This window comes from Burkholderia sp. LMU1-1-1.1 (assembly GCF_040675865.1).
Classification (GTDB): domain Bacteria; phylum Pseudomonadota; class Gammaproteobacteria; order Burkholderiales; family Burkholderiaceae_D; genus Rugamonas.
The window spans coordinates 1-55,513 of sequence record NZ_JBEGHG010000005.1 but is presented as its reverse complement, the minus strand read 5'-3'; the positions used below and the strand labels follow the sequence as shown (position 1 = coordinate 55,513).

Annotated in this window: 51 protein-coding genes (1 of these 51 cut by a window edge); 28 read left to right on the top strand and 23 right to left on the bottom strand. The window is 64.3% G+C overall.

Annotated elements, in window-relative coordinates:
- The 5 genes from MRBLMU1_RS06120 to MRBLMU1_RS06100 form a co-directional block, all read left to right on the top strand.
- Positions 1–533, top strand: partial view of a gluconokinase gene (locus tag MRBLMU1_RS06120; RefSeq protein ID WP_363498544.1) — the 3' portion only. Its footprint begins 22 nt before the window's first position; the window shows 533 of its 555 coding nt (coding positions 23–555); the start codon falls outside the window, past its left edge; it ends in the stop codon at positions 531–533.
- A gap of 91 nt (positions 534–624) precedes the next feature.
- Entirely contained in the window at positions 625–3,654 is a 3,030-nt protein-coding gene (locus MRBLMU1_RS06115; RefSeq protein ID WP_363498541.1) for a TonB-dependent receptor plug domain-containing protein, read from the top strand.
- A 22-nt stretch (positions 3,655–3,676) separates the two neighbouring features.
- Complete coding sequence (locus MRBLMU1_RS06110) at positions 3,677–5,041, top strand: gluconate:H+ symporter (RefSeq protein WP_363498538.1); 1,365 nt, start codon at positions 3,677–3,679, stop codon at positions 5,039–5,041.
- 11 nt (positions 5,042–5,052) lie between these two features.
- Positions 5,053–8,091, top strand: a complete 3,039-nt coding sequence (locus tag MRBLMU1_RS06105; protein ID WP_363498535.1) for a glycosyl hydrolase family 28-related protein — start codon at positions 5,053–5,055, stop codon at positions 8,089–8,091.
- The gene (locus tag MRBLMU1_RS06100; protein WP_363498532.1) at positions 8,081–8,983 is read left to right on the top strand and encodes an alpha/beta hydrolase; all 903 of its coding nucleotides are present in this window, start codon (positions 8,081–8,083) and stop codon (positions 8,981–8,983) included. The genes MRBLMU1_RS06105 and MRBLMU1_RS06100 overlap by 11 nt, the downstream gene beginning before the upstream one ends.
- A 14-nt stretch (positions 8,984–8,997) precedes the next feature.
- Here the strand turns inward: MRBLMU1_RS06100 and MRBLMU1_RS06095 are convergent, their stop codons facing one another.
- Positions 8,998–9,180 carry a DUF3606 domain-containing protein gene (locus MRBLMU1_RS06095; protein WP_363498530.1) on the bottom strand — a complete coding sequence of 61 codons (183 nt, stop codon included), beginning with the start codon at positions 9,178–9,180 and terminating at the stop codon, positions 8,998–9,000.
- 271 nt (positions 9,181–9,451) lie between these two features.
- Here MRBLMU1_RS06095 and MRBLMU1_RS06090 point away from each other — a divergent pair, with 271 nt between their 5' ends.
- From MRBLMU1_RS06090 to MRBLMU1_RS06075, 4 genes are read left to right on the top strand one after another with little or no spacing between them, the layout of a single operon-like run.
- On the top strand, positions 9,452–11,593 hold the full coding sequence (locus MRBLMU1_RS06090; RefSeq protein WP_363498527.1) for a TonB-dependent receptor: 2,142 nt from the start codon (positions 9,452–9,454) through the stop codon (positions 11,591–11,593).
- A gap of 1 nt (position 11,594) precedes the next feature.
- A complete protein-coding gene (locus MRBLMU1_RS06085; RefSeq protein WP_363498524.1) occupies positions 11,595–11,900 on the top strand; it encodes a hypothetical protein in 306 nt (101 codons plus the stop codon).
- 9 nt (positions 11,901–11,909) lie between these two features.
- Entirely contained in the window at positions 11,910–13,430 is a 1,521-nt protein-coding gene (locus MRBLMU1_RS06080) for a PepSY-associated TM helix domain-containing protein (protein WP_363498522.1), read from the top strand.
- Positions 13,423–13,740, top strand: coding sequence for a DUF3325 domain-containing protein (locus MRBLMU1_RS06075; protein WP_363498519.1), 318 nt, complete (start codon positions 13,423–13,425; stop codon positions 13,738–13,740). The genes MRBLMU1_RS06080 and MRBLMU1_RS06075 overlap by 8 nt, the downstream gene beginning before the upstream one ends.
- Positions 13,741–13,756: 16 nt before the next feature.
- Here the strand turns inward: MRBLMU1_RS06075 and MRBLMU1_RS06070 are convergent, their stop codons facing one another.
- From MRBLMU1_RS06070 to MRBLMU1_RS06035, 8 genes are all read right to left on the bottom strand, one after another.
- The gene (locus MRBLMU1_RS06070) at positions 13,757–13,939 is read right to left on the bottom strand and encodes a DUF3606 domain-containing protein (protein ID WP_090314197.1); all 183 of its coding nucleotides are present in this window, start codon (positions 13,937–13,939) and stop codon (positions 13,757–13,759) included.
- Positions 13,940–14,077: 138 nt separating this feature from the next.
- Positions 14,078–15,247, bottom strand: a complete 1,170-nt coding sequence (locus tag MRBLMU1_RS06065) for an NAD(P)/FAD-dependent oxidoreductase (RefSeq protein WP_363498515.1) — start codon at positions 15,245–15,247, stop codon at positions 14,078–14,080.
- Complete coding sequence (locus MRBLMU1_RS06060; RefSeq protein ID WP_363498512.1) at positions 15,248–16,624, bottom strand: NAD(P)/FAD-dependent oxidoreductase; 1,377 nt, start codon at positions 16,622–16,624, stop codon at positions 15,248–15,250.
- Positions 16,606–16,914 (bottom strand): (2Fe-2S)-binding protein, encoded by a 309-nt coding sequence (locus MRBLMU1_RS06055; protein ID WP_363498509.1) that lies wholly within the window; start codon positions 16,912–16,914, stop codon positions 16,606–16,608. The genes MRBLMU1_RS06060 and MRBLMU1_RS06055 overlap by 19 nt, the downstream gene beginning before the upstream one ends.
- Entirely contained in the window at positions 16,911–18,767 is a 1,857-nt protein-coding gene (locus MRBLMU1_RS06050) for an ABC transporter ATP-binding protein (RefSeq protein ID WP_363498506.1), read from the bottom strand. The genes MRBLMU1_RS06055 and MRBLMU1_RS06050 overlap by 4 nt, the downstream gene beginning before the upstream one ends.
- Positions 18,764–19,624 (bottom strand): ABC transporter permease, encoded by an 861-nt coding sequence (locus MRBLMU1_RS06045; protein ID WP_414646031.1) that lies wholly within the window; start codon positions 19,622–19,624, stop codon positions 18,764–18,766. Before MRBLMU1_RS06045 ends, MRBLMU1_RS06050 begins: the two co-directional genes overlap by 4 nt.
- The gene (locus tag MRBLMU1_RS06040; protein WP_363498503.1) at positions 19,621–20,577 is read right to left on the bottom strand and encodes an ABC transporter permease; all 957 of its coding nucleotides are present in this window, start codon (positions 20,575–20,577) and stop codon (positions 19,621–19,623) included. Before MRBLMU1_RS06040 ends, MRBLMU1_RS06045 begins: the two co-directional genes overlap by 4 nt.
- Before the next feature lie 9 nt (positions 20,578–20,586).
- The gene (locus MRBLMU1_RS06035) at positions 20,587–21,861 is read right to left on the bottom strand and encodes an NAD(P)/FAD-dependent oxidoreductase (RefSeq protein ID WP_363498500.1); all 1,275 of its coding nucleotides are present in this window, start codon (positions 21,859–21,861) and stop codon (positions 20,587–20,589) included.
- Positions 21,862–22,185: 324 nt separating this feature from the next.
- Here MRBLMU1_RS06035 and MRBLMU1_RS06030 point away from each other — a divergent pair, with 324 nt between their 5' ends.
- The 4 genes from MRBLMU1_RS06030 to MRBLMU1_RS06015 all read left to right on the top strand — a co-directional run bounded on the left by MRBLMU1_RS06030 (position 22,186) and on the right by MRBLMU1_RS06015 (position 27,220).
- Positions 22,186–23,673 (top strand): aldehyde dehydrogenase family protein, encoded by a 1,488-nt coding sequence (locus tag MRBLMU1_RS06030; protein ID WP_363498497.1) that lies wholly within the window; start codon positions 22,186–22,188, stop codon positions 23,671–23,673.
- 220 nt (positions 23,674–23,893) lie between these two features.
- Positions 23,894–26,056 (top strand): TonB-dependent siderophore receptor, encoded by a 2,163-nt coding sequence (locus MRBLMU1_RS06025; RefSeq protein ID WP_363498494.1) that lies wholly within the window; start codon positions 23,894–23,896, stop codon positions 26,054–26,056.
- Positions 26,057–26,073: 17 nt separating this feature from the next.
- Positions 26,074–26,826, top strand: a complete 753-nt coding sequence (locus tag MRBLMU1_RS06020) for a DUF4198 domain-containing protein (RefSeq protein WP_363498491.1) — start codon at positions 26,074–26,076, stop codon at positions 26,824–26,826.
- Between the two features lie 13 nt (positions 26,827–26,839).
- The gene (locus tag MRBLMU1_RS06015; protein ID WP_363498488.1) at positions 26,840–27,220 is read left to right on the top strand and encodes a hypothetical protein; all 381 of its coding nucleotides are present in this window, start codon (positions 26,840–26,842) and stop codon (positions 27,218–27,220) included.
- 137 nt (positions 27,221–27,357) lie between these two features.
- On the opposite strand, the gene MRBLMU1_RS06010 is transcribed toward MRBLMU1_RS06015, so the two are convergent.
- Positions 27,358–28,287: a 2-hydroxyacid dehydrogenase gene (locus MRBLMU1_RS06010; protein ID WP_363498485.1), complete on the bottom strand. Its 930-nt coding sequence runs from the start codon at positions 28,285–28,287 to the stop codon at positions 27,358–27,360.
- A 230-nt stretch (positions 28,288–28,517) separates the two neighbouring features.
- Between MRBLMU1_RS06010 and MRBLMU1_RS06005 the strand changes: the two genes are divergently transcribed.
- The gene (locus tag MRBLMU1_RS06005; RefSeq protein ID WP_363498935.1) at positions 28,518–29,183 is read left to right on the top strand and encodes a haloacid dehalogenase type II; all 666 of its coding nucleotides are present in this window, start codon (positions 28,518–28,520) and stop codon (positions 29,181–29,183) included.
- 53 nt (positions 29,184–29,236) lie between these two features.
- On the opposite strand, the gene MRBLMU1_RS06000 is transcribed toward MRBLMU1_RS06005, so the two are convergent.
- A complete protein-coding gene (locus MRBLMU1_RS06000) occupies positions 29,237–30,802 on the bottom strand; it encodes an ABC transporter substrate-binding protein (RefSeq protein WP_363498482.1) in 1,566 nt (521 codons plus the stop codon).
- A gap of 285 nt (positions 30,803–31,087) precedes the next feature.
- Here MRBLMU1_RS06000 and MRBLMU1_RS05995 point away from each other — a divergent pair, with 285 nt between their 5' ends.
- Entirely contained in the window at positions 31,088–32,308 is a 1,221-nt protein-coding gene (locus MRBLMU1_RS05995) for a DUF1624 domain-containing protein (RefSeq protein WP_363498479.1), read from the top strand.
- Positions 32,309–32,357: 49 nt separating this feature from the next.
- Here MRBLMU1_RS05995 and MRBLMU1_RS05990 read toward each other — a convergent pair whose 3' ends face one another.
- From MRBLMU1_RS05990 to MRBLMU1_RS05970, 5 genes are all read right to left on the bottom strand, one after another.
- Complete coding sequence (locus MRBLMU1_RS05990) at positions 32,358–33,317, bottom strand: M14 family metallopeptidase (protein ID WP_363498476.1); 960 nt, start codon at positions 33,315–33,317, stop codon at positions 32,358–32,360.
- Positions 33,314–34,813, bottom strand: coding sequence for an NAD-dependent succinate-semialdehyde dehydrogenase (locus tag MRBLMU1_RS05985; RefSeq protein ID WP_363498474.1), 1,500 nt, complete (start codon positions 34,811–34,813; stop codon positions 33,314–33,316). The genes MRBLMU1_RS05990 and MRBLMU1_RS05985 overlap by 4 nt, the downstream gene beginning before the upstream one ends.
- 144 nt (positions 34,814–34,957) lie before the next feature.
- On the bottom strand, positions 34,958–35,455 hold the full coding sequence (locus tag MRBLMU1_RS05980; protein WP_363498471.1) for an Lrp/AsnC family transcriptional regulator: 498 nt from the start codon (positions 35,453–35,455) through the stop codon (positions 34,958–34,960).
- An 84-nt stretch (positions 35,456–35,539) separates the two neighbouring features.
- The gene (locus tag MRBLMU1_RS05975) at positions 35,540–36,919 is read right to left on the bottom strand and encodes an aspartate aminotransferase family protein (RefSeq protein ID WP_363498468.1); all 1,380 of its coding nucleotides are present in this window, start codon (positions 36,917–36,919) and stop codon (positions 35,540–35,542) included.
- A gap of 140 nt (positions 36,920–37,059) precedes the next feature.
- Entirely contained in the window at positions 37,060–37,920 is an 861-nt protein-coding gene (locus MRBLMU1_RS05970; RefSeq protein WP_363498466.1) for a GNAT family N-acetyltransferase, read from the bottom strand.
- A gap of 264 nt (positions 37,921–38,184) precedes the next feature.
- On the opposite strand from MRBLMU1_RS05970, the gene MRBLMU1_RS05965 reads away from it, so the two are divergent.
- Positions 38,185–38,556 (top strand): copper resistance CopC family protein, encoded by a 372-nt coding sequence (locus MRBLMU1_RS05965; RefSeq protein WP_363498463.1) that lies wholly within the window; start codon positions 38,185–38,187, stop codon positions 38,554–38,556.
- Between the two features lies 1 nt (position 38,557).
- Positions 38,558–39,466, top strand: coding sequence for a CopD family protein (locus MRBLMU1_RS05960; protein WP_363498460.1), 909 nt, complete (start codon positions 38,558–38,560; stop codon positions 39,464–39,466).
- 6 nt (positions 39,467–39,472) lie between these two features.
- Here the strand turns inward: MRBLMU1_RS05960 and MRBLMU1_RS05955 are convergent, their stop codons facing one another.
- Positions 39,473–40,648 carry an ABC transporter substrate-binding protein gene (locus MRBLMU1_RS05955; RefSeq protein ID WP_414646030.1) on the bottom strand — a complete coding sequence of 392 codons (1,176 nt, stop codon included), beginning with the start codon at positions 40,646–40,648 and terminating at the stop codon, positions 39,473–39,475.
- Between the two features lie 205 nt (positions 40,649–40,853).
- Between MRBLMU1_RS05955 and MRBLMU1_RS05950 the strand changes: the two genes are divergently transcribed.
- A complete protein-coding gene (locus tag MRBLMU1_RS05950; RefSeq protein ID WP_363498457.1) occupies positions 40,854–41,945 on the top strand; it encodes a porin in 1,092 nt (363 codons plus the stop codon).
- Positions 41,946–42,163: 218 nt separating this feature from the next.
- Here the strand turns inward: MRBLMU1_RS05950 and MRBLMU1_RS05945 are convergent, their stop codons facing one another.
- Complete coding sequence (locus tag MRBLMU1_RS05945; RefSeq protein WP_363498454.1) at positions 42,164–43,003, bottom strand: IclR family transcriptional regulator domain-containing protein; 840 nt, start codon at positions 43,001–43,003, stop codon at positions 42,164–42,166.
- Positions 43,004–43,165: 162 nt separating this feature from the next.
- Here MRBLMU1_RS05945 and MRBLMU1_RS05940 point away from each other — a divergent pair, with 162 nt between their 5' ends.
- From MRBLMU1_RS05940 to MRBLMU1_RS05910, 7 genes are all read left to right on the top strand, one after another.
- On the top strand, positions 43,166–43,831 hold the full coding sequence (locus tag MRBLMU1_RS05940) for a 3-oxoacid CoA-transferase subunit A (RefSeq protein WP_363498451.1): 666 nt from the start codon (positions 43,166–43,168) through the stop codon (positions 43,829–43,831).
- On the top strand, positions 43,828–44,490 hold the full coding sequence (locus tag MRBLMU1_RS05935; RefSeq protein ID WP_363498448.1) for a CoA transferase subunit B: 663 nt from the start codon (positions 43,828–43,830) through the stop codon (positions 44,488–44,490). The genes MRBLMU1_RS05940 and MRBLMU1_RS05935 overlap by 4 nt, the downstream gene beginning before the upstream one ends.
- Before the next feature lie 15 nt (positions 44,491–44,505).
- Complete coding sequence (gene pcaF, locus MRBLMU1_RS05930; RefSeq protein ID WP_363498445.1) at positions 44,506–45,708, top strand: 3-oxoadipyl-CoA thiolase; 1,203 nt, start codon at positions 44,506–44,508, stop codon at positions 45,706–45,708.
- A gap of 97 nt (positions 45,709–45,805) precedes the next feature.
- Positions 45,806–46,672 carry a branched-chain amino acid ABC transporter permease gene (locus MRBLMU1_RS05925; RefSeq protein WP_363498442.1) on the top strand — a complete coding sequence of 289 codons (867 nt, stop codon included), beginning with the start codon at positions 45,806–45,808 and terminating at the stop codon, positions 46,670–46,672.
- A gap of 50 nt (positions 46,673–46,722) precedes the next feature.
- Positions 46,723–47,715, top strand: a complete 993-nt coding sequence (locus MRBLMU1_RS05920) for a branched-chain amino acid ABC transporter permease (protein ID WP_363498440.1) — start codon at positions 46,723–46,725, stop codon at positions 47,713–47,715.
- Positions 47,712–48,470, top strand: a complete 759-nt coding sequence (locus tag MRBLMU1_RS05915) for an ABC transporter ATP-binding protein (RefSeq protein WP_363498438.1) — start codon at positions 47,712–47,714, stop codon at positions 48,468–48,470. Before MRBLMU1_RS05920 ends, MRBLMU1_RS05915 begins: the two co-directional genes overlap by 4 nt.
- Positions 48,463–49,164: an ABC transporter ATP-binding protein gene (locus MRBLMU1_RS05910; RefSeq protein WP_363498434.1), complete on the top strand. Its 702-nt coding sequence runs from the start codon at positions 48,463–48,465 to the stop codon at positions 49,162–49,164. The genes MRBLMU1_RS05915 and MRBLMU1_RS05910 overlap by 8 nt, the downstream gene beginning before the upstream one ends.
- Positions 49,165–49,209: 45 nt before the next feature.
- Here the strand turns inward: MRBLMU1_RS05910 and MRBLMU1_RS05905 are convergent, their stop codons facing one another.
- From MRBLMU1_RS05905 to MRBLMU1_RS05890, 4 genes are all read right to left on the bottom strand, one after another.
- Positions 49,210–49,671: a cache domain-containing protein gene (locus MRBLMU1_RS05905; protein ID WP_363498431.1), complete on the bottom strand. Its 462-nt coding sequence runs from the start codon at positions 49,669–49,671 to the stop codon at positions 49,210–49,212.
- A gap of 93 nt (positions 49,672–49,764) precedes the next feature.
- A complete protein-coding gene (locus MRBLMU1_RS05900) occupies positions 49,765–50,709 on the bottom strand; it encodes a PDR/VanB family oxidoreductase (protein ID WP_363498428.1) in 945 nt (314 codons plus the stop codon).
- Between the two features lie 5 nt (positions 50,710–50,714).
- A complete protein-coding gene (locus MRBLMU1_RS05895; RefSeq protein WP_363498426.1) occupies positions 50,715–51,734 on the bottom strand; it encodes an aromatic ring-hydroxylating dioxygenase subunit alpha in 1,020 nt (339 codons plus the stop codon).
- A 22-nt stretch (positions 51,735–51,756) separates the two neighbouring features.
- Positions 51,757–52,935: an ABC transporter substrate-binding protein gene (locus MRBLMU1_RS05890; RefSeq protein WP_363498423.1), complete on the bottom strand. Its 1,179-nt coding sequence runs from the start codon at positions 52,933–52,935 to the stop codon at positions 51,757–51,759.
- 127 nt (positions 52,936–53,062) lie between these two features.
- Between MRBLMU1_RS05890 and MRBLMU1_RS05885 the strand changes: the two genes are divergently transcribed.
- From MRBLMU1_RS05885 to MRBLMU1_RS05875, 3 genes are all read left to right on the top strand, one after another.
- Positions 53,063–53,962 (top strand): LysR family transcriptional regulator, encoded by a 900-nt coding sequence (locus MRBLMU1_RS05885; RefSeq protein WP_363498420.1) that lies wholly within the window; start codon positions 53,063–53,065, stop codon positions 53,960–53,962.
- A gap of 195 nt (positions 53,963–54,157) precedes the next feature.
- Positions 54,158–54,523: a DUF4844 domain-containing protein gene (locus MRBLMU1_RS05880; protein ID WP_363498418.1), complete on the top strand. Its 366-nt coding sequence runs from the start codon at positions 54,158–54,160 to the stop codon at positions 54,521–54,523.
- Positions 54,524–54,753: 230 nt separating this feature from the next.
- Positions 54,754–55,101, top strand: coding sequence for a GNAT family N-acetyltransferase (locus tag MRBLMU1_RS05875; protein WP_363498415.1), 348 nt, complete (start codon positions 54,754–54,756; stop codon positions 55,099–55,101).
- Between the two features lie 170 nt (positions 55,102–55,271).
- Here the strand turns inward: MRBLMU1_RS05875 and MRBLMU1_RS05870 are convergent.
- On the bottom strand, positions 55,272–55,513 hold a 242-nt coding region (locus tag MRBLMU1_RS05870), incomplete at its 5' end, for a hypothetical protein (RefSeq protein WP_363498412.1).

Sequence of the window (55,513 nt, the reverse complement as noted above, 5' to 3'; positions counted from 1 at the left end):
ACGACAGCGCGATACGCTGGGTCGTCATGGGCGTGAGCGGCTGCGGCAAGAGCACGATCGGCCAAGCGCTGGCAACGGCTCAAGGCGTCGAGTTCGTCGAGGGGGACCAGTTCCATCCGGCGGCCAACGTGGCCAAGATGTCGGCCGGCCAACCTTTGACCGACGACGACCGCGCCGATTGGCTGCTGGCGCTGCAGGCGAAGGTGGGCGAAGCTCGCCGGGCCGGCGTCGGCCTGGTGCTGTCCTGCTCGTCGCTGAAGCGCCGTTACCGCGACCTGCTGCGGGCGGCGGATCCGGCGCTGCGGTTCGCCCATCTGAGCGGCGCGCGCGAACTGATCGCCGACCGCATGCAGGCGCGCGTCGGGCATTACATGCCGCCGTCGCTGCTGGACAGCCAATTCAAGGACCTGCAGCCGCTCCAGGCCGACGAGGCCGGAATCACCCTGGCCATCACGGCGCCGCCGGAGCAATTGGTTGCGGAGATATTGGCCAGCGAGGGAAGGGCCGCATCCAGGGGGGACGGACCGGAATAACAGAAACACGGGGGAAGCAAAAGCAGCAAAACGCAGCGGACCGTCAGCAGTACCGCGCGCAAACAACTACAGACCAAAAACGGAGACCAAAATGACTACACCAACACGTAACACCATCATGCGCCTGGCCGTCGCCAGCGCTTGCAGTTGGATCGCCCTGTCGGCCCAGGCCCAGGTTCAGGCGCAAGCCCAGGCTGAAGCTCAAGCCCAGACCCCGCCGGCTGGCGTCGAAGCGCAGGGCGCCACGGCACAGGACAACGCGCCGGTGGCGGCCCCGGCTGCGGCCGCGCCGGAAGCGGCGGCCCCGGTGGCGAACGTGGTCACCGTGTCCGGCTCGCGCATCGCCGCGCGCGGCTTCACGCAGCCGACGCCGACCACCACGCTGAGCGCCGACGACCTGGCCAAGGGCGCGCAGCCGAACATTTTCAATAGCATCGCCGAACTGCCGGCCCTGCAAGGCAGCACCGGCCGCACCACCAGCACCGGCAGCACCAGTAGCGGCATACAGGGTTTGAGTTCGCTGAGCCTGCGCGGCCTGGGTCCGATACGCACGCTGACCTTGCTGGACGGCCAGCGCGTGGTCGGCGCCAACGTCACCGGCGTGACGGACGTGAGCCAGTTTCCGCAGCTGCTGATCAAGCGCGTCGACGTGGTCACCGGCGGCGCCTCGGCCTCGTATGGTTCGGACGCGGTCGGCGGCGTGGTCAACTTCATCACCGACAAACGCTTCAAGGGCTTCAAGGCCAATGTGCAGGGCGGCCAGACCACCTACCGCGACGACAAGAACGGCACCTTGCAGGCCGCGTGGGGCGACTCCTTCATGGACGACCGCCTGCACGTGCAGGTCAGCGGCGAATACGGCCGCCAGAAGGGCGTCGAGTCGCCGGGCTTCGGCGAGGTCGGACCGAACGGCCGCACGTGGTACCAGAATCCGGCCTTCCAGGTGCGCACGCTGGCGCAGACCACCGACGGCAAGCCGCAGTACTATTCGGTGCTGCACGCGCAGCAGTACCAGTACGCCAAGTATGGCCTGATCACCAACGGCCCGCTGCAGGGCACCGCCTTCGGCGACAACAGCCAGCCGTACAAATTCAACTATGGCTCGAACGGCGTGCCGACCGGCACCGGCGCGGTGACCGGCTGTATCAATCCGCTGTGCATCGGCGGCGACTTGAGCGGCAGCGTCGGCGCCGGCACCAGCCTGGCGATGGATCTGACGCGCCAGGTGGCCTATACGCGCGTCGGCTTCGACATCAATCCCGATCATGAGATCTACATGACGGCCAACTTCGGCAAGGTGAAGGCGGCCTTCTCGCCGAATCCCGGCGCCGCCAAAAACGCCAACCTGACCATCCAGTGCAGCAATCCGTACCTGCCGGCGTCGATCGCCGCCGCCTGCGCGGCCAATAACATCACCAGCTTCCAGTACGGCACGGCCAATGCCATCTTCCCGGAAAATATCAACGTCCACCCGACCCGCCAGATGGAGCGCGTGGTGGTCGGCGGCACCGGCAAGTTCCAGGTGCTGGGCAAGGAATGGTCGTATGACGCTTATGCCGAACATGGCGCCAACAAGACCGACATCATCGTCAACGACATGACGCTGAACGCGCGCTACAACGCCGCCATCGACGCCGTGCGCGCACCCGACGGCACCATCGTCTGCCGCAACCCGGTCGCCGCCGCGTCGGGCTGCAAGCCGCTCAACATCATCGGTAACAACCCGATCGACGCGGCTGCCTGGGCCTATATCGCGCCGGAAAACGGTCCGCGCCAGCACACCCGCCAGACCCAGGATGTCGCCAGCGTCAACTTCAGCGGCGAGGCGTTCGAATCGTGGGCCGGCCCGATCGCCATGGCGACCGGCGCCGAGTATCGCCGCGAACACTACAAGGTCACCGGCGACCCGTACGGCAACGGCATCTTCCCGGACAGCCAGAACAACGCCAGCTATCCGGCCGACCCGCTGCTCAACACCGCCGTCGGTAACAACTGGTACGCCGGTAATTATCACAACGCCAGCGGCACCTACAACGTCAAGGAAGCCTACGTGGAGTTGAACGTGCCGGTGCTCAAATCGGCCACCTGGGGCGAGGCCAATATCAACATGGCCGACCGCCACACCAAGTACAGCACCTCCGGCCACGTGGAAAGCTGGAAGCTGGGCGCCAGCTGGAAGACCGGCATCGACGGCCTGCGCCTGCGCGCGGTGACCTCCAAGGACGTGCGCGCGCCCAACCTGAGCGAGCTGTTCGCCGCGCAGGTGGTGACCAACAACGTCGTCGCCTACCAGGGCAACACCATCACCGTGCAGCAGCGCGCCATCGGCAATACCAAGCTGCGTCCGGAGATCGCCCGCAACAACACCGCCGGCATCGTGCTGACGCAGCCGTCGTGGGCGCCGGGCTTCAGCGCCTCGATCGACTACTTCGATATCAAGGTTAAAGGCGTGATATCGTCGCTGAACGCGCAGCAGGAAGTCGATCTGTGCGTGGCCGGAAACCAGGAAATCTGCGGCGCGATGGTGCTCAACAGCCCGGTCTCGATCAATAACTACGTAACCGTGCAAGCGTTCAACCTGGCGTCGCTGCGCGCCAAGGGCTACGACCTGGAAGGCGCCTACCGCATGAACCTCAAGGGCCTGCCGGGGCGCCTGACGTTGCGCGCGCTAGTCACCCGCAACATCAGCTTCCTGACCGATCCTGGCGTTGTAGGCACCATTCCGTCCGAAGGCGCCGGCGCCAACTTGGGCGCCACCCCGAAGTGGAAAGGCCTCGCTTCGCAGTCGTGGGACACCGACAAGTACAGCCTGACCCTGACCGAGCGCTGGATCAGCAAAGGCGTCTACAGCAATGAGTTCATCGAGTGCCAGACCAACTGCCCGGTCTCGACGACGATCCACCCGACCATCTTCGACAACAAGATGAAGGGCGCGTTCTATGTCGATCTGGGTGGCAGCTACAAGTTCGATGACAAAACCACCGCCTACTTCAAGGTCGATAACATCGGCAATGTCGATCCGGCACCGGCCCCGCAGAACAACCTCAGTTACGGCATCAACCCGCAGCTGTACGATGTGCTGGGCCGCGTCTACCGTGTCGGCGTCCGCTACAACTTCTAACTTTTAACCCCGGGGCGCCGTCATGAACATTACCAGTCCATTGGCGGCGCTGTTCGGCGTTGCGCCAGCCGTCTGGGGCATGCTCGCCGTCGGCTTGTCCGTCGGCCTGCTGACCCTTTTGATCGCGTGGGGAAAAGTGCAGCCGTTGCTGGCGTTCGTGGTGGCCGCGCTGGCGGCGGCGCTGTTGCTCGGCATGCCGCTGGACTCCATCCCCAAATCGATCGACAAAGGCATCGGCGACCTGCTTGGGTCGCTGATCGTCATCGTCTGCCTGGGCGCCGTGTTCGGCAAACTGATCGCCGACAGCGGGGCCGCCCAGCGCATCGCCAGCTATCTGATCGGCGTATTCGGTTCTGCGCGCATGCCGGTGGCGCTGACCCTGACCGGTTTCGTTGCCGGGATTCCCCTGTATTACAACGTCGGCTTCGTGCTGCTGGTGCCGCTGGTGTTCTCTCTGGTGTATCAGAGCGGGCGGCCGGCGGTGGCGCTGGCGATACCGCTGCTGGCCGGGCTGTCGATCGCGCACGGTTTCCTGCCGCCGCATCCGTCGCCGACCGCGCTGGTGGCGCAGTTCCATGCCGATATGGGTCGCACGCTGTTCTACGGGATGATCGTCGCGATACCGACCCTGATCATCGCCGGTCCGGTATTCGCGATGACCTTGAAGCGCATCCACAGCGAGCCGGCGCCGATGTTCCGCGCCGGGCTGCTGGAGGAGGCGCAGCTGCCGGGTGTCTTCAACAGCTTCGCCACCGCGCTGCTGCCGGTCTGGCTGCTGGCCGCCGCCACCGCGCTGACCATGGTGCCGACGCAGGATGCGGCGCTGAGGTCGGTCATCAATTTCATGGCCAATCCGATGATCGTGATGTTGATCGCGTTGGCCGTGGCCCTGGTGACGCTGGGACTTGCGCGCGGCAAGAGCCTGCCGGCGCTGATGTCCGGCGCGCAGGACGCGTTGCGCGACATCGCGCCCATCCTGCTGGTGATCGCAGGGGCGGGCGCGCTGAAACAGGTGCTGGTCGATTCGGGCGTCAGCGGGGAATTGGGCCGGCAACTGGGCGGCCTGCCGGTGCCGCCGCTGGTGTTGGGCTGGCTGGTGGCCACCTTGATACGTATCTGCCTTGGTTCGGCCACCGTGGCCGGACTCACGGCGGCCGGCATCGTCGCGCCGCTGGTGGAAAGCTCGGGCATCGACCCGAGCCTGATGGTGCTGGCGATCGGCGCCGGCAGTTTGATGTGCAGCCACGTGAACGATTCAGGCTTCTGGATGTTCAAGGAGTACTTCGGCCTGTCGCTGAAGGACACGTTCCGCTCGTGGACTTTGATGGAGACGCTGGTCGGCGTCTTCGGATTGATTTTCGTGTTGCTCCTATCGATTTTTATCTAAGGACTAAGCAAATGAAATTATCTTTAACACGGTTGCTGATGGCGGCCGTGGCGATACTGGCCGTCCCGATGGATGGCGCGCAGGCTGCGCCGGCCTCGGTTTCCGTCTATCAGACCATGCCGGACGATGCGCTGGCCGTCAAAGTCCAGGCCACCGGCGACGGCCGCACCGACGACACGGCGGCGATCCAGAAAGCCGTCGATAGCGCCGCCAACAAGGGCGAGGGCGGGGTGGTGTTCCTGCCTTCGGGGCGCTACCGCATCACGCGCACCATCCTGATCCCGCTCGCGGTGCGCCTGTACGGCGTCGGCGCGACACGGCCGGTGCTGGTGTTGGGCGAGCGCACGCCCGGCTTCCAGAAAGGCGTCGCCAACATGGTGGTGTTCACCGGCGGCGATCAATACACGGTCGGCAAGGTGCCGGTTCCCGTTGTGAGCGCGGTGCCGTTCAGCGAGAACGTGCGCGACGCGAATTCGTCGACCTTCTATTCGGCGATGAGCAATGTCGATTTTGAAATCGGCGACGGCAATCCGGCGGCGGCGGCCGTGCGGCTGCGCACCGCGCAGCATTCGAACCTGAGCCACATCGACTTCCATATCGGCTCCGGACTGGCCGGCATCTACCAGGTCGGCAACGAGGGCTTCAACCTGAAGTTTTACGGTGGACGCTACGGCATCCTGTCGGAGAAGACCTCGCCGGCCTGGCAGTTCACGCTGATGGATTCGACTTTCGAGGGCCAGCGCGACGCGGCCATCCGCGAGCATGAAGCCGGCCTGACGATGATCAATGTCTCCATCCGCAACACCAAGGTGGGCATCGAGATCGATCGCGGATACGGCGATTGGCTGTGGGGCAAGGATGTGCGCTTCGAGAACGTGTCGAAGGCGGCGATCATCATCTCGAACGAGGACAACGTCTACACCCAGGTCGGCTTCGACAACGCGGTCGCGCGCAATACCCCGGTATTCGCGCAGTTCCGCGACAGCGGCAAGAAGATCTCCGCGCCAGGCCCGATCTACCGCGTCGGTGAGTTCAACTACGGCTTGATGCTGCCGGGTGTGGGCAGCACCGGCCAGTTCGGCACCAACTCCAAAATCGCGCCGTTGAGCGCCATGCCGGCAGCGCCCAAGCGCGTGCTGCGGGCGCTGCCGCCGACCACGCAATGGGCCAACGCGCGTGCCCTGGGCGCCAAGGGAGACGGCCATACCGACGATACGGCGGCGATCCAGAAAGCCATCGACAACAACCGCGTCGTGTATCTGCCGCTGGGCTTTTACATCGTCAACGATACGATCCGCATGAAGCCCGACACGGTGATCGTCGCGCTGCATCCTGGCCTGACGCAGCTGGTGCTGCCGAACGGTTCGCCGCTGTACGCCGGCGTGGATGGACCCAAGGCGCTGCTGGAAAGCGCCAAGGGCGGCGACGCGATCGTCTCCGGCTTCGGCCTGGCGACCGGCGAAGTCAATCCGCGCGCGGTCGGGCTGTTGTGGAAAGCCGGCGAGCAATCGCTGGTCGACGACATCCGCATCCAGGGCGGCCACGGCACGCGTCTTTACGATGGCGTGCGCCGCGATCCATATCAAAAGCGGGCCGACTTCGACCCGATCGCGCATTGGGACCGCCAGTATCCGAGCATCTGGGTCACCGACGGCGGTGGCGGCACCTTTGTCGCGGTCTGGTCGCCGAGCACCTTCTCGCAGGCCGGGTTCTACGTCTCCGACACCAAGACGCCGGGCCGCGTCTACGAGCTCTCCGCCGAGCACCATGTGCGCGCCGAGATCGTGCTCGATAACGTGGAAAACTGGGAGTTCCTGGCGCCGCAAACGGAGCAGGAGGTGCGCGACGGCATGGATGCGGTGTCGCTGGAGATCCGCAATTCGCGCAACATCCTGTTCGCGAACTATCACGCCTACCGCGTCACCCGATCGATCAAGCCGGCGCCGGCCGCCGTGAAGATGACCAATTCCAGCGATATCCGCTTCCGCAACGTGCACGTCAACGGCGAGAGCGGCTACGCGACCTGCGACGCCAACGGTTGCGATACCTATCTGCGCGCCAGCAAATTCCCGTTCGAGAACGCGTTGCTGGATGTCACGCACAAGCTGGAGGTGCGCGAGCGCGAGTTCGCGATGCTCGACATCGCCGCCAACCCGGTGGCGCCGCCTGCCAATCCCGTCAAGGTGGAGAAGCTGGAGGAGGGCTTCTATTCGATCGCCGGCGGCGTGGTCGACGCCAAGGGCAAGCTGTATTTCGTGGACCGCCGCTTCCAGCGCATCTATAGCTGGTCGAAGGACAAAGGGCTGGTGGTGGTGCGCGACGCGCCGCTCGACCCGATCAACCTGGCCATCGACAACAGTGGCGCGCTGATGGTGCTGTCGTCGCACGGCTTCGAAGGCACGGTGTATTCCTTCCATCCGGATCGTCCGGCCGGCGAGGTAACGCTGATCAAGCCGACCCCGGTGAAGGCCCATGCCGGCGCGAAGACTGTGGTGCCGGTCAACTTCTGGCAGAACGGCGAATTCCGCGACCAGCTCAATCCCGAGACCTACGAGTTCACCACGCTGGCGGAGATGTTCGCGCGCGATGTCGCGCTGCCGAAAAAGCGGGAATATGTTTCGTCGGACGGTACGCTGGTGCTGCCGGCCTACCGCATGTTCCAACAGGGTCAGACCAACCATCTGGGCTGGCGCTTCTCGGACTCCCTCGATACGCATGGCCTGGTGTCGGCGGGGCGCAATGGGCGCGTGGTGTTCACCAACGGCTCCGAGAACCGCACCTTCAGCGGCGTGATCGGCACCGGCGGCGGCATCACCGATCTCAAACTGGCGGCCAATCGCGGCGGCGAGAGCGCGGCCGCGGATGCGGCGGGCAATGTGTATGTGGCCAACGGCCAGATCTTCGTCTATAACCCCGATGGCAAGGAGATCGGCCGCATCGACGTGCCGGAACGTCCGCTGCAGCTGATCTTCGGCGGCGAGGGCGGACGCACGCTGTTCATCCTCACCCATCGCGCGCTGTATGCGACGGGAGGCTTGAATGGCGCTTAAACACCTTGGACGCGCGGTTTTGGCGATGCTGGTCGCGGTCTGCGCGCAGGCCGGCGCGCAGCAAACGCACATGCTATGGCCGGACGGGGCCCCCGGATCTGAAAAACGCCACGGCGAAGCGGAGACGGTGCAGAACACCTACGTCAGCAATATCCACGACCCGTCGCTAACGGTGGTCAAGGCCGATGCGCGCCACGCCAACGGCGCGGCGGTCATCATCGCGCCCGGGGGCGGACATCGCATGCTGGTGTGGATGAATGAGGGCATGGTGGCGGCGAAGTCGCTCAACCGCGTCGGCGTGACCGCCTTCGTGCTGAAGTACCGTCTCGCGCGCGACCAGGGCTCCAGCTACAGCATCGAGAACGACGCCGCCGCCGATCTGCGGCGCGCGGTGCGCTGGGTGAGGGCGCATGCGGCGGAATTCGGCGTCGATCCGAACCGTCTCGGCGTCATGGGGTTCTCGGCAGGCGGGGAGCTGGTGTCGCTGGTGGCCGATAATCCGGCGCCGCCGGCCGTGACGGGCGCGAAGCGGGACGCGGTCGACCAGCAAAGCGGGCGGCCCGACTTCCAGGTGCTGGTGTATCCGGGGCCGCTGGGCGTGCCCGCCAAGGCCCCGCAGGCCGCGCCGCCGGCCTTCATCGTCGCGGGATCGGCGGACAAGTGCTGCGGTCCGCCGGCGGTGGCACTGTATCAGCAGTTGGTGGCGGCCGGCGTGTCGGCGGAACTGCATATGTATGCGGACACCGACCACGCGTTCAACATGGGGCAGCGCTCGGAGCGTCTGTCCGACGTGCATTGGCCGGATCGCCTGGCCGATTGGCTGAGCGACAGCGGCTGGCTGGTTCCGCACGGTGGCAAGGCGCCGCAGGGCGTGCCGTCGCCGGCTCAGTGACTATCCGGTCGCGGTCAGGCGGAAAGCCGTCGACGGACTTCGAGGACGTTGCGGCCCACTTCGCGCACCACTTCGAGCAGCTTGGCCGGCGGGACATCGAATTCGTCGGCCCAGTAGCGCACCGCCTGCGTGAGCTTGGGATTGATGGTGGTCTGGAAGCGGAAGTCCGCGGGGCTGGTGGTTTGCTGTGGGCGCATGATGTTAAATAAATGGTATCGGGTTTCACAATGGTGGCAGCGATTCGCTCCTTCTACAGTGCACTGCCGCACTTATGGGAGCAAATCGGGCGCTTGACCAAACAGAAAGATTTCCTGATAATGGTAATCATTCTTATTTGCAAGCCACGCGCGGTTCCCGGCGCCAGCCAGCACACCCTCTGCCCACCGATTGCCGGCGATTTCCTCGGATTTCTTCTTAGACACATTTTGGTCGGTACGGGTGGTTCCATGTACCGGAGAGCCAAGTCCTGTGAAAGCCCTGAATCCCATGTTGTACCCGCGCGCGCGCCTGCCTGGCGCCATCATCGCCGTTGTCGCGGCCCTGTCGGCGCCGTCCCAAGTCGCGGCGCAGGCGGCCGACGATGCCGCCGTGCCGGCCGTGCTGGTGTCGGCCTCCCGCTCCAATATCGCCGCCAACCAGGCGCCGCAAACGGTGGTCATCATCAAGCAGGAGGAGATCGAGCGCCAGATGGCGATATCGGGCAATTCGTCCGATGTCTTGAGCAGCGTGCTGCCTTCCTACACCCCCAGCCGCGGCAAGATGAACGGCTCCGGCGAGACGCTGCGCGGCCGCACGCCCCTGCTGCTGGTCGACGGCGTGCCGCAATCGAACCCGATGCGGCCGACCGGCCGCGAGGCGCACACGATCGATTTTTCGATGGTGGAGCGGATCGAGGTGGTGCAGGGCGCGAACGCGATCAATGGCCTGGGCGCGACCGGCGGCACCATCAACATCATCACCAAGCGCCCGGAGAAGGGAGCCTTCAACCAGTCGGTCGACGTGCAGGCGACGCTGCCGACCAGCGATGTCGGCTCCGACACGGCCAGCTACAAGACCGCTTACCGCCTGGATGGCCGCAACGACAAATTCGAGTACCTGTTTGCCCTGTCGTACGAGGACCAGGGCCTGTACCTGGACGGCAAGGGCCGTTCGATCGGCACCGACAATACGCAGGGCGATCTGATGGACTCGCGCACCTACGATGTGCTGGCGAAGCTCGGCTACTGGATCGACGACGATCAGCGCCTGCAGGTATCGGTCAACCGCTACAAGATCAAGTCCAAGGCCGGTTACCTGGCCGTAGCGGGGGATCGCGCGCGCGGCATCCCAACCACCTCCATCGAAGGCACGCCGCCCGGCACGGCGCCATGGAACGACGTGTGGACCTCGAGCCTGAGCTACCGCCACGCCAATCTGGCGGGGATGGAGCTGTCGGCGATGGTGTTCAACCAGGAGTTCGAGGGCCTGTTCGGCGCGGACATCTCGGCGACTTTCCAGGACCCGCTGATCGCGCCAACCGGCACGCTGTACGATCAATCGCGCTCGGTCGCCTCCAAGTACGGCAGCAAGGTCGGTCTGAGCCGCGACGATCTGCTTAATGGCCGCCTGAAGCTGACCGTCGGCTTCGACACGTTGTTCGACAAGGGCAAGCAGGACCTGTATCTGACCAACCGCACCTACGTGCCGCAATCCGAATACCGCAACCTGTCCTTGTTCCTGCAGGGCGAATACAAGCTGCTCGATACGCTGACGATGCACGCCGGCGTGCGCAAGGAGAAGGCCGATCTGGAGATCGACACCTACCGCACCCTGGCACAGTACCGGCGCGTGCTGGTCCAGGGCGGCACCATCGATTTCAACGAGACGCTGATGAACGCGGGTCTGGTGTGGAATCCGGTCAAGGACGTGTCGCTGTTCACCAGCTACTCCGAGGGCTTCGGCATGCCGGATATCGGCCGGGTGCTCCGCTCCATCAACACCGTCGGCCAAAGCGTGGCCAATATGCGCGACCTGCAGCCGATCCTGACCAAGAGCGTGGAAGTGGGCGGGCGCTATCACAGCGGCGCCTGGGATCTGGATGCGAGCCTGTTCCGCTCCGATTCGGATTTCGGCACACGCGTGGTGCCGATCAATGGCGCCTTCATGATGGCCCGCGAGAAGACGCGTATCGAGGGCGCGGACCTGAGCCTGGGCCATCGTTTCACCAAGGCGCAACGCGCCAAGCTGTCCTACGCTTATACCAAGGGCCGTTACGACAGCGACGAAAACGGTTCGCTGGACGCCAAGCTGGATGGCTTGAACGTGGCGCCGAATCGCCTGATCGCCACCTGGAGCGCGGACTGGAACGGAAAATTCTCGACCTTCGTGCAGGCGCAGCACGCGTTCAGTCAATCGTTCGACGATCCGGCCAAGGAGTTCGGCGGCTACACGCTGGTCGATGCAAGCGCCAACTACAAGCTCGGGAAAAATGGTGAACTGCGCCTGTCGATGGCCAACCTGTTCGACCGTAGTTACATCACGTACTACTCGCAAAGCGCGCTGGTGGAGCCGAAGCGCTACTTCGCGGGGCGCGGCCGCACCGTGAGCCTCGGCTACGCGCTGCGGTTCTGATATGTCCGACCAACGGTCAAGCCGCATGCCGCGCGCCGCCGGCGCGACTGTCACAGCACTGCGTGTGCTGGGCGCGGTCGGCGGCGGCTACGCGCTGACGGCGTTGACCGTGGCTGTCGGGGCGGTGGCGCTGTCCCGAGCCGGTATGGCGCGCTCGGAGGCGGTGGCGCTGGCGGCGATGCTCGGGTTTGTGCTGTATCTGGTGCTGCTGCTGTGGGGCTTCAGCGTGCGCCGCGTAGGCCGCTTGTGGTTGGGCTTTGGCGCCGGCGCCGCCGTCATGTGGGCGCTGTGGCGCTTGCTGGACTGAGAGGAGGGGATGGGCGATACCTTCACCAAGTCCATGGCGGCGCTGCACACGTGGGCGGGCGTGACGATCGGTGCGCTGTTGTTCGCCATCTTCTGGATGGGGACATTGAGTGTCTTCAGTAACGAGATCGATCGCTGGATGCTGCCCGATACGCGCCTGGAGGCGCGCGACGCCGCAACGGCGCCTTCCCTGGACCGCATTGCGCAAGCGGTGGTGCCCGGCGTGCCGGCCGGCGCGCGGCAGTGGCGCGTCGATCTGCCCACCGCGCGCACGCCGGTGGTGGAGTTCTCATATCGCGGCGCCGACGGAGCGGAACATGGCCGCCTGCTCGATCCGTCCAGCTACGCCTTCCTGCCGCTGCAAGGCTCGGCCGCCGCGACGGGGTTCATCGTGCCGTTCCACTATCACCTGCATCTGAACTGGATGGAGATCGGCAAGTGGCTGGTCGGCGTGGCGGCGATGACGATGCTGGTGATGCTGGTGTCGGGCGTAATCGTCCACAAAAAAATCATCGCCCAGTTTTTCACCTTCCGTCCGCGCAAGCGCCTGCAGCGCAGTGCCCTGGACCTGCACAATCTGACCGGTGTGCTGGCGTTGCCGTTCCACTTCGCGATCGCTTTGTCAGGCCTCGTCATCTTCATGACGATCTATTTTCCGCAATCGTACTACGGCGCCTACGGGAGCACCGCGAAGGACAAGGCCGCGTTCACGGCCGAGGCCTACGGGCGCTACACCCGCAAGCCGGCCAACGCGCCCGGCCCCCTGGCGTCGCTGGACGCTATGCGCGATCGCGCGGAGCGGGAGTGGAGGGGCGGCCAGCCATACTTTGTGCGGGTGTGGAATCCGGGTGATGCCGACAGCTACGTCGAATTGCGCCGCTCCTATGCGCACGACATGACTATGAACCTGGACCAGATTTATTTCGACGCCGCCACCGGGGAAGTGCTGGCGCGTTTCGAGGCCGGCCCGGTGATGACGGTGCAGCGCTTTTTCTCGGGTTTGCACTTCGTCCGCTTCGAGCGCTGGACATTGCGGTGGCTGTACTTTTTGGGCGGCATCTCCGGTTGCGTGATGATAGCCACCGGCTTTTTATTCTGGCTGGAGGGGCGCCGCGCGCGTCACGCGAAGCACGGGCTGGCCGGAGTGGCGATCGTGGAAGGCCTGACCATCGGCAGCGTGACCGGTATTTTGCTGGCGACATTGGCCTTCTTCGTCGCCAATCGCTTGCTGCCGGCGGACGCGGGCTATGCGGGCGTGGACCGCGCGGGGATGGAAATCCGCGTGTTCTATCTGGTGTGGGTACTGGCGTTTTGTCACGGCTGGTGGCGGCGCGCTGGCGCGTGGCGCGAGCAGTTGTGGGTCATCGCCGGCCTCTGTGTGCTGGCGGTGGGCTTGAACTGGGTGACGACGGGCGAACATGTGCTCAAGGCTTTGGCGCAAGGGCAGTTCGCCGTCGCCGGCATGGATCTGGGATTATTCGCCACCGCCTTGCTGGCGATGATGGCGCTAAGGAGGATCAAACGTGCTTGAATTGTTGACGATGCTGGTCGCGGCGGCGATGTCCTATGTGGCATTCGCCTGGCTGGCGTTGGCGCAGGAGGGGAACTGGCGCGCGCTGCCGGGCAATGCCGACCGTCCCATGCCGGCACCGGCTGTGCAGCGGCGCTGGCGCTGGCGGGCGGCGTCTGTGCTGGCCTGCGCTTACGCGCTTTGCCTGTGGGGCCACGGCCCGAGCTTCGGGACCGTGTTGTGGGTGCTGCTGTCGGCGGCCAGCGCGATGGCGGTCGCCTTCACGCTGAGCTGGCGCGCCCGCTGGCTGCGCGCGCTGGCTTTCCAGTGACTAGTCACTGACGGACTTACGTCGACAGGCGCTTGCGCACTTCCAGCAGGTTGCGGCCCACTTCGCGGACCACTTCGAGCAGCTTTGATGGCGGCACGTCGAATTCACTCGCCCAATAGCGCACGGCCTGCGTCAGGTTGGGATTAATCGTATGCTGGCAGCGGAAATCCGCTTCATTGGCGTTTTGATATGCTTGCATGATGTCTCATTTATTGATAGTGCGACGTTGATCAAATGGCACCGATTGCGTTGTCTTGCACTACTACAACGCATGGGGTGCCGGTTCGGATGACAAACGGCGCAAAAAATATTTGAGAGATTTATGCTTGTCTTCCCGCTAAGGTTCCGCCTTCGCGTGCATGGCCGGCACCGGGGCTGGTGTGGCATAGCGCGCGATGCTGAACGGGGCGATCGGCGTGTCGGTGGCGCCGGTGGCGATCAATTCGGCCATCGTTTCGCCGACACCGGGTCCGATCTGGAAGCCTGCGCCGCAAAAACCGAAGGCGTAGTGCAGCCCGGGCGTGGTCGCGCTGGGACCCATCACCGGCAGGTCGTCCGGCATATAGCCTTCCACGCCACTCCATACGCGGATGATATTCAGTTTCGTCACCACCGGCGCCAGGCGCGCCATCTGCTTGAACTGCGTCAGCGTATGTTCGGGCAGCACAGGCGCGGTGCGCGGCTCGGTGGTGGAGTTGGAGCGCCCGCAGCCGCCCATGACTATATTGCCGCGCTTGACCTGGCGGAAGTACAGCGTTTCCTCCAGCGTGGTGGCGGCGACGCCGATCGAGGGTCCGACGATGTAGGGCATGGGCTCGGTCACCGCCATCTGCGGTCCGCGCACCACCAGAGGCACCGGCTCGTTGAACTGGGCCGCCATCTTCGCGCCCCAGGCGCCGCTGGAAACCAGCATCACCGGGGCGGTGAACTCGCGGCCGTCGGCGCACACCGCGCGAAAATCCACACCGTCCTTCGATAGCGACTTGACCTCGGTATTCTCGTGGATATGCGCCCCGGCGCGCGCCGCCGCCCGTCCGAACGCGGGCGCCGCCAGGCGGGGATTGGCGTGGCCGTCCTCCGCCGACAGCGAGCCCGCGATCACCTCGGGGCCGATGAAAGGATAGCGGCTGCGCATCGCGGCGGTCGACAGCAGCTCCAGATTCAGGCCGTATTCGCGCGCTTCGCGGGCGTAGACTTCCATGCGGTCCGCGCCTTCCTGGCCGTAGGCGCAGCGCAGGTGGCCGGCGCGCACCAGTTCCGCGTCCTCGCCCAGCAGCTCGGGAAGGCGCAGCCATACCTGGTGCGCGCGGTTGGACAGCGGCAGTTGCGAGAGAAAACGTCCCTGCCGGCGCACGTTGCCGAAATTGACGCCGCTGGCCTGCTGGCCAACCAGCCAGCGCTCCAGCAGAATCACGGAAACGCCGCGCCGGCGCAGGAAGAAGGCGGTGGAGGCGCCCATGATGCCGCCGCCGATGATCAGGACGTCGGCCTGTGTTGGGTTGCTCATTTAAGTCTGCTCCTCGCGGGTCCGGAAGGACAATGGTTTGACCGGCGCCTGGCCGCGCAGGCGTCCGACCTTTTCCAGCGGCACGCCTGCGGCGTGGGCGATGATCTCGGCGCCGGCGTTGGCGCAGTAGCGCCCCTGGCAGCGCCCCATGCCGACGCGGCTGAAGGCCTTGGCGCGGTTGGCTTCCTGCGCGCCCATGTCGTTGACGACGCGGCGCAATTCACCGGCGGTGATGCATTCGCAGCGGCAGACAATAGCGTCGTCGGGCAGGGTCGCGGCCTGCGTGGCGGGCCAGGGGAAGGCCTGCGCCAGGCCCCGGCGGAACGACTCCATCTTGATTTGTTCGCGGCCCAGCGCGGCGACGCGGCCGGCGTCCGTGTCGTGGCCAAGATCGGCCAGCGCCGACAGGGCGGCGAGGCGGCCGGCGTTTTCCGCGCCCTCGGCGCCGAGGATGCGGGCGCCGTCGCCGGCCAGGTAAACGTTGACCACCGAGCTGCGGCCTTCCATGCTGACCTGGGGGAACCACTGGCGCGTCTCGTCGTCGTAGCGGAAGGCGCAGCCGGCCAAATCGGCCAACTGGGTTTCCGGACGCAGGTGATAGCCCAGCGCGACGGCGTCGCACGCCAGCGTATGGGGCTTGCCGCCGGCGTCGCGGTAGGACATTTCGGTGACGCCTTCCTCGGCTCCGCCGCCGATGGCGACCGGCGTTACGCCGGACAGCACCGGCACGCCGGCCTTGCGCAAAGCGGCGATGTAAGAAAGGCCTTGTCGCAGCAGTTTCGGACGCGCCAGCAGCTTGGGCAGGGCGGCGATCTGGTGGCGCAGGAGCGAGGTATCCAGCACGGCGGCGATGTTGGCGCCGGCCTTGAGGTACTGCATCGCCACCAGGTAAAGTAGCGGGCCACTGCCGAGGAACACCACGCGGCTGCCGATCGAACAGGCTTGCGATTTGAGGGCGATCTGCGAGGCGCCGAGACTGAACACGCCGGACAGTTCCCAGCCCGGCACCGGCATCAGGCGGTCGGTGGCGCCGGAGCAGACCACCAGCGCCGCATAGGGCAGCTTTTCGGTGCGGTGCTCGCTGACCACGTGCACGTGCCCTTCCGAGATATTCCATGCCAGCGTCCCGGGGCGATAGTCGATCTTGCCGCGCAGGGCGTCGAAGCTTTGATGCACCGCTTGCGCGCGCGCCGCCTCGCCGCCATACAGCGATTCATAGCTGCGGGTGAAGTGTTCCGGCTGGCGGCGGTAAATCTGGCCGCCGTCGCGCCGACCCTCGTCGATGACGATGGGACGCAGGCCGGCGGCCACCAGTTCCTCGGCCGCCCGCACGCCGGCGGGGCCGGCGCCGATGACAATTACGCCTGGTTCAGCCATGCCGCCTCCGTGTTCCGTGTGACGATGCGCAGGCCGTCGCGCACCTCGGTCGAGCAGGCGCGCAGGCGGTCGCCCTGTTCTGTCCATACCCAGCAATCCTGACAAGCGCCCATCAGGCAAAAGCCGGCGCGGCGCCCGTCGTCGAATTCGGAACTGCGCAAGGTGCGGGCGACGCTCATGATGGCGACCAGCAGCGTGTCGCCGTGCAGCGCCTGCGCGGGCCGGCCGTCGATGTAAAAGTGTACCGGCGCGCGGACGGTTTCCGCCAGCCGGACGAAGCGTGGATTCATGCGACTTCCTCAAAACGTTGTAGGGGCGCTTGCAGCGGGATCAGCGCGGCGGGCGTGTGATGGCAGAGAATCTCGCCGCCGTTGGGCAGTTGCTGGCGTGGCGGAGGCAGGCGGTTGCACAAGCCGTCGATGCGCACACCGCAGCGTGGCAGGAAGCCGCACAAAGCGGCGTCGGAAGCGGCCGGCAACGGGGCCAACGTTGGCAAATGGGCGGCGCCGCGCGCGCAGACGGTGTCGAGCCAGCCCATTTCCAGCTTCGGTACCGACGACACCAGCAAGTGGGTGTAAGGGTGGAAGGGCGCGTCGCCCAACGCCGCGCGCGGCCGCGATTCGACCTTCTGGCCGGCGTACAGCACCACGATCTCGTCGCAGATGGCGCGCACGGTGTTGATGTCGTGGCTGATGAACATATACGACACCTTCAGTTCACGCCGCAGTTCCGCCATCAGGTCGAGGATGGCGGCGGCGACCACGGTGTCGAGCGCGGACGTGATTTCGTCGCACAGGATCAGATCCGGGCCCGCAGCGAGCGCGCGCGCCAGGTTGATGCGCTGCTTCTGGCCGCCGGACAGTTCGCCCGGCAGGCGGTCGGCGATGGAGGCCGGCAGCTTGACCAAGTCGAGCAGCTGCAGCACGCGCTTGCGGCGCGCGTCGCCGCGCAGGTGCAGGTAAAAACTCAGCGGCCGGGCCAGGATGGCGCCGATGCTGTGGGCCGGGTTGAGCGCCGTGTCGGCGTTCTGGAATACGAACTGCACCCGCTGATGCTGTTCGCGCGTCCTGCCATGGCTGCCGTCGGGCAGCGGCGCGTCGTCCAGCAGCACCTGTCCGCGCGCGCTGGGAACCATGCCGGCCACCACCCGCGCCAGCGTGGTCTTGCCGGAGCCGGATTCGCCGATGACGCCGACCGTGGCGCCGCGTTCGATGGTCAGGTCGATGTCGGTCAGGATGCGCTTGGCGGGCAGTCCATCGCGGCCGATGGCGCCATAGCCGGCGCACAGGCCGCGTATTTGCAGCAGCGGCACCGGCATGCGCTGCGGCGCCGGCGCGGCGATGGCGATGTCGCGCTCCACCGGTTCGGCCGCCGCCAGCAGGCAGCGGGTGTAGTCGTGGGCCGGCGCCTCCAGCACTTGCGCTGTCTCGCCGTTCTCGCGGATTTCGCCGTCGCGCAGCACGACGATGCGGTCGGCCATCTGCGCCACCACCGCCAGGTCGTGCGATACATACACCGCCGTGGTGCCGAGCTGGCGCACCACGTTGCGGAAGGCCCGCAACACTTCGATCTGCGTCGTCACGTCCAGCGCGGTGGTCGGTTCGTCGAGGATCACCAGCGCCGGATCGGTGATGAAGGCCATCGCCGCCATCACCCGTTGCAGCTGGCCGCCCGACACCTGATGCGGATAGCGCGCGCCGATATGTTCCGGGTCCGGTAGCGCCAGGGCGCGGAACAGTTCGACCGCCTTGGCCTCGGCCTTGGCGCGGCTGAGCGTGCGGTGGATGGCGGCGCTTTCGACCACCTGGTCCATCAGGGTGCGCGACGGATTGAAGGACGACGCAGCGCTTTGCGCGATGTAGGCGACGGTGCGCCCGCGCAGACCGGACAGGCCGGCGTCGTCGAGTTCCAGCACTTGCTTGTCGCCGATCCGCACGCTGCCGCCGGCGATGCGGCAGCCGTTGCGCGCATAGCCCATCAGCGACAGCGCGATGGTGGTCTTGCCGGAGCCGGATTCGCCGATCAGGGCCAGAACCTCGCCTTGATTGATGGCGAAGTCGACGCCTTTGACGATGGGGAATTCGACGCCGGCGTCGTTGCGCGCGACCACGCGCAGGCCTTCCACTTGTACCAAAGGTTTCATCGTGCGTCCTTCCGTTTGCCGCGCAGGTTATCGATCAGCAGGTTGACGCCGATGGTCAGGCTGGCGATGGCCAGCGCGGGCATCAGCACGGCCGGCGCGCCTTCACTGAGCCCGCCGATGTTCTCGCGCACCAGCGAACCCCAGTCGGCGTCCGGCGGCTGCACGCCAAGGCTCAGGAACGAGAGGCCGGACAACAACAGCACGGTGAACACGAAGCGCAGGCCGAAATCGGCCAGCACCGGACGGATCATGTTGGGCAGGATTTCGACGCAGCCGATATAGGCCATGCCTTCGCCGCGCGCCTTGGCCGCCTGCACGAAGTCGAGCGCCTGCACGTTGACGGCCAGCGCGCGGGCGATGCGGTAGGCGCCCGGCATGAAGCCCAGGGCGGCGGTGATGATCAGCAGCGGCACCGAGGAGCCGAACGACGCCACCATCATCAGCGCGAACATTTTGCTGGGGATGGAGATCAGCGCGTCCAGGGCGCGGCTGAGCGAGGCGTCGAACCAGCCGCCGGCGACCGCCGCGTAGAGTCCGAGCAGTGTGCCGGTGGCGCTGGCCAGCACGGTCGCGGCCAGGGCCAGCGCCACCGTGTAGCGGGCGCCGTACAGGATGCGGCTCAACATGTCGCGGCCCAGATAGTCGGTACCGAGCGGGAATTGCCAGCTGATCGGGCCGAAGACGTCCGGATCGACGATGGCCGAGGCGTCGTGCGGCGACAGCGACGGGCCGGCCAGCGTGACGATCAGCCAGAAGACGACGATGGCCATGCCGAGCAGGGCGGCCGGCGACATGGTCGACCAGGCGCCGGCGACCGCGCGGAAAAACGGGAAGGAGGCAAGGGCGGAGCTGCTCATAGATTGCGTAACCTCGGGTTGGACAGGATGGCGCAGATATCGGCCAGCATCACCAGCAGCAGATAGGCGCCGCAGAAGATCATCGCGCAGGCCTGAACCAGCGGAATGTCGCGGGTGGTGACGGCGTCGATCATCAGGTTGGCGATGCCGGGGTAGTTGAAAATGCTTTCGACAATGAGCACGCCGCCGAGCAGGTACGACAGGCTCAGTGCCACCGCGTTGGCGATCGGGCCGATGGCGTTGGGCAGCGCGTGCATCAACACGATGCGCACGGGACGCGCGCCCTTGAGCCGCGCCATCTCGACGTAGGGCGAGCGTAGCTGGTCGATGACGGCGGCGCGCGTCATGCGGGCCATCTGCGCGACGATCACGCAGCACAGTGTGAAGACCGGCATCGCGTAAGCCCTGAGGAACTGGCCCAGCGTTTCGATGTCCGCCGTGTGCGACAAGGCCGACAGCCAGCGCAGCTTGACCGCGAACAGCAGCACCGCCAGCGTGGCGATCAGGAATTCGGGCACCGACACCAGCGACACGGCCAGCATGTTCATGCCCCGGTCGAAGCGCGAACCGCGGAACATTGCCGACAATATGCCCAGCGACAGCGCCAGCGGCACCGAGACTGCCGCCGTGGCGCCGGCCAGCACCAGGGAACTGGGAAGGCGGTCGCCGATCAGCGCGGAAATCGGCTGGCCGTTGACCAGCGAGACGCCGGCGTCGCCTTTCAGCAGCTGGATCAGCCAGTGCGCATAGCGCTGCGGCGCCGGCTGGTCGAGGCCGAACTGCGCGCGCAACGCGGCCACCGCCTCCGGCGTCGCCGCCTGGCCCAGCGATTCCTGGGCGGCGTCGCCGGGCAGCAGGTTGGTGATGCCGAAGACGACGATCGAGACGATCAGCAAGGTGAGGGCGCCGATGCCTAGACGGCTGAGAAGAAGCTTGCCTATGGTGGAATTCATCGTCGCGCCTCAGTGCAGGATGTCTTGCAGTTTGTACCAGGCGCCGACCATCGGCAGGAACCACGGCTTGCCGGAGTAGCCGGGGATCGCCGGCCAGTCCAGATCGCGCCACGGATTGCTGTCTTTTTTGCCGGCCATGATGTCGGCCATCTGGCGGCCCATGTGCACCGACATTTGCACGCCGTGGCCGCTGTAGCCCAACGAGTAGAACATGCCTTCGTGCTCGCCCGCGCGCGGCAGGCGGTCGGCCGTCATGTCCACCAGTCCTCCCCAGCAGTAGTCGATGCCGGTGCCGGCCAGCTGCGGGAACAGGCGCACCATGGTGTCGGCCAGTATGCGGCCGCTCTTGGTGTCCGACTTGGGGTTCGAGAGCGCGAAGCGCGCGCGCCCGCCGAACAGCAGGCGGTTGTCCGGCGTGAGGCGGAAGTAGTTGCCGATGTTTTTGGTGGTGACGTAGTTGCGGCGGGTCGGCGTGATCTCGTTGATCAGCTGTGGCGACAGCGGCGCGGTGGCGATGATGAAGCTGCCCACCGACACCAGGCGCCGGCGGAAGTAGCCGAAGGGTCCCAGGCTGGAATTGCCGGTCGCCAGAAACACCTGCGCGGCATCGATGGGGCCGCGCGCGGACTTGAGGCGGAAGCCGCCGGCGGTGCGCTCGATGGCTTGCACCGCCGCGTTTTCGTAGACGCGGGCGCCGGCGCGCACCGCCGCCTCGGCCAGGCCTGCACCGAATTTACCCATATGCATCTGGGCGCCCTGGCGCTGCAGCAGGCCGCCGTAAAAGCCGCTGGAGCCGATTTCGTCGCTCATGCGCTCCGGCGGCACCAGCTCGACGTTCGGATCGACGCTGGCGCGCAGGCGTTCGTGGACCCGCACCAGCTTTTCGTAGTGTTCCGGCTTGGCCGCCAGTTTGAGTTTACCGCAGCGCTGGAAGTCGCAGTCGATCGCTTCGGCCGCGATGATCCGTTCTACCGTGACGACGGCGGCGTCGTAGGCTTCGTAGTAGGCGCGGGCGCGCGCTTCGCCAAGGCGGTTGGACAGGTCGGCGTAGTCGTGCGCCAGGCCGGTATTGCATTGGCCGCCGTTGCGCCCCGACGCCTCGCCGGCGATGCGGCCCGCTTCGAGCAGGATCACGGACGCGCCGCGTTTGGCCAGCTCCAGCGCCGCCGACAGCCCGGTAAAGCCGCCGCCGACGACGACAACGTCCGCCCTTGGAGGGACAGGTCCGTTGGCCGCGCCGAGAAACCGTGGCGCCGTGTCGAGCCAGTACGATTCAAGCTTCATGCATCTATCCTTGGTTGGACGTTTTGAGGACGTTTTGTTAAAACCATTACACCATAGCCACGGCTGCGCAATATCCTGAATTGTCGCGCCGGGGAGACAGAATGCGCGGTTTTGCCCGCCGTCGGCAGCACAGATTGCTGCGCCTCCCGCGCCCCTCGATCATTGCCGCCGCCCCTCCCCGCGCCCGCAGCAGGAACGACGGCTGCGCCGAAAACTACACAAGCTTGCGCCATCCATGGCCGGATCGGCGGCATTAAATGCTGCACTCCCGCGCTTAGCATGGGGTATGCAGTTTTTATTCCACTTATCAAAAGGATACGCCCTATGCACAGCTTCAATCCTGACCTGGTGAAGGTCTCCAGTTCCCATTTCATCGGTGGCGTTCACGTGGCGGGCCAGGGTTCGGCGTCCGGTCTGGACGTGCGCCGTCCGTCGGACAACCGCGTCTATGCCGGGCTGCCGGTGGCCGACGCGGAGGTGGTGGACATGGCCGTGCAAAACGCATGGCAAGCTTTCAAAAAAAGTAACTGGGCGCGCCAGGCGCCGCGCGAGCGCGCCCGCGTCATGCGGCGCTGGGCCGACTTGATCGAGGCCGATGTGGCGCAACTGGCCGCGCTGGAGGCGGTGGGGTCGACCCGGCCGATCGCCAACGCCGTCGCCTGGGATATTCCGTTCACCGCCGAGGGCCTGCGCTTTTTCGCGGAGTTCGCCGACAAGGTGGGCGGCGACGTGGCGGCCACGCGCAGCGACGCGCTGGGCATGACGATCGCCGAACCGTATGGCGTGATCGGCGCCATCGCGCCGTGGAACTTCCCGCTGGTGATGGCCTCGTGGAAGATAGGACCGGCGCTGGCCGCCGGTAACGCGGTGGTGCTCAAGCCTTCCGAGTTGACGCCGTTCTCGGTGATCCGTTTGGCGGCGCTGGCGATCGCCGCCGGCATGCCGCCCGGGATATTCAATGTGATCCAGGGCGACGGCCGCACCACCGGTGATGCGCTGGTGCGTCATCCGCGCATCTCCAAGGTGACTTTTACTGGTTCCACCCGTACCGGCTCGGCTATCATGGCTGCATGCGCGGAGAGCGGCACCAAGCCGGTGACGCTGGAGCTGGGCGGTAAAAGTCCGCAACTGGTGTTCGCCGACGCGCCGGATCTGGATCGGGTGGCGAAGATGGTCGCCGGCGCCATCACCGGCAACGCCGGGCAGGTGTGCGTGGCCGGGTCGCGCCTGATCGTGCAGCGCGGCGTCGCCGATCAACTGGTGGAGGGCATCGCGGCGGCGTTCAAGGCGCTGCGGCCGGGCCACACGTGGAGCGGCGATACCACGCTGTCGCCTATTATCAGTCGCAAGGACGCGCTGCGCATCGATGGCGTGGTGCGGCGCGCGGTGGAGGCGGGCGCCAGCGTCGCGGCCGGCGGCGGACTGGCGGCGGTCGAGGGCGAGGGCGGATACTATCAGCCGACCATCTTGACCGGCGTCGAGACGGACATGGAGGCTGTGCGCGACGAGATCTTCGGGCCGGTGATGACGGTGCAGGTCTTCGACGAAGACGACGAGGCGCTGGCGCTGGGCGATCATCCAGCCTATGGGCTGGCGGCCGGCGTGCATACCGCCGACATTGGCCGCGCGCTGCGCTGCGCGCGCGAGCTGGAGGCGGGCACCGTATGGATCAACCGCTACGGCCGCAGCGACGATTACGTGCTGCCGACGGGAGGCTTCAAACGCTCCGGCATGGGCAAGGATCTGGGCCGGCAGTCGTACGAGGCGAACCTGCGCTACAAGACGGTGCTGGTCGATTTTATGCGCCAATAACGGGCGCGGGGCCGCGCCGCTTTGGCGCATCGCGGCGCGCGCGGCACCGTGTCGGTGCGGGTGGCTTCAGGTCAGCAAGCTGTGCTGATTGCGGGCCGCAAAACAAGTATTTCTGTTTTGTGACAAGGCGATTACAGGACAAACCGGTGGGGGACGCATGTTGTAATCGATCCCAGTAGACGCATTAACAAGTACATCCACACCTTACCAGGAGTTCGTCATGTATCCCACCCGTCACTGTACCTTGGCCCTGTTCCTGGCCGCGACCTATCCGCTATCCGTCCTTGCGGCGGAAGGCGATCCCACGGCCGCCGACGCCGTCGTAGATGTGGCGGCGGAGGGCGCGGCGCAGGCCGATTCCCCCGCCGGCCGGGAAGTGGTGGTGGTGAGCGGATCGCGCCAGAACTACCGCGCCCTGTCGGCGACCGGCGCCACCAAGACCGATACGCTGCTCAAGGACCTGCCGCAAAGCGTGCGCGTGCTGACGGCCGATCTGCTGCGCGACGTCGGCGTGACCAATCTGGCCAACGCGCTCGATCTGACCAGCGGCATCTCGCGCCAGAGCAACCTCGGCGGCCTGTGGGACAGCTACGCGATGCGCGGCTTCACCGGCGATCCCAATTTCGGCTCGGACTACCTGGTCAACGGCTTCAGCTCCAGCCGTGGCTACAACGGCCTGCGCGATTCGGCCGGCACCGCCAGCGTGGAAGTGCTCAAGGGCCCCGCGTCGGCGCTGTACGGGCGCGGCGAGCCCGGCGGCACCGTCAACATCACGACCAAGAAGCCGCGCTTCGAGCCGTCGTATGAGTTGGACGTTTCGATCGCAAGCCATGAGACCTACCGCACCGCGCTCGACCTGACCGGTCCGATCAGCGAGAACCTGGCCTATCGCCTCAACGGCGCCTACGAGAAGGGCGACAGCTTCCGCGATACGGTGGAAACCGAACGTTCGTTCCTGTCGCCGTCGTTCATCTGGCTGATCGGCGACCACACCCGCGTGTCGTACGAGGTCGAGGCCAGCGAGCAGCGCGTGCCGTTCGACCGGGGCGTGCTGGCGGTTGGCGGGGTGCTGGGGCTGATCCCGAATTCGCGCTTCCTGGGCGAGCCGGCGGACGGGCCGACGGTCGTGAAATCGCTGGGCCACCAGGTCTTCGTCGAACATGAGTTCAATGAGCGCTGGAAGCTGCAATCGGGCGTCTCGTATCGCGACAGCGAGTTGAAGGGGACATCGACCGAGGCCAGCGCGCTGCAGGCCGACGGCCGCACGGTGCGCCGCCAGCACCGCAGCCGTGACTACACGGCCATCGACGCCTCTGGCCGCGTCGAGGTGGTTGGCAAGTTCGACACCGGGCCGGTGACGAACAACGTGCTGGTGGGCGTCGACGCCTACAAATTCAACGACCGCCGCATCCAGTTGCGCCGCAATCCGAGCGCCGCATTCCCGTATGCGATCGACATCTACAATCCCGTCTACGGCGGCGTCTCCGATGTGATGACGATGTCGATCAACACCAAGGAAGAGCAACGCGCGCACGCGTTCTATGCCCAGGACCAGATCGACCTGACCGCCCAATGGAAGGCGTTGCTGGGCGTGCGCTGGGATAGCTACGACCAGACGGTGACGAACTTCCGCAACGGCGCCTCGAACAAGCAGTCGTTGAGCGCCACCAGCCCGCGAGCCGGCCTTGTGTATCAGCCGTTACCGGTGCTGTCGTTGTACGCGACGGTCGCGAAGGGCTTCCGTCCGAACAGCGGTATCAGCATCGACAACCAGGCTTTCGCGCCGGAGGAGAGCAAATCCTACGAAGTCGGCTCGAAGCTGGAGTCTTCCGACGGCAAGCTGACAGGGACGCTGGCCGTCTACAAAATCACCAAAGAGAACGTGCTGACCACCAATCCGGTGAACACCGACTTCTCGATCTCGGCCGGTGAGGTGGGCAGCAAGGGCGTCGAGCTGGATTTGTCGGGCGAGATCGCGCGCAACCTGCGGCTGTCGGCGGCCTACGCCTACACCGACGCCACCGTCACCAAGGGCGACAACACGATCCGCACCGGCAGCCGCTTCCCGAACGTGCCGAGGCAGAGCGCCACCGTGGTGCTGACGCAGGCTTTCGCGGTCGCGGGCGGCACGGCGACCATCGGCGGCGGCGTCAATTATGTGGGCGAGCGGTTGGGCGACGTGGCAGTCTCCAGCAACTTCAAACTGCCCGCCTACACCACGGCCAGGCTGATCTCGTCCTGGTCGCCGACCAAGAAGCTTCGCCTGTCGCTCAACATCGACAATCTCTTCGACAAACAGTACTACGCCAGTTCATATAGCCAGTTGTGGGTGTCCCCTGGAACCGACCGCACCGCGACTTTGAACCTGCACTACAAATTCTGAAGAGGAGCTTCACCAGCATGATGACATTGAAAAAAATGGCCTGCGCCTTGTGCGCGTCCGCCTTGCTCGCCGGCGGTGTCGCCGTGGCGCCGGCCCAGGCGCACGGCATCTGGTTCGCGCAGCGTGCCACACAACTGGCGTTCCTTTACGGAGTGGGCGCGGACGATCTGGATTCGCTCAAGCGGCTGCCCCAGGTGACCAGCGTCGGCGGCTATGACGCCGACGGCAAGCCGGTCGAGACTTCGCTGCAGCCCGACGGAAGGCTGGTGCTGGTCAATCTGGACAATCAGCCGGCGGTGGTCACGGCGGTTCTGGATAACGGCACGTGGACCAAGACGCCGGATGGCGTCTTCCACAAAAAGGGCAGGGACGAGATCCCGAAGTACATCATCAGCGAGCATACCTACAAGTACGCGGTGCATCTGCGTAAGCCGTTGAGCAAGCCGCTCGGACCTTTGCCGAACCAGATCTTGCAGATCGTGCCGGTGGAGGCGGCGCTGCCGGCCATGCTTGGAGATCCGATCAAGCTGCGTGTGCTGTTCAAGGGTAAGCCCTTGGCTGGCGCCCAGGTGTTGCAGGACATGGTCAACGATCCCGACGCGGAGCCGGTGTTGTCCGGCGCCGACGGCACGGTCACCATCAAAGTGCGCAATCAGGGTCTGAATGTGATCGCGGCGATCTATCGCGGACCGTCCGAGCAACCTGCCAAGTTCGACAGCAGCGAGCATCTGGCGACGCTATCGTTCGTGCTGGCGCATAAACCTGAATAAACTGGAGAGCGAAATGATGAAGAAAATCCTTGGAACCATGATGCTGGCGGCGGCCGCGCTGACGAGTGGCTATGCACTGGCGCATGGCGCGCCGGTGGCGAATCACGGCGGTATCGTGCAGGCGGTGGGCGAAACATGGCTGGAGCTGGTGGTGAAGGGCGATCAGGTCGAGCTGTATCTGCAGGATGATGGCGACGATATGCCGAGCGCCGAGGTGGCGGGCAAGATCACCTTGGTGACCGCGGCGGGGAAGAAGGAATTTGCGCTCCAGCCGGCCGGCGGCAACAAGCTGGAGGCGAAGGCGCCCGGTGCGGCCAAGGCAGGAAAGGTGCTGGCGTTGTTGACGATGGCCGACAAGAAGACGCGCGTTAGTACTACCTTCGACGTTAAGTAATTTCGTGATGCACGTACGGCGGATTAGGCGGAACGCCGTACTCGGCCATCCATGAGCCGCCGACGGCGCATGCATGGCCGATTACGCTTCGCTAATCCGCCCTACGTGGTTTAGATGGGCACTTGGGGTTGTGACGTTTAATAGCCGCGCTGGCGGTCGACGACGTCTTGCAGCGGCTCGCCGGCCATGTGTCGGCGCAGGTTCGCCAGCAGCACCGGGGCCGCCGTATCGGGCTGGGTCATGCTGGCGATGTGGGGTGTGATTAGCACGCGGGGATGGCGCCACAGCGCGTGATCCGGCGGCAGCGGTTCCGGGTCTGTGACGTCGAGGATGGCGCGCGACAAATGGCCGGAATCCAGCGCCGACAGCAGGGCGTCGTGGTCCAGATGCGGACCGCGCGCGACGTTGATCAGCGCCGCGCCGCGCGGCAGCCGGGACATCAGCCGTTCGTCCAGGATGCCGCGCGTGGCGTCGGTCAGCGGCAGCAGGCAAATCAGCACGTCGCACCGGCCCAGGAAGTCCGCCAAGCTATCGTCGCCGGCGAAGCACTCCACGCCGTCGAGCGTTTTGTGCGACCGGTTCCAGCCCACCCGGCGGAAGCCGAAAATGCCGAGCCGCTCCAACACCGCCTGTCCCAGCACGCCCAGTCCCATCACGCCAACGGTACGCGCCGACGCCTGCATCACCGGAATAGGCCGCCAGTCGGCACGCGACTGCATGTCGGCGTAATCGAGCAGATTGCGGTGCAAGGCCAGCACCGACATGGTCGTGTATTCGATCATGCCGTTGACGATGCCCGGTTCGACCATGCGCACCACCGTCACCTGTTCCGGGACGGCGCTGAAATCGATATGATCGATGCCGGCGCCCGAGGCGAAGAGCACCTTCAGATTGGGCATCGACGCCAGGAATTCGGCGTTGGCCTGCCAGGAGACCAGATATTCGACGTCATTCAAATCGCCGGTATTATCAGGCCAGGTGCGAAAATCGATGTCCGGCGCGCGGGTGGCGAAGAAACGCGCCCAGACCTGTGTGCGGGCGGCGTCCGATCGGTACAATACACTCATGAATATATTCCCGGTGGTCCTGTTCTATGGAAGCTACAGTATAGAGAGAGCCGGCGGTATTAGCTGCGGTTATCGCGGGCGCCGCGCGGCAAATCCTGCTGATTCGGTGGCCATAAAAGCCGTTTTGCTGCGCGGACGGGGGCATAGTCGGCACCTCTGACGGCGCCAGGTTGGATATCATGAATGTATCGCGGTATCAGACCATCATCAACGAAAGGGCAACCATGAGCATCACGTTCAGACCGAAATACATCAGCTTCGATTGCTACGGCACCTTGATCTACTTCCAGATGTCGCCGATGGCGCGCAAGCTGTTCGCCGATCGTATCAGCGCCGACGACATGGAGCAGTTCTGCAAGGACTTCTCGGCCTTCCGCTATGACGAAGTGCTGGGTGACTGGAAGCCATACTACGAGGTGGTCTACAATTCGCTGCTGCGCACGGCCAACCGCTGGAAGGTACCTTTCCGCGAGTCCGACGTGGCCGAGATCTACGCCGCCGTCCCGACCTGGGGCCCGCACCCGGACGTGACCGAAGGCCTGGCCAAGATCGCCGACAAGATTCCGCTGGTGATCCTGTCGAACGCCATGGACTCGCAGTTGGTGCACAACGTGAAGAACCTGGGCGTGCCGTTCCACCGCGTCTACAGCGCGCAGCAGGCCAAGGCCTACAAGCCGCGCCTTACCGCCTTCGAATACATGATCGATCAACTGGATGCGAAGCCGGATGACTTCCTGCACGTGTCGTCGTCGATGCGCTACGACCTGATGTCGGCCAACGACATCGGCATCAAGAACAAGGCCTTCGTCAATCGTGGCCACGAGCCGGGCACGCCGTTCTACAACTACCAGGAAATCAGCGATATCGGCGGCCTGGCCGGTCTGGTCGGCTTGTAACGGACCGCTTACGAGTGAGTGATCAAGCGGCGCCCAAGGGCGCCGCTTTTCTTTTATGCCTCCAGCCAGACATGTTCGGCGCAGGTATAGCCCATGAATGATCCCAGTGGATGCGAGGAGGTGCCGCGCACCTTGCTGCTGAACGCTTCCAGATTGTTGATGAACAGCGGGATACCGATGCCGCACTTCTGGTGCACCAGCACCTGCATGTCGGCGTAAAACTGCTTGCGTTTGGCTTCGTCGGTTTCGGCGCGCGCCAGTAGCAGCAACTGGTCGAATTGCTCGTTTTTCCAGCCCGATTCGTTCCAAGGCGCGTCCGACTTGAAAAACTGGGTGAACAGCATGTCGGCGCTTGGACGCGGGTTGATGTTCCCAAAGCCCATCGGGGATTTCATCCAGTGGTTGGACCAGTAGCCGTCCGCCGAGATGCGCTTGACCGTCAGCTTCAATCCGGCCTTCATGGCCGATTGCTGCATCAGCATCGCCATGTCGACGGAGCCGGCGGCCGCCACCGAGGCCACCAGCGGCAAGGTCTGGCCCACGGCGCCGGCGCGAGTCAGGTGGTAGCGCGCGCGGTCCGGATCGTAGGGCCGCTGCGGCAGCCCGGCGAAGTAGAAGCGGTTGCTCGGCGCCAACGGCTGGTCGTTGCCGATGACGGCGTAGCCACGGAAGGCGGCGCGCTTCATCTGTTCGCGGTCGATCAGGTACTTCATCCCAAGCGTGAAATCGGGATGGCGGCCGAAGCCGAGGTTCTGGCGTATCACCAGATCGGTGTAAAGGCCGGACTGGCTCTCCAGGACCACGTAGCCAGGTTCGCCGTTGATACGTTTGGTCGAGCGGGGATTGACTTCGTTGACCCAATCGACATCGCCGGACAGCAGCGCGTTGATGCGCGCCGATTCGTCGGGTATGCCGAACAGCGCCACCTCGTCGAGGTGGGGCAGGCCGGGCCTCCAGTAGTTTTCATTGCGGACCCCAATGGTGCGTACGCCGGGAGTGAACTCCTTGCAGCGGAAGGCGCCGGTGCCGTTGGCGGTCGTGAAGCTGGTGGTGCCGTCCTGGATGATCACGAAGTGCGATGTCGCCAGGATCACCGGCAGGTCGGCGTTGGCGCCGGTCAGCGTGATCTCCACCACCTGCGGGTCGATCGCGCGCACCGACGCGAACTGCTGCGCCACACCGCGCACCTTGGAGCCGATGGCCGTGTCGCTGTGGCGCTTGAGCGAGTAGACCACGTCGGCGGAGGTCAGCGCCTTGCCATCGTGGAAGACGACGCCCTTGCGCAAGCGGACCGTCCACGTGATCGCGTCGTCGGTGGCCATTTCCTCGGCCAGCGCCATCTGCGGCACCAGATGCGCGTCCAGCGTGGTCAGGCCGCTGAAGAACATATGCGCGCGCAGGTAGTCGGTCGACAGGGCGCCGCGCGCCGGATCGAGCGTGTCGGCGGTGGAGCTGGACTGGGTGGCGATGGTCAGCTGGCCACCTTTGCGCGGTGCCGGAGCAGCAGATAACAGGCCGGATGCCGACAGCAGCGCTCCGCCGGCGGCGAGACGGCGCAGCATGTCGCGGCGGGACAGGGTGGAGGCAGGAATCTGTTGCGGGGAAAGCGTGGAATTCATCGATGCGCCTCTGAGCTTTGTCATGGATGTTATTACATCATATTTATGTCGCGGGATTGTCGCGTTTCGCGTGGCCGCCAGCGCACAAGCGGCGGTTTTCCATGGGCGGATCAGCATACATTGCCGGCCGTAGAAAATGCCGTCGCAAGGCTCACATAGCTGCCGAAACGTCACCGGCGACGGATAACTAAGCAGAAAAACCCGCACCCGCTCCGTACAATATTGACATGGTGGCGGAGCGATGGTGGCCGCCGGACTTCTTTTCAACTCTACAGAGAATCGACTATGGACTACACCAGCACTTTTAAACCCGCGTTCCGGGACCAGGTCAAGCCGCCCCAGGCCGCTGCCCTGGACCCGGCGGCGCAACTGGTCAAATCGCGCATCGCCGTGATCGACGTGCTGCGCGGCCTAGTGATGTTGATCATGCTGTTCGACCATGTGCGCGAGGCGATCTATCTGCACGTACCGATCAGCGACCCGATGACCGTCGACAGCATGCCGCCGGATCTGTTCTTCACCCGCGCGATGGCGCACTTTTGCGCACCGATGTTTGTGTTCCTGACCGGCCTGTCGGCATGGTTGTACGCGCATCCGGCCGCCGGTCCGCGCGACGCCACCGGATTCCTGTTCAAGCGCGGTTTGCTGCTGGTAGTACTGGAACTGGTGGTGGTCAATTTCGCCTGGGTCGGCACGTACCCGCCGCCGGTGATGTATCTGCAGGTGATCTGGGTGATCGGCCTGGCGATGATCTTCCTGGCGCTGGTGCACAAGCTGCCGCTCAAGTTGCTGGGCGCGGTCGGCGCCGTGATCGTGGCCGGCCACAACGCGCTGACCTGGATCAGCTTTGAACCGGGCAGCATCGCCTACGACGCCTGGACCCTGCTGCTGCATCGCGGCTTCCTGATCGCCGACGGCGCGGTCAAGGTCAAGGTCACCTATCCGCTGCTGCCGTGGATAGGCGTGATCCTGCTGGGTTATGCGGCAGGTCCGTTGTATGCTCGGGCGATGGCGCCGCAGCGCCGCCGCCAGTTACTGCGCCTGATCGGCGGCGGCGCATTGCTGCTGTTGCTGGTGCTGCGCGGGTTCAATATCTACGGCGAGGAACTGCCTTGGGTGCAGGGTGAGACGGCGGTCCAGACACTGATGTCGTTCCTGAACTTCACCAAATATCCGCCATCGCTTGATTTCGCGCTGATGACGATAGGGACTGGATTGCTGGTGCTGGCGTGGCTGGAGCCTTACGATAACCGTCTGACCCGCGCTTTCGCGACCTTCGGCGGCGCGCCGATGTTCTACTACCTGTTCCATCTGCTGCTGTTACTGTATATGCAGAAGGCGCTGGTCGCGGTGTTTGGCGCCAACCACGGCACACGTTTTGGGGTTGATTCCTTATGGCCGGTGTGGGTGGTGGCGCTGGCGCTGATGCCGGTGCTGTATGTGCCTTGCAAGGCCTTTGCCAACTTTAAGCGCACCTCGAAACAGGCCTGGGTTCGCTACTTCTGATGTTGGATGGTCGCGGAGCCCTTTAGCTCCGCGACCACCTTCGATTTAGTTAATCAAGTAGTTGGCCGAGGCGCACCACGGTGACGCCGGCGCGCAGCTGGCGCAGCGACGGCATGACCAGCACGCAGTTGGGGTAGGGCGTGCGCACCGGCGTATCGCCATCCCAGCCGATGATGGTGCCGGCGTCGGTGAAGGTTTCCAGGCCGGTGTATTCGCCGGCGAAGCGGAAATCCGTTCCACTGGCGACCACCGGTTCGGTCACGCGGATCACCTTTTGCGACGGCGGGTGCGGTTTGAGCCAGCCGGACGGGATGTCGGCGGCGTCCAGGTTGCCGCACAAGAGCAGGAATCGCGCGCAGCAGTTGCGTGCCACCTCGACCCCGGCCGCTTCCCAGTGCTGGCCGCTTTCGACCAGCAGCGCCGTTTGCGGCTTGGCCGGATCGCCGAACTGGCCGTAGTCGCGCATGCGGCGGCCCTCGGGATGGCCTTCGTCGCTGATGATGTGCTCCGGAACGCCGAGCTGCAAGGCCATGTCGATGCCCTTTTGCAGCGGACCGCTCACCGTCAGTGGCGCGCTGCGCTCGTGCATCGAGTGCAGGTCGAGCAGATAATCGACTTTGTCGATCAGCGGCCGCATGGCGCGCGCGCGCCGCAATTCGGACGAGTCGAGCGTCATGTCGTCCAGCGTGGCCGGCATCCATACGCGGTTGAAGTCCTGGTCGACAAAACGCGAGGCGTCCGGCCGTTTGGGATCAAAGCTGAGATAGGCGTCGATGTTGGCGAAGGATAGCGTCAAGCTGCCGCGCCGGGGCCGCACGCCGCCGTCGATCAGCGCCTTGACCGCGATCGCGCCGGATACCTCGTTGCCATGGGTGAGGGCGTTGATCATCGTGTGCGGCCCCGGCGCGCCGCTGTCGTAGGTATAGACATAGGGGATGCCGGTATTGCCCTCCGCGTAGGGTGTGAGGTCGGGGAATTCGATTTCGATCGGGTAGGTTTCCATGGTCATTGCTTCAGTCCTCCAAGACAGAGATATTTGGTGTGCATGTAGTCGTCGAGGCCATAGCGCGAGCCTTCGCGTCCATAGCCGGATTCCTTGACGCCGCCGAATGGCGCCGATTCCGCCGCCAGCGCGCCTTCGTTGATGCCGACGATGCCCGTCTCCAGGCGGTCGGCCACGCGCCAGACGCGCGAGACGTCGCGCGCGTAAAAATAGGCGGCAAGGCCGAACGGCGTGTCGTTGGCGGCGGCGACCACTTCGTCCTCCGTGGCGAAACGAAACAGCGCCACCACGGGGCCGAAGGTCTCTTCGCGCGCCAGCAGCATGTCGTGGCTGGCCCCCGCCAGCACGGTCGGCGCGTAGTAGGTGGACGCCGGGGTGTCGGCGCCGGCGGGCTGGCGGCCGCCGCATAGCAGTTCGGCGCCGCGCTCCACGGCGTCGGCGACGTGGGCGGCGATCTTGTCGAGGGCGCGGCGGTTGATCATCGGGCCGATCTGCGACGCCGGATCGGTGGCGGGACCGACCACCAGCGCCGACACGCGCGCTGTCAGCAGCTCGGCGAAGCGCGCGTAGACGCCGTCCTGCACGTAGACCCGGTTGGGGCTGACGCAGGTCTGGCCGCCGTTGCGGAATTTCGCCGCCATCAGTCCTTCGACGGCGTCTTCGACACTGGCGTCGTCGAAGACGATGAAGGGGGCGTTGCCGCCCAGTTCCAGCGACAGCTTCTTGAGCGTTGCGGCGGAGTCGCGCGCCAGGCTCTTACCGACGGCGGTCGAGCCGGTGAAGGTGATCTTGCGCACGCGCGCATCCTCCAGCCAGGCGCCGACGACGGCCGGGGTGCTCGCCCGCGAGGCGGTGACGATATTCAGCACGCCGGACGGAATGCCCGCTTCGTGCGCCAGCCGCACCAGCGCGAGCGCTGTCAACGGCGTGTCCTCGGCCGGCTTGGCGACCACGGTGCAGCCGGCTGCCAGCGCCGGGGCGATTTTGCGGGCGATCATCGCCAGCGGGAAGTTCCATGGTGTGATGGCGGCGACCACGCCGGCCGGTTCCTTAACCACCATCAGTTTGCGGCCGCGCACCGGCTCGGGGATGATGTCGCCGTAGGTGCGCACCGCTTCCTCGGCAAACCATTCGACATACGAGGCGCCGTACAGCACCTCGCCGCGCGCCTCGGCCAGCGGCTTGCCCTGCTCGCGCGAGATCAGGCGCGCCAGGTCTTCCTTGTTCGCCAGGATCAGCGCGTGCCAGCGCTTGAGCAGGGCCGCGCGCTCGCGCGCGCTGAGTGCGCGCCAGCCTTCGAAGGCGTTGGCCGCGCTGTCGGTGGCGTCGCGGGCGTCGGCCGCATCGCTGTCGGGCACCTCGGCGAAGGCTAGGCCGTCGGCGGGATTGACGACCGCGTAACGCGCACCCGCGCGGCCGGGCCGCCAGGCGCCATTGACGTAGTTGCCGTCGCAAAGCAGCTCTTTCCGCTCCAGCGTCAATGTTAAATTTGGATGGTTCATGGATATGCCCTCGGTGTGGTGGACTGAGGACCATGGTAGCGGCGGAGCGGAGGAGGAGGGGGCCGTAGAGGGCCGGGCGAAGCGGGGGAAATTGCGAATATTCGGCGGCGGCGGCAGAATATGCCGCGCCGCCTTGGGGGGGCGTCAGGAGTGCTGCGTGAACAGTTTGTCGACAGGGTAGTAGCCTTTGGTGAACGGCGACTTGATGACGATGTAGCTGAAGTACTTCTCGATGCCGATATGCTGGTCGAGCAGGCCTTCGATGATGGTCTGGTAGTGCACCACGCCGGTGGTGACGAACTTCAACAGGTAGTCGAAACCGCCGCTGACCAGGTGGCACTCGACCACTTCGTCGATCTTGCGTACGGCCGCCTCGAACTTGGTGAAATCCTCGCGGCGGTGGTCCGACAGCGTGACCTGGGTGAACACCAGCTGCACGTTGCCGATTTTTTCGAGTTCGATGTGGGCGCCGTAGCCGGTGACATAGCCGGCCTTTTCCAGCCGCTTGACGCGGATCAGGCAGGGGCTGGGCGACAGGCCCACGGCATCGGCCAGATCAACGTTGGCAATCCGGCCACTTTGCTGCAGGTGGGACAGGATGCGGATGTCGATGCGATCCAGTTTAAACGCGCCTTCTAACATGATTTCCCTTGTTCGGCTGGCAGCCTTGGGGTGGTTGCCGGCCTGATTGTAGCATGATGGTTTTAGCGGGAAAAGCGGGCGGCGTCAGGCCACCGCCCGGCGCACTTCCGGCTGTTCAAGCACCTGGTCCAGCGTGTTCTTGAGACGCTCGAACATGATCGCGAATTCTTCGGCGGTGTAGCACAGCGCCGGCGCGAAGCCGAGGATGTTGTCGCCGAAGGCGCGGAAGATCAGGCGGTTTTCGTACGCGGCCGCCGTGATCCGTTCGTGCAGGCGCAGCGAAGGGTCGAACTGGCGTTTGCTATCCTTGTCGGCGACCAGTTCCAGCGCGCCTAGCAGCCCCCGGCTTCGGGCATCGCCCACCAGCGGATGGCCGCGCAGCGCGCGCAGGCCGTCCTTGAAGAGCGGGGTTTGCGCCGCGCCGTTGGCCAGCAGGCCGCCCTCGTGGTAGAGGCGCAGCACCTCGAGGCCGATGGCCGCGCTGACCGGGTGGGCGGAGTAGGTTTGGCCATGGCCGACGACGATGTCGGGACCGGCGCCGTCGGCGATGGACTGGTAGATCGCGTCCGACATCATCAGCGCGCCCATCGGCGCATAGCCGGCGGTCAGTCCTTTTGCGAGGGTCATCATGTCGGGCTCCACGTCCTCTGCCGCGCAGGCGAACAGGGGGCCGGTGCGGCCAAAGCCGGTGATCACCTCGTCGACCACGAACAGGATGCCCAGTTCGCGGCAGGCGTCGGCCATCGCCTTGAGCCAGCCCTTGGGCGGCACCACCACGCCGCCCGAGCCCTGTATCGGCTCGCAGAAGAAGGCGGCCACGCGGTCCGCGCCAAGCTCCGCGACCTTAGCGCGCAGGTCGGCGACCGAAGCCGCGATCAGTGCTTGAGGATCGTCGCCGACCGGGCTGCGGTAGGCGTACGGCGACGGCAGGTAATGCTGGTTCGGTTGCGGCAGATTGAAGTGGCGGTGGAACACGGGCAGCGCGGTCAGGCCGGCGCCGACCGAGGACGAGCCGTGGTAGCCGCGCTGCAGCGAGATGAACTGGTCGCGCTGCGGCTGTCCCCTGGAGTTGTTGTAGTAGCTGATGTAGCGCAGCGCGGCATCGACCGCGTCCGATCCACCCATCGTGAAGTACACATGCCGCAGCGATGCCGGCGCCAGTTCGACCAGGCGCGCGGCCAGTTCGATGGCCGGTTCCGACGAGAAGCTGAAGTAGCCGGTGGCGTAGGGCAGGCGGCGCATCTGTTCCGTCGCCGCCGCGACGATGCTTTCCTGGCCGTAGCCGGTATTGACGCACCACAGTCCGGAGAAGGCATCCAGCAGCTCGCGTCCCTGGTCGTCCCGCAGCCATGCGCCGCGGCCGGAGGCCAGGATGGTCGGGCCGCGCTTTTCATGCGCGCGGAAGTTTGAGACGGGGTGTATCAGGTGTTGGCGGTCCAGGTCCGCCAGGGAGGTGTCGGTCATGATGAAATCCATGTGGTGGTATGACTCCATGTTAGGACCGTTGTGCCAGCGGGTGCTTGCGGAACGGGCCCCGCCGGGCACGCGTTCATTGCGTATTTTTTGACGGCGCAGCATTTTCTGCCGCGCCGTCGCCAAGCCGTTCAGGCGAGCGCCTGGCTGATGACGGCGAACTGCCGCACGCCGGCGTCGGACAGCGGCGCCTCGCCGCGCACCATTGCCACCACGCTGTCGACCTGCACCAGGCCGAGTTCGTTCAGCCAAGGACTCAGGCCGCTCCAGCCGGTGACGTCGATGCGCAGGAAGGCGCCGCCGTAGGTGCCGGTCCAATGACTGATCAGGGCCTTGGCGCGGTCGATATCGGGCGCGATCACCGGCCCGATGGCGTAGCCATGGCCGAAGCGGCGCAGCATGGCGCAGCCGATCACCTCGTCGTAGCGGTCGATGACGACGGTTTCGGCGACGTCCTGCATCGCCGCCAGCACGGTGTTGCGCGGCATGCCGGCGGCGCGCGCGCCCAGCGCGGCCAGCCGGGCGCCGTCGCGCGAACCCAGAGGGCGTATGCGTTCGCCCGGCTGCAACGGCATCAGCGGCGATTTGAACACCGTGCCCTGATGCTGGTGGATCTCGCCGGTCTGCTTGAATCCCATTTTCTCGTACAGGGGCTTGCCCGCTTCGGTCGCGTGCAGCAGCACGTTACGGTTGCCCAGTTCATTCATCACCATCGACATCAGCTTGCGGCCTATGCCCTGGCCCTGGCGCGCGGCGTCGACGATGACCATGCCGAGCGACGCGAACTCGGTGCCGTGGCTCCAGCACATGGCGGTGCCGACGATGCCGTCGTCGTCCTCGGCGACGAAGCCGGCGCCAAGGCGCAGCATGAAGCGCCAGTCGTCCAGCCGGTGCGGCCAGCGCACCGACAGCGACAGGCGATGCGCCGCCTCGGCGTCGTTGTCGGTGATGCGGCGGTAGCTGACCGCCGTCGCGGATAGTTGGTCTGTCACGGTAACTCCTTTTCACATGCCGCCGATCGGGGCGGCGAGCAGCCATGCTAACCCAGGCCGCGCGGGCCGCGCCAGCGCCGCGAGAAGAACGCTAGGATGTCGCGGGACGGGGCTGTGTTTCGGCACAAACTACCGAATGCGACAGCGTTTTTTCGCATTCCTGTCGAGTGTGATTTTGGAACCAGAAAAGTCTTGACCTTCCTATGGGGGAAGCTTGTAAAGTGAACGTCATGTCAGTCCCGTTTTCATTGAAAAGGAATCATCATGCAACGATTACAATCCCTGGTTTTGAGTGTCGTCCTTGGCGCCGCAACGCTGGCAAGTCCGCTGGCCATGGCCCACGCCACGATCCAGCTGTCGGAACCGGCCGCGAACGCGCAGCTGGACAAGGCGCCCGCCGCGATCGCGCTGACCTTCAATGAAGACGTGGAGCCGGCGTTCAGCTCCATCGTTCTGCAGGATTCGACCGGCAAGGCGGTTCCGGATATCGGCAAGGCGGCTGTCGACGCTACCAACAAGCGGCTGTTGAAACTCGAACTGCCGGCGCTCAAATCCGGCGGCTACATCGTGCGCTGGGTGGCGGTCGGCCCGGACGGCCATCGCCGCAACGGCCAGTACAATTTTTCGGTGAAGTGAGTTGACTGCCACGGCGACGCTGCAGGCGGCCGGCGGGCTGCTGCTGAATCTCTCCCTGGCATGGATGCTGGCGGCGGTATTGGCGTGCCGCTGGCTGGGCGTTGACGGTCAGGCCGGCGAGCAGCCATGGTCGCTGAAGGCCCGCGCGGCGTTGAATAAATCAATGCCCGTGGCGGCATTGGCGGGACTGCTGGCAAGTTGCGCCGCCTTGTGGGCCGCCGCCGCCGCGATGGCCGATGTGCCGCTGGGCGAGGCTGGCGAGGCGTTCTCGATGCTGCTCTCGCGCAGCACCTATGGCCGTATCGGCGCGGTGGGCGGCATCTGCCTGTTGCTGGTCGCCGCGCTCCATTGGTTCGGCCGGCGGCTGGCGGGGCGCGATTGGATCACGTTGGTGCTGTTGGGTGGCTTCGCATTCAGCCGCGCGGCCAACAGCCATGCGGCGGAACACGGCTTGTTCAGCACCGGTGTGCTGGTCGAGTGGCTGCACCTGCTGCTGATCTGCGTGTGGGTGGGGGCGGTGGCGGTGGCGGGCTGGCTGGTATTGCCGCTGGCATCCGGTAAGTCGTGCGCTCCGGCGCGTTACCTCGAATTGCTGTCCGATGCGGCCACGTTCGCGCTGGCGGGCATCGCGGCCAGTGGCGTCTACAACGCGTGGCGGGTGTTCGGCACGTGGGCGCAGGTGGGAACGGGCTCCTATGAGACGACGCTTGCGGTCAAGCTGCTGCTGGTGGCGTTGGCGGTCGCGGTGGGCGGCTACAATAAATTCATCGGTTTCCCCGGCGCCGCCGTTGGCCGGACAGGCGCGTTGACGCGGATTACAACGCTGCTGCAACTGGAGTCTGTGGCGCTGGCCGGCGCCATGCTGGCCGCCGTGGTGCTCGCGGCGATGCCTCCGCCGGCCAGCATCTAAAACCGCTTATTTGCCCGGGTCCTTCTGGTTGGCGAACTGGTCGAACTCCACGTTGTAGACCTCATTGCCGATCTTCTCCACCTTGCGCACATAGACCGTCTGCACGATATCGCGGGTTTGCGGGTCGATCGCGATCGGGCCGCGCGGGCTGTTGAGTTTGATGGTCTTGAGGACTTCCATCGCCTTGTCGCCGTCGATCTTGCCATTCAGCTTGCGGGCCACTTCGTAGATCGCGGCCATGCCGTCATACGCGGCCACGGCCATGAAGTTCGGACGGCCGCCGTTCGGGTTGGTGGCCGCAAAACTCTTCAGGAATGCCGCATTCTCCGGTGACTTGTGCGCGGCCGAATAGTGGAAGGTGGTGATCACGCCCGAGGTGGCGTCGCCCATCGCCGGCAGCACGTGGTCGTCGGTCAGGTCGCCGGTGGCGATGACCTTGATGCCAGCTTCGGCCAGGCCGCGCTCGCGATAGCCTTTCATGAAGGCGATGCTTTGCTCGCCGGCCGGCACGAAGATGAACACCGCATCCGGCTTGGCGTCCTTGATGCGCTGGATGTAGGGCGCGAACTCCGGATTGCGCAGCGGGACGCGGATCGATTCGGTCACCGTGCCGCCGCCCTTGACCAGTTCACTCTTGAACGCGGCTTCGGCATCGATGCCGGGACCGTAGTCCGCCACCAGCGTGACGACCTTCTTGATATTGTTCTTCACCGCCCATGTCGCCATCGGCGCCGAGATCTGCGGCAGCGTCATGGAGAAGCGCGCGATGTAGTTGGACTTGGTGGTGATGATGGAAGTGGCCGCGTTCATGATGATCATCGGCTTTTTGGCTTGCTCGGCGATCGGCGCCACCGCCAGCGCCTCTGGCGTCAGGCCGAAGCCGGCGAGGAAATCGACCTTGTCCCGCACCACCAGCTCCTGGGCCAGGCGCTTGGCGATCTCCGGCGACGGTCCGGTGGTGTCCTTGACGATGATCTCGATCTTCTTGCCGGCCACCGTCGCGCCGTTCTGCGCCATGTAAGCCTTGATGCCGCCTTCCATTTGCTTTCCGTAGTCGGCGAAGGGGCCGGAGAACGCCGCGATCACGCCGACCTTGATGGTGTCCTGCGCCCGCGCCAGCGGCATGGCGGCCAGGGTGATGGCCGCTAGTGTCGCAATATTTACAAATTTTTTCATCGTCATGCCGGTCTCCTGTCTGGTTCTGTTTTTGTCTATGTGGGGCGATGCGAAGCGCCGCGTCGCGACCATTCTAGTGTCGTTTTGTGGACTCATCGCTTCCGTTCTGTTTCTTGACAACGTCCCGCGACAATCATAGTATCCAATTTATGTGCGATTAACAACCTATTGTTCGATAATCGCACATCCAATAAAATAACAGGAGACAGTAATGAAAAACAGTATCCGTTGCGCCGTGGCGCTTCTGGCAGGCATGGGCGCATCCGCAGCGATGGCGCAAAGTAACGTGACCGTGTACGGGCTGCTCGACACCGGCCTGGTTCACGTCACCAACGTCAATGCCGCCGGCGATTCCGTGACCAAGATGCCTTCGCTGACGGGTTCCTTCCCATCGCGCATCGGCTTCCGCGGCGTCGAGGATCTGGGCGGCGGGTTGCAGGCGGTTTTCACGCTGGAAGCTGGTCTGGCGCTCGATACCGGCACCAGCCAGCAGGGCAACCGCCTGTTCGGCCGCCAGGCATCGGTGGGCTTGAAGGGCGCCTTCGGTACCGTGACGCTGGGACGCCAGATCAACATGACCTACATCGCCGGCCAGAAGGCGGACGTGATGGGCCCGAACCTCTTCGCGATCGGCAGTATCGATCCGTATCTGCCGAACGCGCGCAGCGACAACGCCATCGGCTATATGGGTAACTTCAATAACTTCGTGGTGGGTGCCACTTACAGCACCGGGCGCGATTCGTCGGCGGCGGGCGGACCCGCCGCCACCGGTTGTCCCGGAGAGGTGGCTGGTAATTCCAAGGCCTGCCGCCAGGTTACCGCGTTGTTCGGCTACGAGATCCCGGCGTACGGCCTGAATGCCTCCTACGACATCATGTACGGGAACACCGGCGCGGCCGCCGGCTTGACGAGCAGCGACAACAGCGACAAGCGCATCACCGTCAACGGTTACTTCAAGGTCGGCGAGGGCAAGATCGGCGCCGGCGTGGTCGATCGCACTACGCGCGCGGTGACGGGTTTGACGGAATCGGATCTGTACTTCCTGGGTGTGAGTTATCCGGTCACGCCATTGACCACGCTTGATGCGCAGGTGGCCAAGCGTGATGTGAAGAACAGCAGCGCGGATGCGACCTTGCTGACGGCGCGCTTGACATACTACTTCTCGAAGCGGACCGCCGTCTATGGCGGGATTGGGCGCATGAAGAACAGTGGCCTGTCGGCGGTGGCGCTTGATGCCGGCGGTACCGTTGGCGTGGGCAAGACGCAGAATGGTGTGATGGGCGGTTTGCGTCACAGCTTCTAAGGCAGCATTGGCGGCTCATGGCGGATTACGGCGTTACGCCTAATCCGCCCTACGTGGAACCGTGGTGTGCGTTGGCCGACATTCAATCGCGGAGGCGCGCCGGATGCGTTGGACATCGATCGATCGTGGTGTTGGCGGTCGATCAATCGCGGAGACACGTAGGGCGGATTAGCGTAGCGTAATCCGCCATGCCGGCGTTACCACCGGCGCGTGACGAATTACGGCAGCAGAATCGCCAGCTCCTGGGCCCCGCGCAGCAGCACCGGCAGGAACTCCTTCTCCAGTTGCTTGACGCTGACCCGCGCCGCTTGCGCACCCACGTTCAGCGCCGCCAGCACCTGGCCGGAGGCGCCGCGCACGGGCACCGCGATCGAGCGCAAACCCAGCTCCAGCTCCTCGTCGTTGATGGCATAGCCGTCCCTCCGCACGTCGGCCAGGATCTCGCGCAGGCGCTTCTGGTTGACGACCGTGTTCTCGGTCATCGCGCGCAGCTTGGTTTTGGCGAGGTACTGCTCCAGTTCAGCGGGCGGTAGATGCGCCAGCATCACGCGGCCAAGCGAAGTGCAATAGGCCGGCAAGCGACTGCCCGTGTTGAGCGCCACCGACATCACGCGCGAGGTGGACGCACGCGCCACATACAGCACCTCGCCGTCCTCCAGCACCGCCATCGAACTCGATTCATTCAGGGTGCGGCTGATGTCGTTCAGGTAAGGCTGGGCCGACACCGTCAACGGCGTCGACGACAGGTAGGAGTAGCCGAGCGTGAGCACCTTCGGGCGCAGCGAAAAATTATTCAACTCGGCGTCCACATAACCCAGTTCGCGCAGCGTATGCAGGCAGCGGCGCACCGCCGCGCGCGGAATGCCGGTTTTCTGGCTGATATTAGCGATGGTCTGGGGCTTGCGCGAATCGCTGAAGGCCTGCACCACGGCCAAGCCGCGGGCCAGGGAAGTCATGAAACTGGGATCGGTCATCGCGTCGATCTGCTCGGCGATCGTCGGTTCGCGTTCGTCGTCCGCCTCGGCGGGGCTGATTTCGGTGGTGGTGGCTTTTGACATGGCGTGATTTTAATGCAGACGGTGGATTTAATTGGCGTTTTTTCTTGACCAAGGCATTCGCAAGTTCTACACTGGCTGTGCGGTAATCAATCATTAGTTCGATTATCGCACATAACGGCAGGTAAAAGAACAAGCGGAGCGACGAATCATCAAGGCATATATATGATCGATAAAACTTTTGAATCACTGGAGAGCGCGGTCGCCGACATTCACGACGGCGCGACCGTCATGATCGGCGGCTTTGGCAACGCGGGCATGCCATCTGCGCTGATCGACGCGCTGATCGCGCAGGGCGCGCGCGAGCTCACCATCGTCAACAATAATGCCGGCAACGGCGAAACCGGACTGGCCGCGCTGCTCAAGGCCAAACGGGTACGCAAGATCATCTGTTCCTTCCCGCGCCAGTCCGACTCCCAGCATTTCGACGCGCTGTACCGCGCCGGCGAGATCGAACTCGAACTGACTCCGCAGGGCAATCTGGCGGAGCGTATCCGCGCCGCCGGCGCCGGCATCGGCGGCTTCTTCACGCCGACCGGCTACGGTACGCTGCTGGCGGAGGGCAAGGAGACGCGCCTGATCGACGGCCGCCATTACGTGCTGGAGTCGCCGATCCACGCCGACTTCGCGCTGATCAAGGCGCTGCAGGGCGATCGCTGGGGCAATCTGGTCTACCGCAAAACCGCGCGCAATTTCGGCCCGATCATGGCGATGGCGGCCAAGGTGGCGATCGCGCAGGTGCGCAAGGTGGTGCCGCTGGGCGAACTCGATCCGGAAGTGATCGTCACGCCGGGTATCTTTGTTCAACGCGTGGTGCAGGAGGCTTCATGACCAACCGATATACCCGCGACCAGATCGCGGCCCGCGTGGCGCAGGACATTCCAGAAGGCGCCTACGTCAACCTGGGCATCGGCTTGCCGACCAAGGTCGCCAATTACTTGCCTTCCGAGCGCGAGGTGTTCCTGCACAGCGAGAACGGCCTTCTGGGCATGGGGCCCGCACCCGCGCCGGGCGAGGAGGATGAAGACCTGATCAACGCCGGCAAGCAGCCGGTGACCCTGCTGACCGGGGGAGCGTACTTCCACCATGGAGATTCGTTCGCGATGATGCGCGGCGGCCATCTGGATGTCTGTGTGCTGGGTGCCTTCCAGGTGTCGGAGCATGGCGACCTGGCCAATTGGCATACCGGCGCGCCGGACGCGATACCGGCCGTCGGCGGCGCGATGGATCTGGCGATCGGCGCCAAGCAGGTGTTCGTAATGATGGATCACCTGACCAAGACCGGCGAGAGCAAAATCGTGGACAAGTGCACCTATCCGCTGACCGGCGTCGCCTGCGTCAACCGCATCTATACTGACATGGCCGTGCTGGATGTGACGCCGGACGGTTTGGCGGTGCGCGAAATGGCGCCCGGATTGACCTTCGAAGAGCTGCAGGCGGCCACCGGCACCAAGCTGCTGCCGCCGGCCACCGCAAACAACCGAATTTAACACGAGGATCGAAACATGAACGAAGCTTATATCTGCGATGCGATCCGCACCCCGATCGGCCGTTATGGCGGTGCGCTGAAGGACGTACGTGCCGACGACCTGGGCGCGGTGCCGCTGCGCGAACTGATGAAGCGCAATCCGGGCGTGCAGTGGGACCAGGTGGACGATGTGATCTATGGTTGCGCCAACCAGGCGGGCGAGGATAACCGCAACGTGGCGCGCATGTCGGCGCTGCTGGCCGGGCTGCCGGAGCAGGTGCCAGGCACCACGTTGAACCGTCTTTGCGGCTCCGGCATGGATGCCGTCGGCACGGCTGCGCGCGCGATCCAGGCCGGCGACGCTTGCCTGATGATCGCCGGCGGCGTGGAATCGATGACACGCGCGCCTTTCGTGATGGGCAAGGCCGATTCTGCCTTCTCGCGCAGCGCCTCGCTGCAGGACACGACGATGGGCTGGCGCTTCGTCAACAAGAAGATGAAGGAAGCCTACGGCACCGACACGATGCCGGAAACGGCGGAAAACGTCGCCCAGGATTTCGGTGTCAGCCGCGTCGACCAGGATGCGTTCGCGCTGGCTAGCCAGGAACGAGCCGCGACCGCGATCGCCGAAGGCGTTTTCGAGCGCGAGATCGTGCCGGTTTCGATCCCGCAGAAGAAGGGCGACCCCGTCGTCTTCGCGCAGGACGAGCATCCACGCGCGACGACCATGGAGGCGCTGGCCAAGCTCAAAGGCGTGGTGCGCCCGGACGGCACGGTCACCGCCGGCAATGCGTCCGGAATCAACGACGGCGCCTGCGCGTTGTTGATCGCCAGCGGCGACGCCATGCAAAAGCACGGCCTGAAGCCGCTGACGCGCATCGTCGGCATGGCCACCGCCGGCGTGGCACCACGCGTGATGGGCATCGGTCCGGTGCCGGCGGTGCAAAAGCTGCTCCGCCAGACCGGGCTGACGCTCGAACAGATGGACCTGATCGAATTGAACGAGGCGTTTGCCGCGCAGGGTCTGGCGGTGCTGCGAGAACTCGGTTTGAGCGCCGACGATCCGCGCGTGAACCCCAACGGCGGCGCGATCGCGTTGGGGCATCCGCTGGGCATGAGCGGTGCGCGCCTGGTCACCACCGCCACCTACCAGCTGCACCGCACCGGCGGCCGCTATGCACTGTGCACCATGTGCATCGGCGTGGGGCAGGGCATCGCGATGATCATCGAGAGGGTGTAAAGCGGCTTTGAATTAATGTAGTTAAAAGTGCAGGAGACAAAATGAACAAGCAAAAAAACGGCGCCAATGAGCGCCTTGCGTATCGACGGAGGCAGCCATGCTAGCGAATCTGGCGGGCGTGCTGTTTGACGGCATCGCCTATGGCAGCCTCCTTTTCCTCATCAGCGTCGGCCTCTCGGTCACGATGGGGATGATGAACTTTATTAACCTCGCCCACGGCGCCTTCGCGATGCTGGGCGGGTACGTCAGCGTGATGCTGCTGTCCCGCCTGGGCGTGCCATTCCTGGCGTCGTTGCCGCTGGCGTTCATTGCTTCCGCCTTGGTGGGACTGGTGCTGGAGCGGCTGCTGTATCGCCGCCTGTACAAGGCCAGCCACCTCGATCAGGTGCTGTTCTCCATCGGCCTGACCTTCATGTCCGTGGCCGCCGCCACTTACTTCTTCGGACCAACGCAGCAGCCGGTCACGCTGCCGGCTTGGCTGCACGGGCAGGTATCGCTGTTTGGCCTCGACGTCGGCGCCTACCGGCTGTTCTTGATCGCGATCGTGGTGCTGATCACCATCGCGCTTGGATTGCTGATCGAACGTACCCGCTTCGGCGCGCAGATCCGCGCGTCGGTCGACAATCAAACCGCGTCGGCGGGCCTCGGCATCAACGTCAGCCTGGTATTCAGCCTGACCTTCGCGCTGGGTTCCGGCCTGGCCGGCTTGGGCGGCGGCCTTGGCATCGACGTGCTGGGCCTCGACCCGACCTTCCCGATCAAATACATGGTCTACTTCCTGCTCGTCGTGGCGGTGGGCGGCGCCGGCACCATCAAGGGGCCGCTGCTGGCTGCGGTGATACTGGGCGTGTTCGACGTCGCCGGCAAATACTACGTGCCTGAAATCGGCGCCTTTGTCATTTACGCGCTGATGGTGGTGCTGCTGATCGTCTTCCCGGCTGGCCTGGTGCGGAGGAAAGCATGAACGCCTTCACCGAAACCGCAGTTAAACCTGTTCCTGTCGCAAAGACCGTCATGACGCCACTACAGAAACGCCAACTGAAACTGCCGAACGACCGTTGGAAGCCGCTGGAAATCGTCTTCTGGCTGCTGCCGGTGATCGCGTATTTCGCATTTCCCGGCTATCTGGTGCTGATCAGCCAGATCATGATCATCGGCCTGTTCGCGCTGTCGCTGGATCTGATCCTCGGCTACGCCGGCATCGTCTCGCTGGGACATGCCGCCTTCTTCGGCCTGGGCGCCTACACCGCCGGCCTGCTGGCGGTGCATGGCTGGGGCGAGCCGCTCAGCGGCCTGCTGGCCGGCGCGGTGGTGGCGGGCGTATTCGGCTTCGTCACATCGTTCCTCGTGGTGCGCGGCCAGGATTTGACGCGCTTGATGGTCACCATGGGCATTTGCCTGATGCTGCACGAAGCGGCCAACAAGGCCTCCTTCATCACCGGTGGCGTCGATGGCCTGTCCGGCATGATGGTCGGTAAGCTGTTCGGCGTGTTCGAATTCGACTTGAACGGAACGGTGGCCTTCTGGTACAGCTTCGCCGTGCTGTTCATCCTGTTCGTGGTGCTGCGCCGCGTGGTCAAGTCGCCGTTCGGTTTGAGCCTGATCGGCATCCGCGAAGGCGTGCGCCGCATGCCTTCGCTGGGTGTCAACGTCAATCGCCGCCTGATCGCCATCTTCACGGCCGCCGCGGCAATCGCCGGCGTGGCTGGCGCGCTGCTGGCGCAGACGACGCAGTTCGTCGGACTCGACGCGCTCGGCTTCCCGCGATCCGCCGAGCTATTGATCATGCTGGTGCTGGGCGGGACGGGGCGCCTTTACGGTGCGCTGATCGGCGCCGCCGTGTTCATGATCGCGCAGGATTACATTTCCGGCCTCAATCCGGCCTACTGGCAGTTCTATATCGGCTTGCTGCTGGTGCTGATCGTGTTGTTCGCTCGCGGCGGCATCCTGGGCGGACTGGAGAAGATCGCCCAGCGTTTCAAACCATCCCGTAAGGAGCAGGCATGAGCCAGGACATCACACTGCGCACCGAAGGACTAAGCAAGCGCTGGGGCGGATTCGTCGCAAACAGCGACGTGACCTTGACCTTCGAACCCGGCGCGCGCCACGCGCTGATCGGCCCTAACGGCGCCGGCAAGACCACTTTCATCAATCTGCTGACCGGCGGCTTCATGCCCAGCAGCGGCAAGGTCTATCTGGGCGGCGAGGACATCACCAATCTGCCGCAGCACGAGCGGGTACATCGCGGCATGACGCGTACCTTCCAGCTCAACACCCTGTTCGCGGGGATGACGGTGCTGGAATCGCTGGCGCTGGCGATCAGCGAGCGTCGCGGCTTGCAGTCGGTCTGGTACAAGACGGTGGAAAACCATCCCGAGGTCATCGACGAGGCGATGGAGCTGCTGGCCACCCTGAAATTGACCGACCAGGCCAACAGCATCACCCGCAGCATGGCGTACGGTAAGCAGCGGCTGGTGGAGATCGCGCTGGCGCTGGCGACCAAGCCGCGCATCCTGCTGCTGGACGAACCGGCGGCCGGCATCCCTTCGGCCGAGAGCAAAGAGCTGTTCGAAGTGCTGTCGCAATTGCCGCGCGATGTGACGGTGGTCTTCATCGAACACGATATGGGGCTGGTGTTCCGCTTCGCCGACCGCATCACCGTGATGGTGGGCGGGAAGGTGCTGACCGAGGGCACGCCGGAGGAAATCGCGGCGGATCCGCGAGTGAAGGAAGTGTATCTGGGGGAGGCCGAACATGCGTGAGTTACTGGCGCTCGATAAAGTCACCGCCGGCTATGGCGAGTCTATCGTGCTGGAAGATGTGTCGTTTACGATGAATGAAGGCGACAGCCTGGCGCTGTTGGGCCGCAATGGTGTCGGCAAAACCAGCCTGCTGGTCACGCTGATGGGATTGACGCGCCTGCACGGCGGCGGCATTCGCTGGGATGGCAACGACATCGCCCGCATGCCGACGCACAAACGTTCGCGCTCGGGTCTGGGCTGGGTGCCGCAGGAACGTCATATGTTCCCATCGCTGACGGTGGAGGAGCATTTGACCGTGGTTGCACGTCCGGGTCCGTGGAATCTGCAGAAGGTGTATCAGATATTCCCGCGTCTGTTCGAGCGCCGCGCCAACATGGGCAACCAGTTGTCCGGTGGCGAGCAGCAGATGGTGGCGATCGCGCGCGCGCTGATGACCAATCCGCGCATCCTGCTGCTCGACGAGCCGATGGAGGGTCTGGCGCCCATCATCGTGCAGGAACTGGTGCGGGTGATCCGCAAGCTGGTGGAGGAGGAGGGCATGTCGGTGATCGTGGTGGAGCAGCATGCGCGCCTGGCGCTGTCGCTGACCAAGCGAGCGATCGTTCTCGATCGCGGCCGCATCGTGCACGACTCGGACAGCGCCAGCCTCCTGGCCGACGGCGACAAGCTCGATAAGCTGGTGTCGGTGGCCTGAACTTCGTTTTGCAGGCGCGCCATCGCGGCGCGCCTTTTTTATTCTTTATTTTTTGTAGATGCCGACGCCGACGGTGTATTTGCCTGCCGCCAGGCGGATGTAGGATGTCTTCGGTTCCAGCGCCTTGGTCACCGGATTGACCCAGGTGTAATCAACCCAGCCTGGTTTGTTCGACATGGCGACATCGAGCATCTCCTTGGTGAAGCGCTTGCCGTTGGCGTCCTTCAGTTCCGACATGTCCTTGCCGTTCATTTTCGGATTGGCGGAGTGGCAGGTCATCTTCATTTTCTCGTCCTGGACGAAAACGTATAGTTCGCCCTGGATGTATCCTCCCTTGGGATCGGCGAAGTCCTTGCAGGCCTCTTCTGCGCCTTTTTTCTCGATGTTTGCGACGGCCTTGTCGACCAGTGCGATCACATCCGCCTTGGATGCGTTCTGCGCGAACGCCGGCAACGCGGCGGCCAGTATGATGGCCGCCAGCGAAGGGACGAGGGGTGATGATTTCATGTTATCTCCTGTATTTTTATGGATTGTTTTCCGGTGTCCCCGGTACAAACCATGTTAGCGCAACAGGTGTTTGCTTGACAGGAGGAAATGCGATTAGAGATCGAGATACAACACTGGCGTGCGTGATCGCGAAACGCACGGCATGAAGCAGGCATTGGCCTGCTTCTCCGCATCGCTCAAAACCGAGTCGAGATGTTCGGGCCTGCCGTCCAGCACAACGGTGCGACAGGTGCCGCATACGCCCACTTCGCACGAACAGTCAATCGTGATGCCGGCTTGGTGCAGACATGCGAGCGCGCTGCTGCCGGCGGGGACGTCGATGTCGCGGCCCGAGCGCACCAGCCGCATGGTAAATGGCGTCTCTCCACGTTCCGATGACGGCGCGCCGAATGATTCCTTGTGCACCGAGTTGACGCCGAAGCGTGCCGCGCCCAGGGCGATGACTGCGTCCATGAACGGCGCCGGGCCGCAGGTGTAGACCGTGGTTTCCGTTGCGGGCGCGGCGTGCATCATGGCTTCGATCCGCGCCGCGTTGTCATGCGGCGTCAGGCCCGCGACCACGACGACGTGGCCGGCCAGTGGCCCGTTTTCCAATTCATGCATGAAGGCGTTGTCGCCCGGGCTGCGAACGAAGTACGCCAGCTGGAAAGGCTGGCCGGCGCGCTGCAAGGCGTAAGCCATCGAGAGCAGCGGCGTGACGCCGATGCCACCGGCGAACAGCAGATGCATGCCTGTCGGCGGCCGCAGCGAGAAGGCGTTGCGCGGCTGGCCTATTGTCATGATGCGACCCTCGGCGGCCTCCTTGTGCAGCCACTCGGAACCGCCGCGCGAGTTCGGATCGCGCTTGACGGCGATGCGGTAGCTGTCGCCGGAGGGCCGGCGGCAGCATAGCGAGTATTGCCGTGTCAGGCCGTTGCCAAGGGTGACGTCGATATGTGCTCCCGCTTCGTACGGCGGCAGCGCGGAACCGTCGGTGGCGCGCAGTTCGAAGATGCGCACGTCGCCGCAATCCTCGATCGAAGTGATGATCGCTTCCATCCCTGTCATGCCTGTTCAGCGATGTGCAGTGCGATGATGCGGCGGGCCCGATTGGCGCCGGCGTCGACATGGATGTCCACCATCGGCGCGTCGGAAAACTGCTGCATGTTGCGGTACTGCGCTTCGATGATGACGCGGTCCTCCTCGAAGGTTTGCTCGGTCTGGCGGTAAACCAGTTCCGCGTTGTCCGGCTGGTCCGGATGCGCGGAACTGGCCATGGTCCAGAAGTAGTGCGATGTGGTCTCTGTCTCCGGCGTGATGCCGTGGAATCCGCGCATATGGAAACCTCCGCGCAGTGGATCGTCTAGCGGCTCGGCGCCGGCATCGACCGCGCCGGTAAAGATCTGCAAATGACTGCCTTTAAAGTCGATTTCCTGCCAGCGGTCGATTTCGCCCTTGAACGGCCAGGCGGCGCAGTAGGTGGCCGGAGGTTGCGAGGATTTCATCCATCGCACCACGCGCACATGGTCTCCCTCGGAGGTGACCGTGGTCGGCGCCTCCATGTGCGTGCGGGCGTTGCCGCCGATGGTTTTGCCGTGCACGTAGCCGACGTGGCTGAGGTCCAGCAGATTATCGTGGATCAGCTGATACGGCGCGCGGTAGTGGAAGGCGCCGCCCTTGTAGCGGTAGCGCGGATCGTCGTGGGCCGGTACCTCCGGTGGAGGACCGGATGGCTGACTGTCCGCGTCGGCGCCGAACCATATCCAGATCACCTGGTTGCGCACAGCCGATGTGTAGGCTTTCACCTTGGCCTTGCCTGGGATTTTCAGCTGGCCCGGAATCTCGATGCATACGCCGCTCGGCGCATACAGCAGGCCATGATAGCCGCAGCGGATTCCGCCGCCATCGATGGAACCGCACGACAGCGGCACGCTGCGGTGGCAGCAGCGGTCCTCCAGCGCGGCGATTTCGCCGGCGGCTGTGCGGAACATGACGATGGGCTGGTTGAGCAGCGTGCGCGCCAGCGGCTTGTCCTGCAACTCCCAGGCGAAGCCCGCGACATACCATTGATTCAGAGGGAACATGACATTACTCCTGTTGATTGATTTAGTTAGGCTTGGCGGGATCGCGCACGCCGTCGTAGCGGTCTATCTCGGTGGCGCCGTAACGGCCATCGGCCAGCTTGTCGATGCGGCGGATGTAGATGGTCTGGACGATGTCGTTGGTTTTGTCGTCGATGACGACGGTGCCGCGTGGGCTGGCGGCTTTGTAGCCCTTGAGCGCGGCCATGAAGGCGGCGCCGTCGGCGTTGCCCCTGGTTCGGGTCAAGGTGGCGGCGATCAAGGCCATGCCGTCGTAGGCGGATGCGGCCTGGAAGTTGGGCTTGAAGCGGCCGTTGACGGTTTTTGCGAATGCCGCCGTGAAGGCGGCGTTGTCGGCGCCGGGACGGAAGGAGGAATAGAAGCCGGCGGTGTAGATGCCGCTCATTGCCTCGCCGGCGGCGTTCAATACATCTTCGTCGGCCCAGCCTTCGCCGCCAAGGAAGCGGATGCCGGCTTTATCCAGCCCCTTTTCCTTGTAAGCCTTCATGAAGGACACCATGGGCTGGCCGTTGGGCAGGAAGACGTGGATGGCGTCTGGCTTGGCGTCCTTGATGCGCTGCAGGTAGGCACTGAAGTCGATGGTGGTCAGAGGCACCTTGACGCTATCGATAACGGTGCCGCCCAGCGCCGTGAAGCTGCTGGTGAACCAGGTATGCGCGTCATGTCCCGGCGCGTAGTCGGCGACGATGGAGAACACGCGGCGCGAGCCGGTCTTATATGCCCATTCGGCCAGCGGCTTGACCGACTGCGCGATGGTGTAGGAGGTGCGCGTGATGTACGGCGAACGGGTGGTGATGGTGGAGGCCGCGGCATTCATGACAACCATTGGCTTCCTGGCGCGGTCCGCCACGGCGGCGGCCGACATGGCGTTGGGCGTGAAGACGAAACCGGCGAGGATGTCGACGTTGTCCCGGCTGATCAGTTCCGTCGCCAGGCGCTTCGCGACATCGGCCTGCGCGCCTGTGTCGTCCTTGTAGATGACTTCCAGCTTCCTGCCGGCCACGGTGTCGCCGTTCATGCGCAGCCAGGTGTCGATACCGGCCTTCATTTGTTCGCCGCTTGGCGCCGCAACGCCGCTCAGCGAGGTGATAACGCCGATGCGCACCGGCTGCGCTTCCGCCGCATGGATGTGGAAAGACAGGGATAGCAGGGCGCCCGCCAGCGCAAATGGAATGCGATACATGGTTGTCTCCGTTGTGGTTGTTTTGCGGCTTTGTTGTGTGGCTATGATCACGCAAGCCGTTGTATTTGAAAATAGAATTTACTGCATAATGTTTATGCGATTTTCTAATTGAGGTAGGGGTAAAAACATGACGGCATTCGACCTGAATCTGTTGCCGGTGGCGCTGGCCATCCATGAGGAACGCAGCGTCAGCGGCGCGGCGCGTAAGCTGGGTATGAGCCAGCCGGCGGTCAGCGTGGCCCTGAATAAGCTGCGCAAGGCGCTGGGCGATCCGCTGTTCATCCGGACAGCGCATGGGATGGAGCCGACGCCGCGTGCGCTGGCCTTGGTCAGTCCCACCCGGGATATCTTGCAGCGGTTAGAGACCGGAGTATTGGCCAGCGTGCAGTTCGATCCCGCCACCACCGAGCGCAAATTCACGGTGGCGCTGTCGGATATCGGCGAGATGACTTTTTTACCAAGGCTGCTCGACCGTTTAAGGCGGGATGCCCCGGGCGCCAGCATCTGTTCCGTGACGATGCCGCCGCGCGAGCTGACACTGGCACTGGAACAGGGCGATGTCGATCTGGCGGTCGGCTATTTTCCGGATCTGAAGAACCGCAATTTTTTCCAGCAGCGCCTGTTCTCGCACTCCTTTGTCTGCCTGCTCAGCGCAGTGCATCATCAGCGCCGCCGTACACTGAGCATGAAGCAGTTCCTGGAGATGGGGCACGCGGTGATACGCGCCGAAGGCCGCAGTCAGGAACTGTTTGAGCAGTTCCTGATACGCAGGCGGATACGCCGCCGCGTGGTGCTGGAGACGCCGCACTTCATGTCGATTCCGTTTTTGATCTCGGCCGGCGACTTGGTGGCGACCGTGCCGCGCGCGGTGGGGGAGAGTTTCGCTCAGTTCGCGGCGATCAAGCTGATGGAGCCGCCGATGGAGATACCGCGATTCGATCTGAAGCAGTATTGGCACCGCAAGTTCGCCAAGGACGGCGCCAACGCATGGCTGCGTTCACTGATCGTGGAGCTGTTCGCGGACTAACTGCGGGGTTCACGTTCCAAATCAGGTTGGCGAGTTGGAGCGATGGCGCCGTTGCGGTAATCTCATTTTGACCGGCCGGATTCCCCAACAGAGTTTATACTTATAAAAAAAGTAATTTGGCAAAACAGGATGCAAGACGGAATCCAAGCTGCCAAGAGCCGCCACCCACCAAGAATAGAAAATTAAGATTCGCATATGAGCTATGATCCCCTGTCCGAAGTTAGTGACGCGCCCCTCGAGATTGATGAGTCGATGGTGACAAAGTTACACATCTTGAAAGTGGTAGAAAAATTTGGTTCTCTTCCCGGAGAAAACACAGCGGAAGAGAAGGAACGCCTTTCAACTGTTCTCAACGACTTGCTTGGTCGATTGATAAATGGGATTCAGTCCAATCCAACAAAGCTCTGGGTTCTCACCGAATTCCAACGTTCGCTAAGGTTGGTTGAGAACGAGGACACTGAAGGGCGCGACCATTTCGGCACTGAACTCGAATCTATAATGGACGTTTTAGGTATTGAGAGTTCCGATGGCCTACTTAGTGCCTACCTAGGTGGAATTTGATCGCGTTCGGCCAAAATCAGACGTTGAACACCATTTGACATTTAAGGATGTACTTCTCATGAATCACGCCCTTACGATTTCCATACCTCGCCTTCACACAGATCGGCTTACGCTTCGGGAATATCGTGTTGACGACTTCGCGTTATTTGCAGACCATTTGTCGAATGCTGAAAGCTCAGCTTACTTAGGCTCGGCAGACCGCGAGACCGCTTGGCGCATCTTCAGTTCACATGCTGGATTATGGTCTGCTAAGCGGGGCTGGTTGGTGGTCGATAGAGGATCGGCAGACGGGGCAGGTGGTTGGCAGCGTGGGAGCTTTCTTCCGCTCCGAATCAACTGTGATGGAGATGGGATGGAATACCTATCGAGCATTCTGGGGAAAAGGAATTGCGAACGAAGCGGCGGCGGTAGTCTTGAATTATGCGTTCGAGGTGCGACGTGAGCCAAAGGTTCGGGCGCTGATCGCTCCCGGCAATGAATCATCGCGTCGTGTTGCCGAGCGCCTGGGAACGGCGTACGAAATGGAAACTGAGTTGTATGGCAAGGGAATCAATAGTTACATGCGTGAGCGCACTTGAAGCTGGCGCGATCAGCGACATGCCGATTTCCGCTTTCGGCCAGAAGGAGACCTAGACGGACATGAAAAGTATTGACCTCTGCGGAGCAGAAATGCCTTCACCAAAAATCAATGAAAGCACACAGCGCGAATGGCGTGAACTCGGTTTCTTTTACGAACGAAACGATGAGGCTAAAGAATAGCGGCTCCAAGGTTCCAAGATAGGTCTGAGACGATTTTCTGCCGCCATGCGGGCGTATGCAGGAAAGCCTGAAAATGAATTAGTGTCTGAGCATGAACACTTCGGGGGTAATCCCCCCTGCAAATGATCGCCATCAGAAGTAGAATTTTCTCAATTAGCTTTTTGAAAGTTCTGCAATGAAGACTTCCCGATTCACCGACAGCCAAATCATCGCCATCCTGAAGCAGGCAGA

Excerpts from the sequence above, each read along its gene's own strand:
- MRBLMU1_RS06115 (WP_363498541.1), top strand. The coding sequence starts at position 625 with ATGACTACACCAACACGTAACACCATCATGCGCCTGGCCGTCGCCAGC.
- MRBLMU1_RS06110 (WP_363498538.1), top strand. The coding sequence starts at position 3,677 with ATGAACATTACCAGTCCATTGGCGGCGCTGTTCGGCGTTGCGCCAGCC.
- MRBLMU1_RS06105 (WP_363498535.1), top strand. The coding sequence starts at position 5,053 with ATGAAATTATCTTTAACACGGTTGCTGATGGCGGCCGTGGCGATACTG.
- MRBLMU1_RS06100 (WP_363498532.1), top strand. The coding sequence starts at position 8,081 with ATGGCGCTTAAACACCTTGGACGCGCGGTTTTGGCGATGCTGGTCGCG.
- MRBLMU1_RS06095 (WP_363498530.1), bottom strand. The coding sequence starts at position 9,180 with ATGCGCCCACAGCAAACCACCAGCCCCGCGGACTTCCGCTTCCAGACC.
- MRBLMU1_RS06085 (WP_363498524.1), top strand. The coding sequence starts at position 11,595 with ATGTCCGACCAACGGTCAAGCCGCATGCCGCGCGCCGCCGGCGCGACT.
- MRBLMU1_RS06080 (WP_363498522.1), top strand. The coding sequence starts at position 11,910 with ATGGGCGATACCTTCACCAAGTCCATGGCGGCGCTGCACACGTGGGCG.
- MRBLMU1_RS06070 (WP_090314197.1), bottom strand. The coding sequence starts at position 13,939 with ATGCAAGCATATCAAAACGCCAATGAAGCGGATTTCCGCTGCCAGCAT.
- MRBLMU1_RS06065 (WP_363498515.1), bottom strand. The coding sequence starts at position 15,247 with ATGAGCAACCCAACACAGGCCGACGTCCTGATCATCGGCGGCGGCATC.
- MRBLMU1_RS06060 (WP_363498512.1), bottom strand. The coding sequence starts at position 16,624 with ATGGCTGAACCAGGCGTAATTGTCATCGGCGCCGGCCCCGCCGGCGTG.
- MRBLMU1_RS06055 (WP_363498509.1), bottom strand. The coding sequence starts at position 16,914 with ATGAATCCACGCTTCGTCCGGCTGGCGGAAACCGTCCGCGCGCCGGTA.
- MRBLMU1_RS06050 (WP_363498506.1), bottom strand. The coding sequence starts at position 18,767 with ATGAAACCTTTGGTACAAGTGGAAGGCCTGCGCGTGGTCGCGCGCAAC.
- MRBLMU1_RS06045 (WP_414646031.1), bottom strand. The coding sequence starts at position 19,624 with ATGAGCAGCTCCGCCCTTGCCTCCTTCCCGTTTTTCCGCGCGGTCGCC.
- MRBLMU1_RS06040 (WP_363498503.1), bottom strand. The coding sequence starts at position 20,577 with ATGAATTCCACCATAGGCAAGCTTCTTCTCAGCCGTCTAGGCATCGGC.
- MRBLMU1_RS06035 (WP_363498500.1), bottom strand. The coding sequence starts at position 21,861 with ATGAAGCTTGAATCGTACTGGCTCGACACGGCGCCACGGTTTCTCGGC.
- MRBLMU1_RS06030 (WP_363498497.1), top strand. The coding sequence starts at position 22,186 with ATGCACAGCTTCAATCCTGACCTGGTGAAGGTCTCCAGTTCCCATTTC.
- MRBLMU1_RS06025 (WP_363498494.1), top strand. The coding sequence starts at position 23,894 with ATGTATCCCACCCGTCACTGTACCTTGGCCCTGTTCCTGGCCGCGACC.
- MRBLMU1_RS06020 (WP_363498491.1), top strand. The coding sequence starts at position 26,074 with ATGATGACATTGAAAAAAATGGCCTGCGCCTTGTGCGCGTCCGCCTTG.
- MRBLMU1_RS06015 (WP_363498488.1), top strand. The coding sequence starts at position 26,840 with ATGATGAAGAAAATCCTTGGAACCATGATGCTGGCGGCGGCCGCGCTG.
- MRBLMU1_RS06010 (WP_363498485.1), bottom strand. The coding sequence starts at position 28,287 with ATGAGTGTATTGTACCGATCGGACGCCGCCCGCACACAGGTCTGGGCG.
- MRBLMU1_RS06000 (WP_363498482.1), bottom strand. The coding sequence starts at position 30,802 with ATGAATTCCACGCTTTCCCCGCAACAGATTCCTGCCTCCACCCTGTCC.
- MRBLMU1_RS05995 (WP_363498479.1), top strand. The coding sequence starts at position 31,088 with ATGGACTACACCAGCACTTTTAAACCCGCGTTCCGGGACCAGGTCAAG.
- MRBLMU1_RS05990 (WP_363498476.1), bottom strand. The coding sequence starts at position 33,317 with ATGACCATGGAAACCTACCCGATCGAAATCGAATTCCCCGACCTCACA.
- MRBLMU1_RS05985 (WP_363498474.1), bottom strand. The coding sequence starts at position 34,813 with ATGAACCATCCAAATTTAACATTGACGCTGGAGCGGAAAGAGCTGCTT.
- MRBLMU1_RS05980 (WP_363498471.1), bottom strand. The coding sequence starts at position 35,455 with ATGTTAGAAGGCGCGTTTAAACTGGATCGCATCGACATCCGCATCCTG.
- MRBLMU1_RS05975 (WP_363498468.1), bottom strand. The coding sequence starts at position 36,919 with ATGACCGACACCTCCCTGGCGGACCTGGACCGCCAACACCTGATACAC.
- MRBLMU1_RS05965 (WP_363498463.1), top strand. The coding sequence starts at position 38,185 with ATGCAACGATTACAATCCCTGGTTTTGAGTGTCGTCCTTGGCGCCGCA.
- MRBLMU1_RS05955 (WP_414646030.1), bottom strand. The coding sequence starts at position 40,648 with ATGACGATGAAAAAATTTGTAAATATTGCGACACTAGCGGCCATCACC.
- MRBLMU1_RS05950 (WP_363498457.1), top strand. The coding sequence starts at position 40,854 with ATGAAAAACAGTATCCGTTGCGCCGTGGCGCTTCTGGCAGGCATGGGC.
- MRBLMU1_RS05945 (WP_363498454.1), bottom strand. The coding sequence starts at position 43,003 with ATGTCAAAAGCCACCACCACCGAAATCAGCCCCGCCGAGGCGGACGAC.
- MRBLMU1_RS05940 (WP_363498451.1), top strand. The coding sequence starts at position 43,166 with ATGATCGATAAAACTTTTGAATCACTGGAGAGCGCGGTCGCCGACATT.
- MRBLMU1_RS05935 (WP_363498448.1), top strand. The coding sequence starts at position 43,828 with ATGACCAACCGATATACCCGCGACCAGATCGCGGCCCGCGTGGCGCAG.
- pcaF (WP_363498445.1), top strand. The coding sequence starts at position 44,506 with ATGAACGAAGCTTATATCTGCGATGCGATCCGCACCCCGATCGGCCGT.
- MRBLMU1_RS05925 (WP_363498442.1), top strand. The coding sequence starts at position 45,806 with ATGCTAGCGAATCTGGCGGGCGTGCTGTTTGACGGCATCGCCTATGGC.
- MRBLMU1_RS05920 (WP_363498440.1), top strand. The coding sequence starts at position 46,723 with ATGACGCCACTACAGAAACGCCAACTGAAACTGCCGAACGACCGTTGG.
- MRBLMU1_RS05915 (WP_363498438.1), top strand. The coding sequence starts at position 47,712 with ATGAGCCAGGACATCACACTGCGCACCGAAGGACTAAGCAAGCGCTGG.
- MRBLMU1_RS05910 (WP_363498434.1), top strand. The coding sequence starts at position 48,463 with ATGCGTGAGTTACTGGCGCTCGATAAAGTCACCGCCGGCTATGGCGAG.
- MRBLMU1_RS05905 (WP_363498431.1), bottom strand. The coding sequence starts at position 49,671 with ATGAAATCATCACCCCTCGTCCCTTCGCTGGCGGCCATCATACTGGCC.
- MRBLMU1_RS05900 (WP_363498428.1), bottom strand. The coding sequence starts at position 50,709 with ATGGAAGCGATCATCACTTCGATCGAGGATTGCGGCGACGTGCGCATC.
- MRBLMU1_RS05895 (WP_363498426.1), bottom strand. The coding sequence starts at position 51,734 with ATGTTCCCTCTGAATCAATGGTATGTCGCGGGCTTCGCCTGGGAGTTG.
- MRBLMU1_RS05890 (WP_363498423.1), bottom strand. The coding sequence starts at position 52,935 with ATGTATCGCATTCCATTTGCGCTGGCGGGCGCCCTGCTATCCCTGTCT.
- MRBLMU1_RS05885 (WP_363498420.1), top strand. The coding sequence starts at position 53,063 with ATGACGGCATTCGACCTGAATCTGTTGCCGGTGGCGCTGGCCATCCAT.
- MRBLMU1_RS05880 (WP_363498418.1), top strand. The coding sequence starts at position 54,158 with ATGAGCTATGATCCCCTGTCCGAAGTTAGTGACGCGCCCCTCGAGATT.
- MRBLMU1_RS05875 (WP_363498415.1), top strand. The coding sequence starts at position 54,754 with ATGCTGGATTATGGTCTGCTAAGCGGGGCTGGTTGGTGGTCGATAGAG.